53 protein-coding genes and 2 tRNA genes (1 of these 55 only partly in view) are annotated in these 56958 nt (G+C 63.6%); 15 read left to right on the top strand and 40 right to left on the bottom strand.

Annotated features, from left to right (window positions below):
* A protein-coding gene (gene glnA, locus I5R65_RS13680; protein WP_180668198.1) for a type I glutamate--ammonia ligase crosses the window boundary here: on the bottom strand, window positions 1-730 show its 5' portion. The gene continues 686 nt to the left of window position 1, outside the view; the window shows 730 of its 1416 coding nt (coding positions 1-730); its start codon is at window positions 728-730; its stop codon lies off the left edge, out of view.
* 486 nt (window positions 731-1216) lie between these two features.
* Here glnA and I5R65_RS13675 point away from each other — a divergent pair, with 486 nt between their 5' ends.
* A complete protein-coding gene (locus I5R65_RS13675) occupies window positions 1217-1678 on the top strand; it encodes a rhodanese-like domain-containing protein (protein ID WP_180668197.1) in 462 nt (153 codons plus the stop codon).
* Window positions 1679-1698: 20 nt separating this feature from the next.
* On the opposite strand, the gene I5R65_RS13670 is transcribed toward I5R65_RS13675, so the two are convergent.
* Both I5R65_RS13670 and I5R65_RS13665 read right to left on the bottom strand, forming a co-directional pair.
* Window positions 1699-2403: a response regulator gene (locus I5R65_RS13670; RefSeq protein ID WP_231395175.1), complete on the bottom strand. Its 705-nt coding sequence runs from the start codon at window positions 2401-2403 to the stop codon at window positions 1699-1701.
* Between the two features lie 23 nt (window positions 2404-2426).
* Entirely contained in the window at window positions 2427-3149 is a 723-nt protein-coding gene (locus tag I5R65_RS13665) for a response regulator transcription factor (RefSeq protein ID WP_180668196.1), read from the bottom strand.
* Between the two features lie 501 nt (window positions 3150-3650).
* Here I5R65_RS13665 and I5R65_RS13660 point away from each other — a divergent pair.
* Both I5R65_RS13660 and I5R65_RS13655 read left to right on the top strand, forming a co-directional pair.
* On the top strand, window positions 3651-5165 hold the full coding sequence (locus I5R65_RS13660; protein WP_180668195.1) for a DUF1800 domain-containing protein: 1515 nt from the start codon (window positions 3651-3653) through the stop codon (window positions 5163-5165).
* Between the two features lie 19 nt (window positions 5166-5184).
* A complete protein-coding gene (locus I5R65_RS13655; protein WP_180668194.1) occupies window positions 5185-6498 on the top strand; it encodes a DUF1501 domain-containing protein in 1314 nt (437 codons plus the stop codon).
* Window positions 6499-6574: 76 nt separating this feature from the next.
* Here the strand turns inward: I5R65_RS13655 and iscX are convergent, their stop codons facing one another.
* From iscX to iscR, 9 genes are all read right to left on the bottom strand, one after another.
* The gene (iscX, locus tag I5R65_RS13650; RefSeq protein ID WP_077236448.1) at window positions 6575-6769 is read right to left on the bottom strand and encodes a Fe-S cluster assembly protein IscX; all 195 of its coding nucleotides are present in this window, start codon (window positions 6767-6769) and stop codon (window positions 6575-6577) included.
* Between the two features lie 34 nt (window positions 6770-6803).
* The gene (fdx, locus tag I5R65_RS13645) at window positions 6804-7142 is read right to left on the bottom strand and encodes an ISC system 2Fe-2S type ferredoxin (RefSeq protein ID WP_180668193.1); all 339 of its coding nucleotides are present in this window, start codon (window positions 7140-7142) and stop codon (window positions 6804-6806) included.
* Between the two features lie 45 nt (window positions 7143-7187).
* On the bottom strand, window positions 7188-9053 hold the full coding sequence (gene hscA / locus I5R65_RS13640; protein ID WP_180668192.1) for a Fe-S protein assembly chaperone HscA: 1866 nt from the start codon (window positions 9051-9053) through the stop codon (window positions 7188-7190).
* A gap of 25 nt (window positions 9054-9078) precedes the next feature.
* Entirely contained in the window at window positions 9079-9705 is a 627-nt protein-coding gene (locus I5R65_RS13635; protein ID WP_180668191.1) for a LysE family translocator, read from the bottom strand.
* A gap of 16 nt (window positions 9706-9721) precedes the next feature.
* The gene (gene hscB / locus I5R65_RS13630) at window positions 9722-10237 is read right to left on the bottom strand and encodes a Fe-S protein assembly co-chaperone HscB (protein WP_180668190.1); all 516 of its coding nucleotides are present in this window, start codon (window positions 10235-10237) and stop codon (window positions 9722-9724) included.
* A 188-nt stretch (window positions 10238-10425) separates the two neighbouring features.
* The gene (gene iscA, locus I5R65_RS13625; RefSeq protein WP_180668189.1) at window positions 10426-10749 is read right to left on the bottom strand and encodes an iron-sulfur cluster assembly protein IscA; all 324 of its coding nucleotides are present in this window, start codon (window positions 10747-10749) and stop codon (window positions 10426-10428) included.
* Window positions 10750-10804: 55 nt separating this feature from the next.
* Entirely contained in the window at window positions 10805-11203 is a 399-nt protein-coding gene (gene iscU / locus I5R65_RS13620) for a Fe-S cluster assembly scaffold IscU (RefSeq protein ID WP_006712827.1), read from the bottom strand.
* Window positions 11204-11291: 88 nt separating this feature from the next.
* Complete coding sequence (locus I5R65_RS13615; RefSeq protein ID WP_180668188.1) at window positions 11292-12545, bottom strand: IscS subfamily cysteine desulfurase; 1254 nt, start codon at window positions 12543-12545, stop codon at window positions 11292-11294.
* Between the two features lie 16 nt (window positions 12546-12561).
* Window positions 12562-13056: a Fe-S cluster assembly transcriptional regulator IscR gene (gene iscR / locus I5R65_RS13610; RefSeq protein WP_180668187.1), complete on the bottom strand. Its 495-nt coding sequence runs from the start codon at window positions 13054-13056 to the stop codon at window positions 12562-12564.
* A 340-nt stretch (window positions 13057-13396) separates the two neighbouring features.
* Here iscR and I5R65_RS13605 point away from each other — a divergent pair, with 340 nt between their 5' ends.
* Both I5R65_RS13605 and kdgD read left to right on the top strand, forming a co-directional pair.
* Window positions 13397-14170, top strand: a complete 774-nt coding sequence (locus I5R65_RS13605) for a FadR/GntR family transcriptional regulator (RefSeq protein WP_180668186.1) — start codon at window positions 13397-13399, stop codon at window positions 14168-14170.
* Window positions 14171-14536: 366 nt separating this feature from the next.
* Window positions 14537-15457 carry a 5-dehydro-4-deoxyglucarate dehydratase gene (gene kdgD / locus I5R65_RS13600; RefSeq protein ID WP_180668185.1) on the top strand — a complete coding sequence of 307 codons (921 nt, stop codon included), beginning with the start codon at window positions 14537-14539 and terminating at the stop codon, window positions 15455-15457.
* 179 nt (window positions 15458-15636) lie between these two features.
* Here kdgD and I5R65_RS13595 read toward each other — a convergent pair whose 3' ends face one another.
* From I5R65_RS13595 to I5R65_RS13580, 4 genes are all read right to left on the bottom strand, one after another.
* A complete protein-coding gene (locus I5R65_RS13595) occupies window positions 15637-17400 on the bottom strand; it encodes a methyl-accepting chemotaxis protein (RefSeq protein WP_180668184.1) in 1764 nt (587 codons plus the stop codon).
* Window positions 17401-17676: 276 nt separating this feature from the next.
* Window positions 17677-18777 (bottom strand): beta-propeller fold lactonase family protein, encoded by a 1101-nt coding sequence (locus tag I5R65_RS13590; protein ID WP_180668183.1) that lies wholly within the window; start codon window positions 18775-18777, stop codon window positions 17677-17679.
* Window positions 18778-18859: 82 nt separating this feature from the next.
* The gene (gene garD, locus I5R65_RS13585; protein ID WP_180668182.1) at window positions 18860-20428 is read right to left on the bottom strand and encodes a galactarate dehydratase; all 1569 of its coding nucleotides are present in this window, start codon (window positions 20426-20428) and stop codon (window positions 18860-18862) included.
* Between the two features lie 75 nt (window positions 20429-20503).
* Window positions 20504-21847 (bottom strand): MFS transporter, encoded by a 1344-nt coding sequence (locus I5R65_RS13580; RefSeq protein ID WP_180668181.1) that lies wholly within the window; start codon window positions 21845-21847, stop codon window positions 20504-20506.
* A gap of 452 nt (window positions 21848-22299) precedes the next feature.
* Between I5R65_RS13580 and I5R65_RS13575 the strand changes: the two genes are divergently transcribed.
* Window positions 22300-23364, top strand: coding sequence for a permease (locus I5R65_RS13575; protein WP_180668180.1), 1065 nt, complete (start codon window positions 22300-22302; stop codon window positions 23362-23364).
* Here the strand turns inward: I5R65_RS13575 and mnmH are convergent.
* From mnmH to I5R65_RS13540, 7 genes are all read right to left on the bottom strand, one after another.
* The gene (gene mnmH, locus I5R65_RS13570) at window positions 23361-24470 is read right to left on the bottom strand and encodes a tRNA 2-selenouridine(34) synthase MnmH (RefSeq protein ID WP_180668179.1); all 1110 of its coding nucleotides are present in this window, start codon (window positions 24468-24470) and stop codon (window positions 23361-23363) included. The genes I5R65_RS13575 and mnmH overlap by 4 nt on opposite strands.
* The gene (gene selD / locus I5R65_RS13565; protein ID WP_180668178.1) at window positions 24470-25504 is read right to left on the bottom strand and encodes a selenide, water dikinase SelD; all 1035 of its coding nucleotides are present in this window, start codon (window positions 25502-25504) and stop codon (window positions 24470-24472) included. The genes mnmH and selD overlap by 1 nt, the downstream gene beginning before the upstream one ends.
* 92 nt (window positions 25505-25596) lie before the next feature.
* The gene (locus I5R65_RS13560) at window positions 25597-25878 is read right to left on the bottom strand and encodes a hypothetical protein (RefSeq protein WP_180668177.1); all 282 of its coding nucleotides are present in this window, start codon (window positions 25876-25878) and stop codon (window positions 25597-25599) included.
* 106 nt (window positions 25879-25984) lie between these two features.
* Entirely contained in the window at window positions 25985-26566 is a 582-nt protein-coding gene (locus I5R65_RS13555; RefSeq protein ID WP_180668176.1) for a nucleotidyltransferase domain-containing protein, read from the bottom strand.
* Between the two features lie 115 nt (window positions 26567-26681).
* Window positions 26682-26757 (bottom strand) — tRNA-Asn (locus I5R65_RS13550).
* Between the two features lie 180 nt (window positions 26758-26937).
* Window positions 26938-27013 (bottom strand) — tRNA-Asn (locus tag I5R65_RS13545).
* Window positions 27014-27138: 125 nt separating this feature from the next.
* The gene (locus I5R65_RS13540; protein ID WP_180668175.1) at window positions 27139-28356 is read right to left on the bottom strand and encodes an amino acid aminotransferase; all 1218 of its coding nucleotides are present in this window, start codon (window positions 28354-28356) and stop codon (window positions 27139-27141) included.
* Between the two features lie 422 nt (window positions 28357-28778).
* Between I5R65_RS13540 and uvrB the strand changes: the two genes are divergently transcribed.
* Complete coding sequence (gene uvrB / locus I5R65_RS13535) at window positions 28779-30860, top strand: excinuclease ABC subunit UvrB (protein ID WP_180668174.1); 2082 nt, start codon at window positions 28779-28781, stop codon at window positions 30858-30860.
* An 88-nt stretch (window positions 30861-30948) separates the two neighbouring features.
* The gene (locus I5R65_RS13530; protein WP_180668385.1) at window positions 30949-31767 is read left to right on the top strand and encodes a uracil-DNA glycosylase; all 819 of its coding nucleotides are present in this window, start codon (window positions 30949-30951) and stop codon (window positions 31765-31767) included.
* A 7-nt stretch (window positions 31768-31774) separates the two neighbouring features.
* Here the strand turns inward: I5R65_RS13530 and I5R65_RS13525 are convergent, their stop codons facing one another.
* Both I5R65_RS13525 and I5R65_RS13520 read right to left on the bottom strand, forming a co-directional pair.
* The gene (locus I5R65_RS13525; RefSeq protein ID WP_180668173.1) at window positions 31775-33772 is read right to left on the bottom strand and encodes a methyl-accepting chemotaxis protein; all 1998 of its coding nucleotides are present in this window, start codon (window positions 33770-33772) and stop codon (window positions 31775-31777) included.
* 455 nt (window positions 33773-34227) lie between these two features.
* Window positions 34228-34482, bottom strand: coding sequence for a hypothetical protein (locus I5R65_RS13520; RefSeq protein WP_180668172.1), 255 nt, complete (start codon window positions 34480-34482; stop codon window positions 34228-34230).
* A gap of 103 nt (window positions 34483-34585) precedes the next feature.
* Here I5R65_RS13520 and I5R65_RS13515 point away from each other — a divergent pair, with 103 nt between their 5' ends.
* Window positions 34586-35524 carry a LysR substrate-binding domain-containing protein gene (locus tag I5R65_RS13515; protein WP_180668171.1) on the top strand — a complete coding sequence of 313 codons (939 nt, stop codon included), beginning with the start codon at window positions 34586-34588 and terminating at the stop codon, window positions 35522-35524.
* Window positions 35525-35547: 23 nt separating this feature from the next.
* On the opposite strand, the gene I5R65_RS13510 is transcribed toward I5R65_RS13515, so the two are convergent.
* From I5R65_RS13510 to I5R65_RS13490, 5 genes are all read right to left on the bottom strand, one after another.
* Window positions 35548-35865 carry a putative quinol monooxygenase gene (locus I5R65_RS13510; protein WP_006712853.1) on the bottom strand — a complete coding sequence of 106 codons (318 nt, stop codon included), beginning with the start codon at window positions 35863-35865 and terminating at the stop codon, window positions 35548-35550.
* A 137-nt stretch (window positions 35866-36002) separates the two neighbouring features.
* On the bottom strand, window positions 36003-36935 hold the full coding sequence (locus I5R65_RS13505; protein WP_180668170.1) for a metal ABC transporter substrate-binding protein: 933 nt from the start codon (window positions 36933-36935) through the stop codon (window positions 36003-36005).
* A 31-nt stretch (window positions 36936-36966) separates the two neighbouring features.
* Window positions 36967-37851: a metal ABC transporter permease gene (locus I5R65_RS13500; protein WP_180668169.1), complete on the bottom strand. Its 885-nt coding sequence runs from the start codon at window positions 37849-37851 to the stop codon at window positions 36967-36969.
* Window positions 37848-38684 carry a metal ABC transporter ATP-binding protein gene (locus I5R65_RS13495; protein ID WP_180668168.1) on the bottom strand — a complete coding sequence of 279 codons (837 nt, stop codon included), beginning with the start codon at window positions 38682-38684 and terminating at the stop codon, window positions 37848-37850. Before I5R65_RS13495 ends, I5R65_RS13500 begins: the two co-directional genes overlap by 4 nt.
* Window position 38685: 1 nt before the next feature.
* Window positions 38686-38931, bottom strand: a complete 246-nt coding sequence (locus tag I5R65_RS13490) for a hypothetical protein (RefSeq protein WP_180668151.1) — start codon at window positions 38929-38931, stop codon at window positions 38686-38688.
* A 139-nt stretch (window positions 38932-39070) separates the two neighbouring features.
* Here I5R65_RS13490 and I5R65_RS13485 point away from each other — a divergent pair, with 139 nt between their 5' ends.
* The 4 genes from I5R65_RS13485 (at window position 39071) to I5R65_RS13470 (ending at window position 42546) form a co-directional block, all read left to right on the top strand.
* Window positions 39071-39655 (top strand): DUF2796 domain-containing protein, encoded by a 585-nt coding sequence (locus I5R65_RS13485; protein ID WP_180668167.1) that lies wholly within the window; start codon window positions 39071-39073, stop codon window positions 39653-39655.
* 99 nt (window positions 39656-39754) lie between these two features.
* Window positions 39755-40489 carry an ABC transporter ATP-binding protein gene (locus tag I5R65_RS13480; RefSeq protein WP_180668166.1) on the top strand — a complete coding sequence of 245 codons (735 nt, stop codon included), beginning with the start codon at window positions 39755-39757 and terminating at the stop codon, window positions 40487-40489.
* Window positions 40486-41763: an FtsX-like permease family protein gene (locus I5R65_RS13475; RefSeq protein ID WP_180668165.1), complete on the top strand. Its 1278-nt coding sequence runs from the start codon at window positions 40486-40488 to the stop codon at window positions 41761-41763. The genes I5R65_RS13480 and I5R65_RS13475 overlap by 4 nt, the downstream gene beginning before the upstream one ends.
* 15 nt (window positions 41764-41778) lie before the next feature.
* A complete protein-coding gene (locus tag I5R65_RS13470) occupies window positions 41779-42546 on the top strand; it encodes a DUF3299 domain-containing protein (protein ID WP_180668164.1) in 768 nt (255 codons plus the stop codon).
* 1443 nt (window positions 42547-43989) lie between these two features.
* Here I5R65_RS13470 and I5R65_RS13465 read toward each other — a convergent pair.
* From I5R65_RS13465 to I5R65_RS13425, 9 genes are all read right to left on the bottom strand, one after another.
* A complete protein-coding gene (locus tag I5R65_RS13465; protein ID WP_180668163.1) occupies window positions 43990-44658 on the bottom strand; it encodes a DUF2026 family protein in 669 nt (222 codons plus the stop codon).
* A gap of 507 nt (window positions 44659-45165) precedes the next feature.
* Window positions 45166-45474, bottom strand: coding sequence for a hypothetical protein (locus I5R65_RS13460; RefSeq protein ID WP_180668162.1), 309 nt, complete (start codon window positions 45472-45474; stop codon window positions 45166-45168).
* Between the two features lie 524 nt (window positions 45475-45998).
* The gene (locus I5R65_RS13455) at window positions 45999-47198 is read right to left on the bottom strand and encodes a M20 aminoacylase family protein (protein WP_180668161.1); all 1200 of its coding nucleotides are present in this window, start codon (window positions 47196-47198) and stop codon (window positions 45999-46001) included.
* Window positions 47195-48616, bottom strand: coding sequence for a M20 family metallopeptidase (locus I5R65_RS13450; RefSeq protein ID WP_180668160.1), 1422 nt, complete (start codon window positions 48614-48616; stop codon window positions 47195-47197). The genes I5R65_RS13455 and I5R65_RS13450 overlap by 4 nt, the downstream gene beginning before the upstream one ends.
* A gap of 46 nt (window positions 48617-48662) precedes the next feature.
* On the bottom strand, window positions 48663-49508 hold the full coding sequence (locus tag I5R65_RS13445) for an ATP-binding cassette domain-containing protein (protein WP_180668159.1): 846 nt from the start codon (window positions 49506-49508) through the stop codon (window positions 48663-48665).
* Window positions 49505-50518 carry an ABC transporter ATP-binding protein gene (locus tag I5R65_RS13440; protein WP_180668158.1) on the bottom strand — a complete coding sequence of 338 codons (1014 nt, stop codon included), beginning with the start codon at window positions 50516-50518 and terminating at the stop codon, window positions 49505-49507. The genes I5R65_RS13445 and I5R65_RS13440 overlap by 4 nt, the downstream gene beginning before the upstream one ends.
* Before the next feature lie 20 nt (window positions 50519-50538).
* Complete coding sequence (locus tag I5R65_RS13435) at window positions 50539-51474, bottom strand: ABC transporter permease (RefSeq protein ID WP_180668157.1); 936 nt, start codon at window positions 51472-51474, stop codon at window positions 50539-50541.
* A 16-nt stretch (window positions 51475-51490) separates the two neighbouring features.
* Complete coding sequence (locus I5R65_RS13430) at window positions 51491-52408, bottom strand: ABC transporter permease (RefSeq protein ID WP_180668156.1); 918 nt, start codon at window positions 52406-52408, stop codon at window positions 51491-51493.
* 76 nt (window positions 52409-52484) lie between these two features.
* The gene (locus tag I5R65_RS13425; RefSeq protein WP_180668155.1) at window positions 52485-54023 is read right to left on the bottom strand and encodes an ABC transporter substrate-binding protein; all 1539 of its coding nucleotides are present in this window, start codon (window positions 54021-54023) and stop codon (window positions 52485-52487) included.
* A gap of 360 nt (window positions 54024-54383) precedes the next feature.
* Between I5R65_RS13425 and I5R65_RS13420 the strand changes: the two genes are divergently transcribed.
* Window positions 54384-55295 (top strand): LysR family transcriptional regulator, encoded by a 912-nt coding sequence (locus I5R65_RS13420; RefSeq protein ID WP_180668154.1) that lies wholly within the window; start codon window positions 54384-54386, stop codon window positions 55293-55295.
* Between the two features lie 139 nt (window positions 55296-55434).
* Here the strand turns inward: I5R65_RS13420 and I5R65_RS13415 are convergent, their stop codons facing one another.
* Window positions 55435-56478 carry an autotransporter domain-containing protein gene (locus tag I5R65_RS13415; RefSeq protein ID WP_219341810.1) on the bottom strand — a complete coding sequence of 348 codons (1044 nt, stop codon included), beginning with the start codon at window positions 56476-56478 and terminating at the stop codon, window positions 55435-55437.
* An 83-nt stretch (window positions 56479-56561) separates the two neighbouring features.
* Here I5R65_RS13415 and I5R65_RS13410 point away from each other — a divergent pair.
* A partial coding sequence (locus I5R65_RS13410) for a hypothetical protein (RefSeq protein WP_196872187.1) occupies window positions 56562-56958 on the top strand: 397 nt, incomplete at its 3' end.

The following is a 56958-nucleotide window of genomic DNA, read 5'->3' as shown; positions in this document are numbered from 1 at the left end:
CGTACTTCAGGGTCTGGGTCCAGTCAGCGCGCTCGACCAGGGTCGAGAACTTGGTGCCCAGTTCGTTCTGGCCAGCGCCGGCCACTTCGTGGTGGTGCACTTCGACGGGGATGCCCAGGGATTCCAGGATCAGGGACATTTCCGAACGCATGTCCTGGAAGCTGTCGACCGGGGGAACCGGGAAGTAGCCGCCCTTGACGGTCGGACGGTGGCCGGAGTTGCCGCCTTCGATCTTGGCGCCGGTGCTCCAGGAAGCTTCTTCGGAGTCGATCTTGACGAAGGAACCGGACATGTCGGCACCCCAACGCACGCCGTCGAAGATGAAGAATTCGGGTTCCGGACCGAAGTAGGCGGTGTCGCCCAGGCCGGAGGACTTCAGGTAGGCTTCAGCGCGCTTGGCGATGGAGCGCGGATCGCGGTCGTAGCCCTTGCCGTCGGACGGCTCGATCACGTCACATTGCATGAAGAGGGTGGTCTCTTCCATGAACGGGTCGATGTTGGCGGTGTTCGGGTCCGGGATCAGCAGCATGTCGGAGGCTTCGATACCCTTCCAGCCGGCGATCGACGAACCGTCGAAGGCGTGACCGGATTCGAACTTGTCGATGTCGAAATGCGAAACAGGCACGGAAACGTGCTGTTCCTTGCCACGGGTGTCAGCGAAACGGAAGTCGACAAACTTGACTTCGTTGTCCTTCACCATCTTCAAAACCTCTGCGGCCGTCCTTGCCATGCGAATCTCCTAAAACGAGGAAGTAGTATAAATTGGGGTGTGAGCCGTTTTCTGCGACTGGATCTTTGCATTTGATACAACGGTCTTGCGCCGAACTCAGTCGCGGATGATAGCAGATTCCATGCCATCGACCTTTCGGGTAGCCCGATAATGGAATATTTTAGGGAGGACGCGGCCAGACGGCCGTTCCCCGCGGTGCAGGAATCGGCGAATGACGCCTTATTTCGGTGCGCTTTCATCATTTTGCACCAAATAACATCATTATCAGGTCACACCGATCAATTTGCACATTATTGGTGCATTCGCCGTACTGGGCAGCCGCAGCCGCCCGCTGTCCGATGCACCGACTTGGAAATTGCCGAAATGTTTATATTGTTTAAAATCAAGTGTTTCCAGGTGTCGCGCGGCTGACCATGTCGACGGCCTCTACCCCGTGTTGACCCGTTCCGCGACTTTCACGACCATTTCTTCCCGAGATCGATTTCCATGAGCCCCCAAGACCTTCTCTCCAAAGCCCAGCAACGTGGTGCCGATGGCCAGTTACCCTATGCAGGCGCGATCACCCCGCAGGAAGCACTGGCCCTGATCCAGGCCGATCCGTCGGTGAAGCTGGTGGATGTCCGCACCCGCGCCGAGCGCGACTGGATCGGGACCGTGCAGATTCCGGCCGCCCAGCACCTGGCCGTGCAATGGAATCTCTATCCCGAGGGCAAGCCCAATTCGGAATTCCTGACGCAATTGAAGGAAGTCACCCTGCCCGATGACGTGCTGCTGTTCCTGTGCCGCTCCGGCGTGCGCTCCAAGCATGCGGCCAAGCTCGCCACGGAACATGGCTATACCCGTTGTTTCGACATCCTGGAAGGCTTCGAAGGCAACAAGGACGCTGCCGGTCATCGCAAGACAGTGGAAGGCTGGTGCTTCGGCGGGCTGCCCTGGGTGGGCGCCTGAAGCCGTACCGGAACCGCCAATCAGGACTGCAGGCTGCGCGCCTGCAGCGCATTGCCCAATGACTGCAGCAGCAGGCTGATCGCGTCGGCGGCGCCGGGGCCACCGAGCAGAGCTTCGTCCACGCATTCCAGCAAGGCCACGATCTCGGCCCGGCCCATGGTCAGCGCCGCGCCCCGCATGCGGTGGGTAAGCCGGCTCATGCGGGCGGCGTCGCCTTCCTCCCGCGCCTCCTGCAAGGCTTGCAGATCGTGCAGGGAGGTCGTCAGGAACAGCCGGTCCAGGTCCTGGTCGTGTTCTTCCTCGGGACTGGCGGCCTCGCTGTCCTCCCCCAGTTCGTGATCGCACCACAGCGCCAGCAGGCGGCGGATGGCCAGCGTCTGCAACGGCTTGTCGAGCATGCCGTCCATGCCGCTGTCCAGGCAGCGCTGTACGTGTGCGGGATCAGCTTCGGCCGAGATGCCGATCAGCGGGGTGTAGAGTCGCTCAGGCTGCGCCAGCTCCAGCTGGCGGACCTGGCGCGCCACATCCTGTCCCAGGATATCCGGCAGGAAGCAATCCAGCAGCACCAGCCCATAGGACCGGGCCTGGATCGCCGCCAGCGCAGCGGCGCCGTCGGCGACGCTGTCGACCTCGCAACCGAGCAGTTGCAGGCGGCTTTGCATCGCATACCGGATGGTCGCCGAGTCATCAACGAGCAGCACCCGCGGCCCACTGTCCTTCATCATTGCAACTCCCTATGTGGTGCGCTTTAGAGGTCCTTGATCTGGTATTCGATCTTGAACAGTTCGTTGTCGCTGCGCACGCCCAGCTTGCGGAAGGCCGATTGCTTCTGCCCGCTGATGGTCTTGACGCTGCGGGCAAACTTGTCAGCGATATCAGTCACCGACAAGCCATCCAGGCAGCAGCGCAAGACTTCGCGCTCGCGTGGCGACAGATTGGGCATGTCCGACAGCGAATCCGAGGAAGGCGGTGCGGTGCGCGCACGGCGCGCCGGACGCGCTTCCGACCTGCCGCCGGGTACCGGTTCGGCCACCTGCATGGCAGCCAGTTCACGGGTCAGGGCTGCATTGTGGTACTCACGCCCCAGCCCGATGGTGCGGATGGCCTGGATCAATTCGCCCAGCTCCTGCGACTTGCCCACGAAGCCCCGCGCACCGGCCTTCATGGCCATGGCCACGGTGGCCGCATTGTGATGCGCCGAGGTGACCAGGATCTTGCTGCGGGGGAAACGCACGCGCAACGCCCGGATCAGGTTCAGGCCATCGATGTCATTGCTGCCCAGCGAATAATCGATCAGCAGCAGGTCCGCCGGCGAAGCACGCAGCGCGGTCATCAATTCCTTGCTGGTGGCGAAGGCACCGACGACATCGAAGTCCGGCTCCTCGGCCAGTCGCTTGGCCAGCCCGTATCGAACCACGGCGTGGTCGTCAAGCAAGGCGATGCGCATCGCCGATGCCAGTGTCCATGTCATCCTTGCCCTTTGCTCTCTGTCATTGCTCGCTCATAGCCCGCTGGTGTGCCCCGAGGCATCTGCGCTCGCGCTGCGGCTCGTGAATTCAGCCCGTCAGCGGCGCGCCATTGTGATGCGGTGGCCTCGCGCCGGCAAGCTAAATCCGACTCCGGTTTTCGAAGGCGCTATTGTGGTGTAGCCCAGGCGCGAGGCGCATAAGAATCGTCTGAAAAATGTCGCGAGCTCGCAAAACTTCCTCGTTTTTCGAGAATGTGGTCTCTCGCACGGCAAGAGACTGATCAACAATCACAAGAAGCGTGTTGGAACGACAAGTATCCCGACAAGTCCCACAAGAGGTGTGCCTTCAGCGACGTGTCAGGTCGATGGTCTAGTCTCTGGAGCCAGTCTCTATGCCTATCGTCAGCCTCGCCCCGCATTACACTTTTTTACAGCCGTCAACTGAGGCTTTGCGCATACTCACTCAAGATTTCTCAACAAATTTCGAGACCACGAGGCTCATCCATGCGCCCGCTACGCCAGACGCCATTCTTGTTGTTGGCCTTGCTGACCTGCAGCCTGGCAGATGCCGCCACGTCGGCCGCCGAGGTCCCATTGTCGCAGTCCGAGCGCGCCCTGCACGTACTCAATCGCCTGGCCTACGGCCCACGCCCCGGCGCGCTGGAAGAGGTGGAGCAGATGGGCGTGAAGCGCTATATCGACCAGCAACTGCATCCCGAGCGCATTCCCCTGCCGGCCGACCTGCAGGCGCGGCTGGCGGCCCTGCCCGGGCTGCAGATGACAGCTGCGCAAGTGTTCGTCGATTATGGTCCGCCTTCCTTCGATCCAAAGGCCAGCAAGGAGGAACAGCAGGCCGCTCGCCAGCGAGCCCCGCGCGATCTGACCCCGCAGTTCCACATGGCACGCCTGCTACAGGCCACCGAAAGCCCACGTCAGCTGGAAGAAGTGATGACCGAGTTCTGGGCCAATCACTTCAACATCTTCGAAGGCAAGGAATGGGTGCGCTACTGGGTCGGCGACTATGAAAAGAATGCGATCCGTCCCTATGCCCTGGGCCACTTCCGCGACCTGCTGGGCGCCGTGGCGCATCACCCGGCGATGCTGTACTACCTTGACAACTGGCTTTCCAGCGGTGCCGGCACGCCCGGTGCGCGGGGCCGCTTCAAGGGGCTCAACGAGAACTACGCACGCGAACTGATGGAACTGCACACCCTGGGCGTGGATGGCGGCTACCAGCAGGCGGACGTCATCACGCTGGCACGCATCCTTTCGGGCTGGACCATCGACGTCAATGCCATGAAGGCCGGCGCGGCGCCCTTTACCTTCGCCGCCCAGCGTCATGATGAGGCACCCAAGGTCTTCCTCGGCAAGCCATTGGCGGCCAGCGGTTACCAGGAGGGTGAGGCGGCGCTGGATATCCTGGCCAGCCACCCGTCGACGGCACGCTTCATCTCCACCCAGCTGGTGCAGTATTTCGTCTCCGACCAGCCCGATCCGGCGTTGGTGCAAAAGCTCGCTCAGACCTTCCTGGCCACCCGTGGCGACATCCGCGCTGTGCTCAAGAGCTTGTTCGACAGCCCGCAGTTCTGGGCGCGCAGCAATTACCAGACGCAGTTCAAGACCCCCTACCAGTTCGTCATCTCCGCCCTGCGCGCGGGTGACATCCCGGTACGCAACAGCAAACCGGTCAATGGCGCGCTGGGCCAGTTCGGCATGCCCCTGTATGGCTGGCTCACGCCTGAAGGCTACAAATATTCCGAGGCTGCCTGGCTCAACCCGGACGCCCTGCTGCGCCGGATCAACTTCGCCGGCAACCTGGTCAACGGCAAGTCGCCGATCGCCCGCGCCGAAGGGGACCCCGTTCCTTCGAACGCCGAGGCGCGCCCGGTCGATCCGCAACAACTGCTGCGCACGCTGGGACCGGCGCTGTCGCCACAGACCGCCACCCGGATCACCAGTGCCCCCGGCAACATGCAGGCCGGCCTGATCCTGGGCAGTCCCGATTTCATGAAACGCTGATCCACCGCCGAGGACTTCCATGAACCGTCGCGATTTCATCCGCTCCCTGGGCGCTGCCACCGGCGGCGCCATCCTGGTGCCGATCGGCTTGTCCGGTTGTGCCGTGGCGCCCACCGGCGACCAGAGCATCAGCCGCGCCACCCCGGCGCGGTTGGCCTATGGCTCGCCTGCGCCTCGGGCGCACGCCAGCGGCGATGGCGCGCCGCGCATGATCGTGGTGTTCCTGCGCGGCGCGGTGGATGGCCTCAACGTGGTGGTGCCGCACGGCGACCCGGAGTATTACCACGCCCGCCCCGGCATCGCCGTAGCGCGTCCCGGCCAGGCCAATGGGGTAATCGACCTGACCGGCTACTTCGGGCTGCACCCTGCCCTGCAACCGCTGATGCCGTACTGGGAGAGCGGGCAGCTGGCCTTCGTCCATGCCTCTGGCTCGCCCGACGGTTCGCGCTCGCACTTCGAGGCGCAGGACACCATGGAGACCGGCACGCCGGGCCAGCACAACGTCCGCGACGGCTGGCTCAATCGCGCCATGGCTTATCTACCGCCGTCGGAGTCGCCCCTTCAGGCACTGAATGTGGGCGACGTCACGCCGCGCATCCTGAGCGGTCGCAACCCGGTGGCCAACCTGCAGAGCGGCCGCGCCGCCACCCGTCCCGGCCTGATCGACCAGCCACGGATGATGCAGGCCTACGGCAGCTTGTACGAGGGCGAGGATGCCATCGCCAAGGCCTATCACGAGGGCATCGCTGCCCGTCGCGAACTGATGGCCGAGATCAACAGCCAGGAACAGCAGATGGCCAACAATGGCGCCCCGCTCCCCAACGGCCTGTCGCTGGACACCGCGCGCCTGGGTCGCCTGATGCGCCACGATCCGCGCATCCGCCTGGCCTTCCTGGCCGTAGGCGGCTGGGATACCCACATCAACCAGGGCAATGGCACGGGCCAGCTGGCCGGCCGGCTTTCGCCACTGGCCGGCGGCTTGGCGACGTTGGCGCGAGAACTGGGACCGGCGTTCAATGACACGGTGATTGTGGTGATGTCAGAATTCGGCCGCACCTTCCGCGAGAACGGCAACGGTGGCACCGATCACGGTCACGGCAATGCGATGTGGCTGATGGGTGGCAACCTGCGCGGCGGCAAGATCTACGGACAATGGCCGGGCTTGAACCAGGCGGCCTTGAACGAAGGGCGCGACCTGGCCATCACGACGGATTATCGGGCGGTGCTGTGCGCGCTGGCGGAGCGGCATATGCGCATCCCGGATCAGGCGCTGGACAAGGTCTTTCCGCAATATGCCAGTGGCGCCAGAGGTGTACCGAACCTGTTCATCTGAAGTGCGCTAATCGTGGAACGAAAAAAAAACGCATCGATATCGATGCGTCTTTTCGTGATGGGAGCAGCACAGTGGCTCACTCCGCCTCGGCAATCCAGGCCGCCTGGATCGCTTCGAGGATGCGCTCTCCCGAGCGGTTGGGATCGTCCTCGAATCCATCGAGCTCCATCACCCAGCGATGCAGGTCGGTGAAGCGGATGGTCTTGGGATCAGTATCCGGGAACTTGTCGTAGAGTTCCTCGGCGATCTGCTGGGTGTCGGTCCATTTCATGTCGATCTCCCGGCACGGCCGATGCCGTGCCTGCTCAATGGTTTTCGGAGGCGTGGTTGATGGTGTACTTGGGGATTTCGACGGTCAGGTCTTCTTCGCCCAGCACCACCTGGCAGGACAGGCGGGAGGTGGCCTCCAGGCCCCAAGCCATGTCCAGCAGGTCTTCTTCCTTGTCGGTGGGGTCGTCCAGGGAATTGAAACCTTCACGGATGACCACATGGCAAGTGGTACAGGCGCAGGACTTTTCGCAGGCGTGCTCGATGTCGATGTCGCTGTCCAGCAGCGCGTCGCACAGGGTCTTGCCGGCCGGGGCATCGATCACCGAGCCTTCGGGGCAAAGGATAGGATGGGGGAGGATAACGATCTGGGGCATGATAGCTCTCGGGTCTTTTCTACAGTGTTCGGGTCAGGAGATCGCTCAGGCGATTTCATCCAGTTTCTTGCCAGCCAGCGCGGCGTGGACGCTGCGGTCCATGCGGCGGGCGGCGAATTCCTCGGTGCCGTGCGCCAACGCATCGATCGCGGCCTTGATGGCGAGGTGATCCTCACCCTGGGCAGCGGCGGTGACGGCTGCCATCTGCACTTCAATCTCCGCGCGCTCTTGCTCGGACAGCAACGCCGCATCGGCCTGCAGCGCCGAGCGGGTGGCCAGGACGATGCGCTCGGCCTCGACCTGCTCTTCCCGCAATGCGCGAAGTTGCATGTCTTCATCGGCAGAACTGAAGGATTCTTGCAGCATGCGGGCGATCTCGTCGTCCGCCAGCCCATAGGACGGCTTGACGGTGATGGACGCTTCCACGCCGGAGGTCATCTCGCGGGCCGACACGGCCAGCAAACCATCGGCATCGACCTGGTAGGTCACGCGGATGCGCGCCGCGCCGGCGGCCATGGGAGGAATGCCACGCAGTTCGAAACGCGCCAGCGAACGGCAGTCGGCCACCAGTTCGCGCTCGCCCTGCACCACATGGATGGCCATGGCGGTCTGGCCGTCCTTGAAGGTAGTGAATTCCTGGGCACGGGCGCAGGGAATGGTGGAGTTGCGCGGAATGACCTTCTCGGCCAGGCCGCCCATGGTCTCGATGCCCAGCGACAGCGGGATCACGTCCAGCAGCAGCCAATCGTCGCCAGGAGCGCGGTTGCCGGCCAGCAGGTTGGCCTGCACGGCCGCGCCCAGCGCCACCACCTTGTCGGGGTCGATGTTGGACAGCGGATTGGTCTTGAAGAACTCGCCCACGGCGCGGCGGATGTGCGGCATGCGGGTGGCGCCGCCGACCAGCACCACGCCGTCCACGTCTTCCACGGTCAGGCTGGCGTCGCGCAGGGCTTTGCGCACCGGTGCCATGGTCTTGGCCACCAGGTGCTGGGTGATCTCGTTGAATTGCGCGGCGGTGATGGAGAGATGCACTTCCTCGCCGGAGCGGAGCACGGCATCGATCTGCACTTCGTCCTTGGTGGAGAGCAGTTCCTTGACCTCGCGTGCCTTGACCATCAAGAGGCGCGTGTCTTCGTCCGACAGCGGCTGCAGCTGGGCTTCATGGCTGATCCAGCAGAACAGGCGGTGGTCGAAGTCGTCGCCCCCCAGGGCCGAATCGCCACCGGTGGCCAGCACTTCGAAGACGCCACGGGTGAGCTTGAGGATGGAAATATCGAAAGTGCCGCCACCGAGGTCATAGACCGCGAAGATGCCTTCGGAGGAATTGTCCAGGCCGTAGGCGATGGCTGCCGCCGTCGGTTCGTTCAGCAGGCGAAGCACGTTGATGCCGGCCAGTTGCGCGGCATCCTTGGTGGCCTGGCGCTGGGCATCGTCGAAGTAGGCCGGCACGGTGATGACGGCGCCCACCAGGTCGTCGCCCAGGGCGTCTTCAGCGGTCTGGCGCAGCGTGGCGAGAATCTGGGCCGAGATTTCCACCGGGCTCTTCACGCCGGCCACGGTCTTGATCTGCACCATGCCGGGCTGGTCCTGGAAATCATAGGGCATGTTTTCGGCGTGGGCGATGTCCTTCAAGCCACGCCCCATGAAACGCTTGACCGAGATAATGGTATTGCGCGGATCGGTGGTCTGCGCGGCCTGCGCCTTGTAGCCGATGTTGGCGTGGCCATTGGGCAGGTAGCGCACCACCGAGGGCAGCAGCACGCGGCCGTCGTCGTCGGCCAGCACTTCGGGAATGCTGTTGCGCACGGTGGCCACCAGCGAATTGGTGGTGCCCAGGTCGATGCCGATGGCCAGGCGACGCTGGTGCGGCGCGGTGGACATGCCCGGTTCGGAAATCTGCAATAAAGCCATAGGTGATGTGACTCGTCGTGATGCGTTATTCAGGTAAGGCCATCCGGATGCCGAGGCCGATGAAGGCACAACCTGCAAGGCGGTTCAGATGGACGGAGGCGTTGGCGCGGCGGCGGAAATAGGCGCCGACCGTGCCGGAAAACAATGCGATGGTGCTGAAGATGGCGAAGGCCTGGGCAATGAACACCAGGGCCAGCAGCAGCATCTGCAGCGCTTCGTGACCGGCTTCGCGTTGCACGAACTGCGGCAGGAAGGCGATGAAGAACAGGGTCACCTTGGGATTGAGCATGTTGGCCAGGACGCTCTGCCAGTAGATGCGGCGCAGCGGCACGGCGACTGCGCCCTGCCCTTCACCGGCCAGCGCGATGCCGGCCGAGGCCGAGCGCAAGGTGCGATAACCGAGGTAGCCCAGGTAGGCCGCGCCCGCGTATTGCAGGGCGTGATAGGCGGGAGGATAGGCCTTGATCACGGCGGCAAAACCCAGCACCGCCAGCAGGGTATGAAAGATCAATCCCGAGCTGAAGCCGGCGGCGGCCACCAGACCGGCCTTGCGGCCCTGGGCGATGCCACGCGTGAGCACGTAGATGTTGTCCGGGCCGGGCGCCAGGGTCAGCGTCATCGCAGCCAGCAGGAAGAGCAGCAGGTTGGGCATGATGGCGGCTCCGGGATCAGCCTTCGATCAGGGCGAAGGCGTCGCCGATCTCGGTGCCGAACTTGTCCAGGAACATCAGCTGGCGCACCAGCTGGCCGGCGCCGGCGTAGTCGCCCGCATCCAGCAGCGCTTCGATGCGGCCGATCTCGGCCTTCCTCTCGCTCAGCAGGGCGGTGTTGAGTTGTTCCAGCGCATCGAGGTCCTTGCCGGACTTGGCGTCGTCCAGGGTTTCGCGCCACTCCATCTGCTGCATCAGGAAGGCTGGTGCCATGGCAGTGTTGGATTCGGTCTGCAGGTCCACGCCGTGCAGCTCACACAGGTAACGCGCACGCTTGAGTGGATTCTTCAGGGTCTGGTAGGCCTCGTTGGCGCGAGTGGCCCACTGCATGGCCACGCGCTTTTCGGCATCGCTGGCGTGGGCGAACTTGTCCGGGTGAGCCTGGCTCTGCACCTGGTGGTAAGCCTGCTCCAGCGCCTTCTGGTCGATGGCGAAGCGCTGCGGCAACTGGAACAGGTCGTAGTGGTTTTGCATGGCTGAAAAATAAAAAGCCTGTCGGACTGCAACAGGCTTGGCACATCAGGGACGGCAAACGGTGACCGGGTCAGCTCCGCAGGGAGCGATCACGAGGCTGTCACGGTATCGGCTAAGCACTGTCCGCCTCGCGGCAGGACCGACGCGACGGATTGGATCAGAAGCAGGTTCAGGATCAGAAGCAGCGATCAGATACGGAAGCTTTCGCCGCAGCCACACTCATCCTTGACGTTGGGGTTCTGGAACTTGAAACCTTCGTTCAGGCCTTCGCGGGCGAAGTCCAGCTCGGTTCCGTCGATGTAGGGCAGGCTCTTGGGATCGACGAAGACACGCACGCCGCGCGACTCGAAGACGGTGTCCTCGGCCGATTGCTCGTCCACGTACTCCAGCTTGTACGCCAGGCCGGAGCAGCCGGTGGTACGCACGCCCAGGCGCAGGCCGATGCCCTTGCCACGACGTTCCATGTACCGGCTGATGTGTTTTGCTGCCTTCTCTGTCAACGTGATTGCCATGATGCTTGCCTTACGAAATCGAAAACCGCGGATACCTGCCGTCGCAAAAAGCCGATCAGGCTGCCTTCTGCTCCGCGCCGTGCTTGGCCTTGTAGTCCTGCACCGCTGCCTTGATGGCGTCTTCGGCCAGGATCGAGCAGTGGATCTTCACCGGCGGCAGTGCCAGCTCTTCGGCGATCTGGGTGTTCTTGATGGACAGCGCTTCGTCCAGCGTCTTGCCCTTGACCCACTCGGTCACCAGCGAAGACGAGGCGATGGCCGAACCGCAGCCGTAGGTCTTGAACTTGGCATCCTGGATCACGCCGTCGGCGCCGACCTTGATCTGCAGCTTCATCACGTCGCCGCAGGCCGGGGCGCCGACCATACCGGTGCCGACCGTGTCGTCGCCCTTTTCAAAGGCGCCGACGTTGCGGGGATTTTCATAGTGATCGAGTACTTTTTCCGAATAAGACATGTTCTTGCTCCCTAGATGATGGTATCGACCATCGCCCTGCACCGTACTTTCTACCGTAGCTGCTGGCGATGGCTGGCAGAGTCCGTGATTAGTGGGCCGCCCACTGGATGGTGGACAGGTCCACGCCGTCCTTGTACATGTCCCACAGCGGGGACAGTTCGCGCAGCTTGCCGACCTTGCTCTTGATCAGCTCGATGGTGAAATCGATATCTTCCTCGGTGGTGAAGCGACCGATGGTGAAGCGGATCGAGCTGTGCGCCAGTTCGTCGCTGCGGCCCAGTGCGCGCAACACGTAGGACGGCTCCAGACTGGCCGAGGTGCAGGCCGAACCGGAGGACACGGCGATATCCTTGATGGCCATGATCAGCGATTCACCTTCCACGTAGTTGAAGCTCACGTTCAGGTTGTGCGGCACCCGGTGTTCCATGTCGCCGTTGATGTAGGTCTCTTCGATCTCTTGCAGGCCCTTGGCCAGGCGATCGCGCATGGCGCGGATGTGGCTCAGTTCGCTGTCCATTTCTTCACGGGCGATGCGGAAGGCCTCACCCATGCCGACGATCTGGTGCGTGGCCAGGGTGCCCGAACGCAGGCCGCGCTCATGACCGCCGCCATGCATCTGCGCTTCGATGCGCACACGCGGCTTGCGGCGCACGTACAGCGCACCGATGCCCTTGGGGCCGTAGCTCTTGTGGGCGGAGAAGCTCATCAGGTCGACCTTCCAGTTTTCCAGGTCGATCTTGACCTTGCCGGTGGCCTGCGCAGCATCGCTGTGGAAGATGATGCCCTTGGAGCGGCAGAACTCGCCGATTTCCGGCACCGGCTGGATCACGCCGATCTCGTTGTTGACCAGCATGACCGAGACCAGGATGGTATCCGGACGCACGGCCGCAGCGATCTGCTCGACCGTCACCAGGCCGTTGTCCTGCGGCTGCAGGTAGGTGGCTTCGAAGCCCACGCGTTCCAGCTCGCGGAAGGTATCCAGCACCGCCTTGTGCTCGGTCTTGACGGTGATGATGTGCTTGCCCTTGGACTTGTAGAACTGTGCCGCGCCCTTGATGGCCAGGTTGTTGCTCTCGGTGGCGCCGGAGGTCCAGATGATCTCGCGGGAGTCGGCGTTGACCAGCTTGGCCACTTCTTCACGCGCTTCTTCCACGGCCTTTTCGGCGGTCCAGCCATACATGTGGCTGCGCGAAGCGGGATTACCGAACTGCTCGCGCAGGTAGGGGATCATCTTGTCGGCCACACGCGGATCGACCGGGGTGGTCGCCGAGTAGTCCATGTAGATCGGGAAGTGCGGAGCCTTGATGGTCTCCAGCAGGCTTTTTTCCAGGGGTGCGTTCATAGGTCCTTGCTCCAAATCAGGCTGCGGCTTGCGGGCGGTGCATCACCACCACGCTCTGCGAATCGGCGGGGCGCAGGTCCGCCGGCTTGGGTTCTTTTTGCTGGTCGACCAGGTCCTGGAGCGATACCGAATCCAGATACTCGACCATCTTTTCGTTCAGGGTAGACCAGAGGTCATGCGTCATGCAGCGCGCGCCACCCGGGTGCGCAGCGCTGTGGCAGTTTTCCTTGCCACCGCACTGGGTCGCATCCAGCGGTTCGTCCACCGCGATGATGATGTCGGCCACCGAGACATCGGCAGCCTTGCGGGCCAGGTTGTAACCACCACCGGGGCCCCTCACGGACTCGACGATCTGGTGTCGGCGCAACTTGCCGAACAACTGCTCCAGATAGGATAAGGAAATTTCCTGGCGCTCGCTGATGGCCGACAGCGTGACGGGGCCCTTGCCCTGGCGCAAGGCCAGGTCAATCATCGCCGTCACGGCAAAACGACCTTTGGTGGTAAGACGCATGGAGTTCGCTCCAGAAACAAATGAACCGACGGTGCCGGTTGCCCTGAATTCCCGAATATTTGAGTCAAGTATATCAAACCCGAGTAATTCTGTCAGGTACCGTGCGCGCGGAATTCCGGACCGGCAAAGCGGCCAGATCAAATTCCCTGCAAATCGAATGGAAACTTGTCTGACCTCTCGCCGAAATTCGGCTACTCTCTCGGCTACGGCTGGCATTGGCGTCGACCCTCTTGATCGATCTGGTAAGATGGCGCGACAATTTTCATCTGGCCAGATGCGGACCGACCACTAGAACACAAGCCGGGTCCGCCAGCGCCGCCCTCCCAAGAAACAGAACGATATGGATGTGAGCGATACCCCCAATCCGCTGCTGCGCCCGCGCCGCAAGCCCCAGAGCCTGTCGCAGGAGGTGGTGGCGGCGTTGTCGGCAATGATCGACAGCGGCAGCCTCAAGCCGGGCGACAAGCTGCCCACGGAATCCGAGATCATGCAGACCCAGGGCGTTTCGCGCACCGTGGTGCGCGAAGCCATCTCGCGCCTGCAGGCGGCCGGCCAGGTGGAGACCCGGCACGGCATCGGTACCTTCGTACTGGAAGCCCGCAAAGGCTCCAACATCAATATCGACCCGGCCACCATCACCACCATGCGTGACCTGCTGGCGCTGCTGGAGCTGCGCATCAGCCTGGAAACCGAGACCGCCGGGCTGGCAGCGGCCCGCCGCAGCGACGCACAGTTGCAGGAAATCCGCGAAGCACTGGACCTGTTCCGCGAGAACCAGCAAGCCGGCGCCGATACGGTGGGACCGGACTTCCGCTTCCACTTCGCCATCGCCAATGCCACCGGCAACCGCTATTTCATCGAGATCATCAGCCATCTGGGCATGGGCGTGATCCCGCGCAAGCGTCTCAATACGGCTGAGCTGGCGCACGACCAGCAGGCCAGCTACCTGGACCGGGTGCAGCGCGAGCACGAAGACATCTACGAAGCCATCGCCCGCGGCGATGCCGAAGCGGCCCGTGCCGCCATGCGCAATCACCTGACCAATAGCCGCGAACGCCTGCGCCGCGCACAGCAGGAAGCGGAATCGGGGGCGGCGGCCTCCGGCAGCAACTAGGCCCACGCAGCACCTCCCCGCCCCGCATATGCGCCCGCCGGTTGGCGGCGGCGCGCTGCGTGGCCCCGGCGCTTGCAGCTGAGCGCCGCCCCCTCCCCTACCATCTCCCCGTCCAAGCCACCTTGCGGACGTTCAACCGTTCGTCCGTTCGCTGGTGCCCTGCCACCGCCTCCGCCCGGCCCCATTAAAGAACGGTGCGACGAGCCCCCGCACCCAACACGTCACAAGAAATTGCTGGATTTATGAATTCTTATGTTGTACGATGACTGATGTCATATGCAGTTTTGATCGGAGGCCAGCGCCGGCACCATGGCTTGCGCCCTGCCCTCCATTTCCAACCGATTTCCAACGGCGTCGAGCGAAACCATGTCCCAGTACACACCCCAAGACCTCAAACAGATCCTCTCTTCCGGCCTGCTGTCCTTCCCGCTGACCGACTTCGACGAGCAAGGCGATTTCCGCCCCAAGACCTACATCGAGCGTCTGGAGTGGCTGGCCCCCTACGGCGCCAGCGCCCTGTTCGCCGCTGGTGGCACCGGTGAATTCTTCTCCCTGGTTCCGGGCGAGTATTCGGACATCATCCGCACCGCCGTCGAGACCTGTCGCGGCAAGGTGCCCATCATCGCCGGTGCCGGTGGCGCCACCCGTGCGGCCATCGCCTATGCCCAGGAAGCCGAGCGCCTGGGCGCCCACGGCATCCTGCTGATGCCGCACTACCTGACCGAAGCCAGCCAGGACGGCATCGCCGCCCACGTCGAAGCGGTCTGCAAATCGGTCAACTTCGGCGTCATCATCTATAACCGCGCCGTCTGCAAGCTCAACGCCGAAACCCTGCAAAAGCTGGCAGACCGTTGCCCCAACCTGATCGGCTTCAAGGACGGCGTCGGCGAGATCGAGCCGATGGTCCATATCCGCCGCAAGCTGGGCGATCGCTTCACCTATCTGGGTGGCCTGCCGACCGCTGAAGTGTATGCCGCCGCCTACAAGGCGCTGGGCGTGCCGGTCTATTCCTCGGCCGTGTTCAACTTCATCCCCAAGACGGCCGTGGCGTTCTACGAAGCCATCGCCAAGGACGACCACGCTACCGTGGGCAAGCTGATCGACGATTTCTTCCTGCCCTACCTGGAAATCCGCAATCGCAAGACCGGCTACGCCGTCTCCATCGTCAAGGCCGGTGCCAAGATCGTCGGTCACGATGCCGGTCCGGTGCGTACCCCGCTGACCGATTGCACCCCGCAGGAGCATGAAGAGCTGGCCGCGCTGATCAAGAAGCTGGGTCCGCAGTAAGGACGCGATGAGCCCGCCTGGGCTCGCATGAGAAAGACTGAGGGCCGCAGACATCTGCGGCCCTTTTGCTTTATCTGCCCGGTTCATGGGGAGCAGCACGAAAAAAAACCTCCGGTGCCAAGGCAACGGAGGTTTCTTGTCTGCCCAGGTCCGGCGACGCCGGCATCCTGGTGATGGGTTTAGAACTCTTCCCAGTCCTGGGCGTCATCCTTGCCGCGGGCGCTGGCCGACGAGCTGGCCGATGCGCTGGCCGGCTTGGCTGGTTTGGCCGGGGGCAGCTTGGGCGCGGCAGCCGGAGCGGCCTTGGGTGCGACCGGTATGCTGGCTGCCGGCACCGCAGGCGCTGCCTTGGGCATGGGGCGCGCCTTGACGGCCGGGCTGGCCATCTGATGGGCGTCGATCTTGAAGATACTGACCGCGTTCACCAGATTGGTGGCCTGCGCCTGCAAGGACTGGGCCGCCGCGGCGGCTTCCTCCACCAGTGCCGCATTCTGCTGGGTCACCTCGTCCATCTGGGTGATGGCCCGATTGACCTGCTCGATACCGGTGCTCTGCTCGCGGCTGGCTTCGGCGATCTCGCCCACGATGTCGGTGACGCGCTGCACACTGGTGACCACCTCGCTCATGGTGGTCCCGGCCTGCTCGACCAGCTGGCTGCCGGCTTCGACCTTTTCCACCGAGTCATCGATGAGGGACTTGATTTCCTTGGCGGCCGCAGCCGAACGCTGGGCCAGGGAACGCACTTCCGAGGCCACCACGGCAAAGCCGCGCCCCTGCTCGCCGGCACGCGCAGCTTCCACCGCCGCGTTGAGCGCCAGGATGTTGGTCTGGAAGGCAATGCCGTCGATCACACTGATGATGTCGACGATCTTGCGCGACGAATCATTGATGGCCTGCATCGTATCAACCACCTGCGCCACCACTTCTCCCCCCTTGCTGGCGGTGGATGAGGCCGAGTGCGCCAGCTGGTTGGCCTGCAGGGCATTCTCGGCGTTCTGCTTGACAGTGCCGGTCAGCTCCTCCATCGAGGCTGCCGTCTCTTCCAGCGAACTGGCCTGCTGCTCGGTGCGCGAGGACAGATCCATGTTGCCGGCGGCGATTTCCTTGGCGCTGGTATTGATGCTGTCTGAACTGCTGCGCACGCCTCCCACCGTCGTCAGCAAGGCTTGCTGCATGCTGCGGATGGCCGAGAACAGGCGGCCGATCTCGTTGCGGCTCTCGACGTCGACCTTGGCGCTCAGGTCGCCATTGGCCACCAGGTCCAGCAGATGCACGGCGCGGTTGAGCGGCGTGAGCACGATATTGCGCAACATGAAATGCACGCCGATGACCAGGAACATGGCGCCGATCAGGCCGGCCACGACCAGCCAGACCACCAGACTGTATTCACGCTGGCGCTCGGTGGTGACCTTGTCATTGAGCTCCATGGCACGCTTCTGGTAAGCATCCAGCGCGGTCGAGAAACGGGCACCGGCCTTGCTGATGAAGTTGTTGTTGAGCTGCGAATAGGCGGCGGCATCGCCGGCCTTGAGTACCTCGGTGGCCTTCTTGAGGATTTCATTCAAGGCCTTGGCCGATTCGATCAGTTCGGTCTTGGTCGCTGCGTCCTGCCCCTCCAGGTCGGGCAGCTTGGCGTAGTCATCCAGATACTTGAGGCTACGGTCATAGGTACTCTGGGCGCTCTTGAAGGCGGTGTCGATCACCGCCTGGTCGCCCTTCTCCATCAACGTCGAATAGATGCGTGAATGCGCGGCACGGGTGCGCGTGGTGTCCTTGTAGGCGTCATTGATCAGCAAGGCACGCTCGGTGATCTCGTGCACGTACTCAGTCGCGTGATTGGCCCGGCCCAGGGCAAAGATGCCGACCGCGGCGCCGACCACGATCATGCAAGAAAACAGCGCAAGCGCGCTCATCAGGCTGAAGCGAACCGTTAGATTCCGCATTCCCTCTCTCCGCTTAGTTTTTTGATAACACAAGAAATGAAAACATTGCGCCGACGATACAGCAGCCGCACAGACTCCAATCGCACGGCAAACCGACCAAAACGGCCCTATTTCCCGGTTAGGGCGGTCAGCAAGCTTTCAAGGCGACATTGTGCAATGGCAACGTGGTAGGTCGCCTGTCCTGGATCAAGCTGTGTGCAGAAGAGACACAATTAGGCCTTGCCATATGAACATCAATGACAAGGCCTGTGGCGGACGGGGTAGGTGCCGCGAAGATCAGGGCAGGTCGATGATCTCGACCCAGTTGGGGTTGCGGCCCAGCGTATAGCGCAATACCGGCGTCAGCGCGCCACTGTCGCGGTCGATGGCGTAGCTGGTCAGGCCAGCCTTCTGCCCGACGGCGAGCAGGTAACGGCCGCGCGGATCGATGTTGAAACCCCGCGGTTGGGTCTCGGTGGGGATGTTGAGGATGCGGGTCAGCCTGCCGCTGGCGGGATCGACCCGAAAGCCGGTCAGCGTATTGGAAGTGCGCTCCGTGGCATAAAGGAAACGACCATCCGGGGTCAGGTGCAGATCGGCCGCAGCCAGCTGCTCGCTGGTCTTGAAGCCCTCAGGCAGAACCGAATCGCTGGCCTGCAGGCTGAGCGTGCCGTTCTGCCGGTCATAGGCGTAGGTATTGACGGTGGCATCGAGTTCGTTGGTCGAATACACGAAACGCTGGTCCGGCGAGAACACGAAATGGCGCGGCCCCGCGCCGGCCTTGGTGGCGACCGCCGGCGGCGTATTGGGCGTGAGCTTGCCGCTGGCCGGATCGAAGCGGTATTGCAGGATCACGTCGCTGCCCAGGTTGCTGGCAAAGACGAAGGCGTTATCCGGATCGACCTGCACCGAGTGCGCGTTCTTGCCGGTAGGGATCACCGCCAGCGGCGGCGCCTGCACCACGCCATCGGCGCCGATGGCATTGACCGAGATCTTGTTGCCGGAGTAGGACGCCGCCAGCAGGTAGCGCCCAGTGTGATCGGTGGCGATATTGGCCATGTTGTCGGCCAGCGGCACCTTGCCCAGGCTGCTGAGCTTGCCGCTGCGAGGGTCGATGGCATAGCTGAGCACCGAATAGGGCTGGCCGCGCAGCGAGGCATACAGGTATTTGTGATCCGGGCTGATGGCCAACGGCATCACGGTGCTGCCGGTATCGACCTTGTCGATCAGGTTGACGCTGCCGTCCTGGTTGAGCTGCAGCACGTAGATATCCTGGCTGTCGGCATTGGCGACGTAGGCGACGGTGGCGGCGCCGGCCTGGGCGGCGGCCAGGCTGAGGGTAGACGTGGCGATCAAGGTGGCAAGGCGCGAAGCGGTGGATGAAGGGCTGTGGGTCATGCTGTCTCCTGGCAGATCATATTGTTGTTGGACGAAAAACGAAAACAAAAAAAAGGACCCGCAAGCGGGCCCCAAGGGAGGATCAGGTCACTGGCGCCGGATTGAACAGGGTCAGGGCGTTATGCAGCTTCCACTGCTCGGCCCAGGTGCGCTTCTTGCCGCTGGCCACGTCGAGCATCAGCTGGAACAGTTCCCAGCCCACCTCCTCGATGCTGGCCTCGCCACTGGCGATGCGGCCCGCATTGACGTCCATCAGGTCGTGCCAGCGCCGCGCCAGGTCATTGCGCGTGGCGACCTTGATCACCGGCACCGCCGCCAGCCCGTAGGGCGTGCCACGCCCGGTGGTGAAGATGTGCAGGTTCATGCCGGCGGCCAGTTGCAGCGTGCCGCAGATGAAGTCGGAGGCTGGCGTGGCGGCGTAGATCAAGCCCTTCTGCTGCAGCTTGTCGCCGGGCGCCAGCACGCCCGAGATCGGGCTGGAGCCGGACTTGACGATGGAGCCCATGGCCTTCTCGACGATATTGGCCAGGCCGCCCTTCTTGTTGCCGGGGGTGGTGTTGGCACTGCGGTCCACGCCGCCCTGCTTGAGGTAATTGTCGTACCAGTCCATCTCGCGGATCATGGCCTGCGCCACCTCTTCGTTGACCGCACGCGAGGTCAACTGGTCGATGCCGTCGCGGACCTCGGTCACTTCCGAGAACATCACCGCCGCTCCGGCCCGCACCAGCAGGTCGGTGGCATAGCCCACGGCGGGGTTGGCGGTCACACCCGAGAAGGCATCGCTGCCGCCGCACTGCACGCCCACCACCAGATCGGAAGCCGGGCAGGTCTCGCGGCGACGCTTGTCCAGTTCGATGAGGCGCGCCTCGGCCATCTGCAGGATGGAATCGATCATGGAGTTGAAACCCACATGTTCCGCATCCTGCAGGCAAACCACATAGGGCTCGCCGGCCTTGTGGATGGGGATCATGTTTTCCGGCAGCAGGCGATTGGGCTGCAGCTTTTCGCACCCCAGGCTGACCACCATGGCCTGGCCACCGAAGTTGGGATTCAGGCTGATATTGCGCAGCGTGCGGATGGGAATGCCGGCATTGGGCGCATCGATGGCCACGCCACAGCCATAGGTGTGCTCCAGCGCCACCACGTCTTCCACATTGGGATACTTGGGCAGCAGTTCGGCGCGGATGCGCTTGACCGCGTGCTCCACCACCCCCGCCACGCATTGCACGGTAGTGGTGATGGCCAACAGGTTGCGGGTGCCGACCGAACCATCGGCATTGCGATATCCCTCGAAGGTATAGCCTTCCAGCGGCGGCTGCGGCGCCGGCTTCTTGGTGGCGATGGGCAGGTTGTCCAGTTCGCGGGCCGGCGGCATCTGCACCAGCGACTCCTCGATCCAGCTGCCCTTGGGGATATCACGCACTGCATAGCCGATGGCCACGTCGTAGCGCGTGATGGCCTCGCCCTGCTTGAGGTCGCGCAAGGCGATCTTGTGGCCCTGGGGGACACGGTCCACCAAGGTCAGCCCATCCGGAAAGACGGTGCCCGCCGGCAGGCCGCCGTCGTTGACGACAATGGCGACATTGTCGGTGTCGTTCATCATGATGTAGCGCGGGGTGGTTGCCTGGCTGGCGGCGATATCGTTGCTCATGCTAAGTCCCATACGACAGAATGCTGCGGATCAAATGAAACGGCGGCGCGTCAGGGACGGCCGCCGGCAAGGTTCTCAGGCGTCCTTCAATTCGACGCGCTTGATTTCCTTGACGATGACAAGATAGCTGATCACGGTGATCAGTGCATTGATCCCCACGAACACCAGCGCGCCCGCGAAGGAACCGGTTTCCTTGACGATGTAGCCGATGACGATCGGAGTGGTAATGCCGGCCACGTTACCGAACATGTTGAACAATCCACCCGACAGGCCCACGATTTGCTTGGGGGCGGTATCGGCCACCACGGCCCAGCCCAGTGCGCCCACGCCCTTGCCGAAGAAGGCCAGCGCCATGATGCCCACCACCATCCACTGTGCCTCGACGTAATTGCAGAGGATCATGGTCATCGACAGCAGCATGCCGCCCACGATGGGGATCTTGCGCGACCAGGTCACCGACATGCCGCTCTTGATCAGGCGGTCCGAGATCAGCCCGCCGACCACCCCGCCGATGAAGCCGCACACCGCCGGGATCGAGGCCACGAAACCGGCCTTGAGGATGGACATGCCGCGCTCCTGCACCAGATACACCGGGAACCAGGTCAGGAAGAAATAGGTGATCACGTTGATGCAGTACTGACCGATATACACGCCCAGCAGCATGCGATTGGACAGCAACTGGCGGATGTAGCCCTTGCCCTTGGTGGACGGCGCGGCCACCTTGCGGTTGTCCATGTCCACCAGGCCACCACCGGATTCGATGTGCTGCAGCTCGGCCTGGTTGATGCGCGGATGGTCCTTGGGGCTATAGATGATCTTGCCCCAGATCATGGCCAGCATGATGCCGACCACACCCATCACCGTGAACACATGGTGCCAGCTGTAGGTGTGAACGATCCAGGCCATCAGCGGCGTAAAGAGCACCGCCGCGAAATACTGCGCCGAATTGAAGATGGCCGATGCCGTGCCACGTTCCTTGGTCGGGAACCAGGCCGCCACGATGCGGCCGTTGGCCGGGAAGGACGGCGCCTCGGCCAGGCCCACCATGAAGCGCAGCAGGAACAGCGACATCACCGCCGCCCCGGTGCTCATCCAGGTCACGCCAGCCTGCAGGAAAGTGAAGAAAGACCACAGCGCGATACTCCACATGTAGATCTTCTTGGAGCCGAAGCGATCCAGCAGCCAGCCGCCCGGCAATTGCGCCAGGACGTAGGCCCAGCTGAACGCGGAGAAGATGTAGCCCATCATCACCGGGTCCAGCGACAGCTCGGTCTTCATCGCCGAGCCGGCAATGGAAAGGGTGGCGCGGTCGGCATAATTGACCGTGGTCACGACGAACAACAGGAACAGGATCAGGTAACGGATGTGAGTGGGCTTGACGGCCCCGCCGGCCAGGCCGGTGTCATTGCTTTGCGCCAATTGATTTCTCCAGGTCTCGACTCGCCTTCCAGCACCCGCCCCCGCGCCCGCTACCCTACCGTGCCAGCCGCAACGGGCAGACCGACAGAACCAGCAGCCCGACATGGGCAGACATCTCGCGACGTATTCTTATTGGTATTGGTTGAATTGTTATAAGACGTCATACAACAGCAGGCGCAGTATAACAGGAAGAAAGCCAACCGCAAGCGATGAATGCGTGCCTGGTCGGCGCTGGCGGCAACCGGCCCGGTCCCGGCACCAGCGGCCATCGGCGTGGGCTGGCTACCGGTTTGGAGGGCTCTGGCCACCCCGGCCGGCAGTGCAGCTCGGTGAGGACGGCACGCCTGGCAAGACACGGGGGCCGGAGAAGTTGTACGACATGCTCGGCGGGCCTGACGAAGCGCGCCGGCACGCGTATGATGCGCGCATTCTCCCATTCCCCATGCCCTACCATGAATACCTCGCCTTCCCTGCCACCATCGCGCGCTGCCTCCACCTGGCTCAAACCCCTGCTGTTCGTGGTGATTGCCGCCATCGGTTTGTATTACGTCAAGTGGTCGCCCTATTACATGAAGTCTTTTGTCGCCGCCGACAAACACAGCATCGGCGCGTCCATCCTGGCCAACGCCCCGACGGCGCCCTGGTCGGCGGCACTGGAATACGCTGGCGTCTACTTCGCCGCCATCTGGAAGGCGGCCGTGCTGGGGGTGCTGTTGGGTTCACTGGTACAGGTACTGGTCCCCCGCGACTGGCTGCTGCGCGTGTTCGGCCGTGCCGGACTGGGCTCCACCCTCCGCGGAGGCCTGTTTGCACTGCCGGGCATGATGTGCAGCTGTTGCGCCGCGCCGGTGGTGGCCGGGATGCGGCGCCAACAGGTCTCGGTCGGTGCGGCACTGGCCTTCTGGATGGCCAACCCGGTCCTCAACCCGGCCACGCTGGTCTTCATGGGCTTTGTGCTGGGCTGGCAGATGGCCGCACTGCGCCTGGTGGCCGGGGTGTTGCTGGTGCTGGGGGTGGCGCTGGTTGCCCAGCGCGTATCGGAGCCAGGCTTGCACACCTTGCCGCAGGCCGCCTTCGACGCCGTGGCCCAGGCTGAGCAGGAAAACGACGAGCGCCCCTTCCTGCTGCGCTGGGGCCGTCAGCTCTGGCAATTGTTCTGGAGCACCATGCCGATCTATATCGTGGTGGTACTGGCATTGGGCGCGGCACGCGTGTGGCTGTTCCCGCAGGTGGATGCGGCCATGGGCAACAGCCTGCTGTGGATCGTGGCGCTGGCCGTGGTGGGCACGCTGTTCGTGATTCCGACCGCCGCCGAAATCCCCATCGTGCAGTCCATGCTGTCCCTGGGCATGGGCGTCGGCCCGGCCGTGGCGCTGCTGATGACGCTGCCCAGCATCAGCCTGCCTTCGCTGCTGATGCTGCGCAAATCCTTCACACCGCGCGTACTGGTCACGGTGACCGTGCTGACGATGCTCATCGGCGCCGCCAGCGGCCTGGTCGCCGTGGCACTGTTCTAGGGCCCGGGCGTGCCCGATGGGCGATGCCGGCGCAGGAAGTCGACCACCTCGGCCTGATTGCCCGCGAACAGCAGGCGCGAGCGTTTGGATTCGCGCTGGAAGGCATAGACGGGATCGTAGTACTCCGTCAGCAGGGACTCGATCCAGGCACGGTGCAGGTCGACCACGCCGTCTTTCTCCTGACGCGCCAGCGCCGTTTCCATCCACTGCAACAGGCGCCGGTAGCGCTGGTCGCCCAGGCGCTTGACCAGCTTGCCCAGTGCGCCCAGCAGATGGGCCCGGTAGCGCTCGAAACCATGGCGCGGATCCAGCGCCAGATACTCATCGCTCAAGCCGCTGACGTAGTCGCGCAGGATACGCTCCACGCGCCCTGCCCGGCTATCTTCCAGCCACACCATCGGCAGGTTTTGCATGCGCTCGTGCAGGGCCAGTGGCAAGGCGCAGGCGCCGATCAGGCGGCTCTCGTCTTCCAGTGCGAACCAGCGATGCCCCTGCGCCTGCCGCTTGATCATGGCGATCGCCAGCCGATGCTCGAAATCGATCGGCGCCGGCTGCGCCGTGGCGCGCCGGCCGAAGCTGGAACCGCGATGGTTGGCATAGGCTTCCAGGTCCAGTGCATTGTCCAGCTGCAGCAGGACATCGGTCTTGCCGCTACCGGTCATGCCGCCCACCACCACGAAATCGCATTGCGCCAGCGCCTGCTCGATGGACTGCATCAGGAAATGGCGCAGCGCCTTGTAGCCGCCAGCCACGCGCGGATAGGCGATACCGGCTTCACTTTTCAACCATTGCTGCGTGATCTGCGAGCGCAAACCGCCGCGGAAGCAGTACAGGCAGCCCTCGGGATGTTCTTGCGCAAATCGCGTCCAGGCCGCGATGCGTGCTTCCTTGACCGCACCGCTGACCAACTGGTGGCCCAGTTCGATGGCCGATTGCTGTCCCTGCTCCTTGTAGCGCAGGCCGACCTGATGGCGCTCGCTATCGTTCATCAGCGGCAGGTTCACCGCCGTCGGGAAGGCACCCTTGACGAACTCCACCGGCGCCCGCGCATCCAGCATCGGCGTATCGGCCAGAAACAAGGCGCTGCTGGGCTGGATATCGACCATCAGAGGACCTCGACGGCGTATCGCTGTCGTTCCACCAGTTCGCCGATGGGGGCCAGTTCCAGGCCCAGTGCGGCGGCCGTGGCGAGAAACTCGGGATTGGCCTCCGGCCGCACTGCCACCAGCAAGCCACCGCTGGTCTGCGGGTCGCACAGCAAGTGCTTCTGGCTGTCGCTGAGCGGGCTGATCCTGGCGCCATAGCTCTCGAAATTGCGCAGGGTGCCGCCCGGCACGCAGCCCTCGGCCAGGTAATACGGCACACCCGGCAGGCTGGGTACGCGCGCCGATTCGATGCGGGCAGTGAGGCTGCTGCCGTCGCACATCTCGACCAGGTGGCCCAGCAGCCCGAAGCCGGTCACATCGGTCATCGCCGTCACCCCGGCCAGCTTGCCAAAGCGACTGCCGGGCTGGTTGAGCTTGCACATCCAGTCACGCGCGCTGCCCACGTCTTCGGCGCGCAGCTTGCCCTTTTTCTCGGCGGTGGTGAGGATGCCGATGCCCAGCGGTTTGGTGAGATAGAGCAGGCAGCCGGCGGTGGCGGTGTCATTGCGCTTCATGTGGCGCTTGTCCACCACGCCAGTCACGGCCAGGCCGAAGATGGGCTCCGGCGCATCGATGGAATGGCCACCGGCCAGCGGGATGCCGGCCGCATCGCAGGCCGCGCGGCCGCCGCGCACCACGTCACGCGCCACCTCCGGCGGCAGCACATTGACCGGCCAGCCGAGAATGGCGATGGCCATCAGCGGGTCGCCGCCCATGGCGTAGATGTCGCTGATGGCATTGGTCGCGGCGATGCGTCCGAAGTCGAAGGGATCGTCAACGATGGGCATGAAGAAATCGGTAGTCGAGACCACACCCCGCTCGTCGTCGATGGCATAGACGGCAGCGTCATCGCGGGAGGCATTGCCCACCCACAGCTTGGGGTCCAGATGCTGGGCACCGCTACCGGCGAGGATCACTTCCAGCACCTGCGGTGAAATCTTGCAGCCACAACCGGCACCATGGCTGTACTGGGTCAGACGAATGGGTTCGCTCATGGGAATGTCCTGGCTGTTCGGAGGGGATGCCGATTCTAGCAGCGTTTGAGAGTCTGGATTGAAGCGCGGCAGCACCCTGCGAGTGGCCAGGGCTACAGCAATCTGTCCAGCACTTGGGCGCAACGGATGACCTGGAGCCCGAGGTCCTCTGTCACCTCGTCGCTGCTCTCATATTCGAAGCCGTTGCGCACGTCGTGGGCCTGGGCCAGGAGCCGCCAGATCTCCGGTCCCACGCCCAGCGTATGCGGCAGGCACTGGAATACGACGTAGCGGTTCGCCGGACGAAATCCCTGGCGACGTAGCGCTGCCAGTGAAAAGGCGTAGGCCGCGCTGTAGCCCAGCAGAAACCGGCTTGACAGCGATAAGCCGGGCACCAGAGCATCGCGCAGGCGATCACGACCGCTTTGCAGATGGATCTCGATTTCTGCATTCGCAGGAGGCTCCGCCTTCAGTTAGCCAAGCCGTAGAAGGTTTTCCAACTCATTGATGCCCATCCTGCACTCCGATCAGGTCGATGACCGGCCCCGCCATCACCGCCATGAGAAAGTGATGCCGGGAAGCCAGCTTCTTCTGGAATTCGGCAGGACGATAGACCTTCAACGAAATCTTCCTGCCCAGGCGGGATTCCAGCGCGACCAGTTCCGGGTAGAGATCAGCACTACCCAGGTCGTCCGCCACCATCAACAGGTCGATATCGCTGGCGGCGGTGTCCTGCCCCTTGGCGACCGACCCATAGATGAAAGCCCGGTCGATGCGCGCTGCGAAAGGCAGGAGCATCGCTCTGATGGCATCGGCCACGCCAAAGGTCTTGCGCACGATGGCGCTCAATTCCGAAAAAATCGGAGAGGCCGGATTGGGCTTGTACAACTGCACCCGCCCCATCTCTTCCTTGAGCAACAATCCGGCGCCGGTCAGCTTGCCCAGTTCACGCTGGGCCGAGGCCGACCCGAGGCCGGTGCTGCTCATCAAGGCACGCAGGTGCATCCCTTCCGGATGCAGGAAAAGCTGCCCCAGAATGGCTTGCGTGGATTTGGAGAAGAGGGCATCGGCGAGCGCAGTCATGCGCCATATTCTAGCTCAATTGAGCCAAAATCTGGCTCACCACCCAAGACGGCTGCCATGACCGCAGGACAAAAACAAAAAAGCCCCGCAAGAAACTTGCGAGGCTTTCGTATTCTGGCTCCCCGACCTGGACTCGAACCAGGGACCTGCGGATTAACAGTCCGTCGCTCTACCGACTGAGCTATCAGGGATCAATTGAGGGCGCGATTATGAACGATTTTTTTCCGAATGACCAGAGAGGAAAACGAAAATTTTTTACACCGTTCTGCATCGTGGCGGCAGAGCCCTGCCGCCCTTGCGCAAGACCTGCATCACAGGCCTCACACACATTGAAAAGGCCCCGCAATTGCTTGCGAGGCCTTCGCATTCTTTGGCTCCCCGACCTGGACTCGAACCAGGGACCTGCGGATTAACAGTCCGTCGCTCTACCAACTGAGCTATCAGGGAACAGCTGAGAAAAAGATTATGACCCGATTTTTACTTCATGTCAAAACTTTTTTCAGGGAAACGGCCATTTCCTCATAGGAGAAAACGCCTCCCCGCCCCGTCCTGCGACGAGGCGGGAAACAGCATTACAGCACCTTGGCGATGGCGTTCACGACGGCGTCGATGTTCTTGCTGTTCAACGCGGCCACGCAGATGCGGCCGGTATCGACGGCATAGATCGAGAACTCGTTGCGCAGGCGATCCACCTGGGCCTTGGTCAGGCCGGAATAGGAGAACATGCCGCGTTGCTTGATGACGAAATCGAAATCATGGCCAGGCGCCTTTTCCTTCAGCTTGGCGACCAGCAGCTGACGCATTTCGCGGATACGCACGCGCATCTCGGCCAGTTCGTCTTCCCACACCTTGCGCAGTTCGGGCGATGCCAGGGCGGTAGCGACCACCTGGCCACCGTGGATCGGCGGGTTGGAGTAGTTGGTGCGGACCACACGCTTCAGTTGCGACAGGACGCGGGCGGCTTCCTCGGCACTGGCAGCAGCGATGGACAATGCGCCCACGCGTTCGCCATACAGCGAGAACGACTTGGAGAAGGAGTTCGACACGAACAGCGGGCCGCCGGCTTCGGCGAAGCGACGCACCACCTGGCCGTCTTCGGCGATACCGTCGCCAAAGCCCTGGTAGGCCATGTCCAGGAAGGGCACCAGGCCGCGCGAGGTCACCACGTCGATGACCTGGGTCCACTGGTCGTCGGTCAGGTCGGCGCCGGTGGGGTTGTGGCAGCAGGCGTGCAGCAGCACGACCGAGCCAGTCTTCATGGTCTTCAGGGCATCCAGCATGCCGGCGAAATTCACGCCGCGGGTGGACGGGTCATAGTAGGGATAGGCGTTGACCTTGAAGCCGGCCATTTCGAACAGGGCGCGGTGGTTTTCCCAGCTCGGGTCGCTGATCCAGATTTCGGTGCCGGCCGGCGAGAAGTGCTTCAGGAAGTCGGCGCCCAGCTTCAGCGCACCAGTGCCGCCCAGGGCTTGCACGGTGATCGCACGCTTCTCGGTCACCACGGCGCTGCCGGCGCCGAACACCAGTTCCTGCACGGCGCGGTCATAGGTGGCCAGGCCATCGATGGGCAGGTAGGTACGCGGGGCCAGCTTGGCCGCCAGTTCCGCCTCGGCTTTCTTGACGCATTCCAGCAGGGGGACCTTGCCGTTGTCGTCGTAGTACACGCCCACGCCCAGGTTGGTCTTGGCCGGATTCTGGTCGGCGTTGTAGGCTTCGGTCACGCCCAGGATAGGGTCGCGCGGCGCCATTTCGATGGCGGAAAACAGGGAGGCGGAGACAGGTGCGTTCATCGTGATAACATGAAAAGTTAGCTGCAACAAAGCGCAGCAGAAGGAAATGGATGCAGGTCCAAGCGGCCGGACATGCACCTTTTTGCAACACTGCATTCTAACAAATGTGGATGCCCAATCACAGATACAGCCGGCCAGAATTGCCAGCCGAATCTGCATGAGGCCATGCATAAACGACATATCCCGACCCCATGGTGTCGGGGTCTGACCCGGATGAGCTGACGCCTGACGCCGCTTTGCGTCCGGTTGCGGCCATTGCAGCATGCCGTTAGCGTCTTGAACTTCCACATCCCGGCAGCATTTGATGAATATTCACGCCACCACCTTGCCTGCGCGCAATGCCCTGATTCCGGGCATTGCTGCTGCCCTGTGCACTGTGGCGGCCCACCCCCGGCAATCCAGCGACAGAAGCGAGCGACACCATGGCAGAACTGACCCCCATTAGCACCGAGCTGGACGAGAGCAAGTTCATCAGCTTCCCGGACTCGCCCTTCAAGCTCTACCAGGTCTTCCCGCCGGCGGGCGACCAGCCGGCGGCCATCGACAAGCTGGTCGAAGGCGTCCACGACGGCCTGTTCTACCAGACCCTGCTGGGCGTGACCGGTTCGGGCAAGACCTACACCATGGCCAACACCATCGCCCGCCTGGGCCGCCCGGCCATCGTGTTCGCGCCCAACAAGACGCTGGCGGCACAGCTCTACAGCGAGTTCCGCGAATTCTTCCCGCACAATGCGGTGGAATACTTCGTCAGCTACTACGACTACTACCAGCCCGAAGCCTACGTCCCCCAGCGCGACCTGTTCATCGAGAAGGATTCCTCGATCAACGAACACATCGAGCAGATGCGCCTGTCCTGCACCAAGTCGCTGATGGAACGGCGCGACGTGGTGATCGTGGCCACCGTCTCGGCCATCTACGGTATCGGTAACCCCAACGAATACCACCAGATGATCCTGACCCTGCGGGCCAAGGACAAGGTTTCGCAGCGCGACGTCATCGCCCGCCTGATCCAGATGCAGTACACCCGCAACGAAGTGGACTTTGGTCGTGGCACCTTCCGCGTGCGCGGCGACACCATCGACGTGTTCCCTGCCGAGCATGCCGAACTGGCGGTGCGCATCGAGACCTTCGACGACGAGATCGACAGCCTGCAACTGTTCGATCCGCTGACCGGCCGGGTGCGCCAGAAGATTCCGCGCTTCACCATCTACCCCGGCTCGCACTACGTCACACCGCGTTCCACGGTCCTGCGCGCCATCGAGACCATCAAGCAGGAACTGGCCGAGCGCCTGGAATTCTTCCGCAAGGAAAACAAGCTCATCGAGGAACAGCGACTGGAGCAACGCACCCGCTTCGACATCGAGATGATGACCGAGATCGGTTTCACCAAGGGCATCGAGAACTACTCGCGCCACCTCTCCGGCGCCAAGCCCGGCGACCCACCTCCCACGCTGGTGGACTACCTGCCGCCGGATGCGGTGATGTTCCTGGATGAATCGCACGTCCTGATCGGCCAGTTGAACGGCATGTACAACGGCGACCGCGCGCGCAAGGTGAACCTGGTGGACTACGGTTTCCGCCTGCCCTCGGCGCTGGACAACCGGCCGCTGAAGTTCGACGAGTTCGAGAAGAAGATGCGCCAGACCATCTTCGTCTCCGCCACGCCGGCCGACTACGAAAACAAGCGCGCCGACCAGGTGGTGGAACAGGTGGTGCGTCCGACCGGCCTGGTCGACCCCATCATTTCCGTGCGCCCGGCGACCACCCAGGTGGACGACCTGATGCAGGAAATCAACGATCGCGTCGCCAAGGACGAGCGGGTGCTGGTCACCACCCTGACCAAGCGCATGGCCGAGCAGCTGACCGAATTCCTCTCCGACAATGGCATCAAGGTGCGCTACCTGCACAGCGACATCGATACTGTAGAGCGCGTCGAAATCATCCGCGACCTGCGCCTGGGCACCTTCGACGTGGTGGTCGGCATCAACCTGCTGCGCGAAGGCCTGGATATTCCGGAAGTCTCGCTGGTGGCGATCCTGGATGCCGACAAGGAAGGCTTCCTGCGTTCCGAACGCAGCCTGATCCAGACCATCGGGCGCGCTGCCCGTAACCTGAACGGCATGGCCATCCTCTATGGCGACGTGGTGACCGACTCCATGCACAAGGCCATCGGCGAGACCGAGCGCCGCCGCGCCAAGCAGATGGCTTTCAACGAAGCCAATGGCATCGTTCCCACCGGCATCAAGAAGGAAATCCGCGAACTGATCGACGGCGTCTTCAACCCGGCCCAGGCGCGCAGCGAGCTGATGGTGGCCGAAGAGAAGAAGAACTACGAGTCCATGAGCGAGAAGCAGATCAGCAAGGAGATCAAGCGCCTGGAAAAGCAGATGCAGGAACACGCCAAGAACCTGGAGTTCGAAAAGGCCGCAGCCGCCCGCGACCAGTTGCACGTATTGAAGCAGCAACTCTTTGGCGCGCCCGGCAGCGATACGGCGGTCGCCTGAAGGGAGGCGCCACGGGAAGGCCGGCCTGGCGGCCAGGCGGTATACAATGCCGCCACTTTATCGCTACGGCCGTCTGCCTTTCCCGCCCATGTCCACCGTCATCCCCGCCGCCACGCCCTTCCCCGCCCTGCCCGCTGCACTGCTGGATCTGATCCAGAGCGCCCACCCTTCCTGGCACGAAGCCCTGCGCGCCGGTCTGGAAGCGATCCAGCAGGCCGATCCCGCGTACCTGAGCGTACTCGCCCAGGACGACTATCTACCCACCGAAGGGCGGCTCTTCGCCGCCTTCCGCCAGCCCATGGACCAGGTGCGTTACGTGCTGGTGGGCGAAGGCCCCTACCCGCGCGCGGCCAGCGCCACCGGGGTGTGCTTCATGGATGGGGCAGTGGGTTCACTGTGGTCGGACAAGGGCTTGTCCAAACAGGTCAATCGCGCCACGTCGCTGCGCAATTTCATGAAGATGTTGCTGGTGGCCGATGGCCGCGTGCCGGCCGGCCAGACCAGTGGCGACGCCCTCGCCGGCATTGCCGCCCAGGCCCAGGCCGATACTGCCGCCACCATCCAGACCCTGGCCGATCTGCAGGACAACCTGACGGCGCATGGCTTCCTGCTGCTCAACGCCAGCCTGGTCTTCCGCGCCCACGTGGCGCCGGTGAAGGATGCCCGGGCCTGGAAACCCTTCTTCGACACCGTGCTGCGCGCCCTGGCCGCGCACGGTGAAATACACGCTGCCACCCTGCCCACCCTCGTCCTGTGGGGCAAGATCGCCGAACAGCTGGACAGCCTGCCGCTGGTGCAGTCCTTCCCGCGTGCCGTAGCCGAACATCCCTACAATCTCAGCTTCATCGAGCACAGCGGCATGCAGAAACTGTTCGGGGCCATGCGACTGCTGGCCAAACACATCTGAACAGCGCCTAGAACTCTTCCCAGTCCTCGCCGCCGCTGCTCTTCGGCGCTGCCCGGGACGGCGTAGGCTGAGCCGTTTCCGGCGCGGCCACCGTCTTGACCGGCGGCACGGGCTTGCCGACCGGCCGGGGCTTGCCGCTGCTGGACTTCGCCACCTTACCCACCGCACCGCGCGCGGCCGGCGGTACCGGTGGCGGTGCCGACGGCTGCTTGCCGGCGCTTTCATCGAGCCTGAAACCGGCCACCACCGCCGCCAGATGCGCCGCCTGCTCCTGCAACGACTTGGCGGCAGCGGCGGCTTGCTCCACCAGTGCCGCATTCTGCTGGGTCGCTTCATCCATCAGTGTCACCGCGTTGCCCACTTCGCTGATACCGGCACTCTGCTCCTGGCTGGCCGAACTGATCTCCCCGACGATGTCGGTGACCCGCTTCACGCTCGACACCACTTCCTGCATGGTTGAACCCGCTTGCGCCACCAGCTGGCTGCCGGTTTCCACCTGTTGCACCGAATCGTCGATCAGCTGTTTGATTTCCTTGGCGGCCGTGGCCGAACGCTGCGCCAGGGAACGCACTTCCGAGGCCACCACCGCAAACCCACGGCCCTGCTCGCCGGCGCGGGCTGCCTCCACCGCAGCATTGAGCGCAAGGATATTGGTCTGGAAGGCAATTCCGTCGATCACACTGATGATGTCCACGATCTTGTGCGAGGACGCATTGATGGAGCTCATGGTCTTCACCACCTGCCCCACCACCTCGCCGCCCTGTATCGCCACGTCCGACGCGGACACCGCCAGCTGATTGGCCTGGCGGGCGTTGTCGGCATTCTGTTTCACGGTGGAGGTCAGTTGCTCCATGGCCGAGGCGGTTTCCTCCAGGGAGCCTGCCTGCTGTTCGGTACGCGCCGACAGGTCCATGTTGCCACTGGCGATCTCGCTGGAGGAGACCCTGACCGATTCACTGGCATGACGGATATCGAGCAGGGTACGGGAGATCTTGTCGGTGAAGTGATTGAACGCCCGCGAGATCTGGCCCAGTTCATCCTTGCCGCCGGTATCGAGTCTTCGCGTCAGGTCCCCATCCCCAGAAGCGATTTCCTCCATCGCATTGCGCACCATCGCCAAGCGACGCAACAGCCGCGTGATCGTGTAGCTCAGCAGGACCGCAGCCACCACGATGGCCAGCACTGCCAGCACCACCGAGAGCCACATCAACGCGGTAATGGCACGGGTGGCTTCGCGGTAGTCCAGCGCCACCACGAGCGACCAGTCGGTATTGGCAATCGGTTGCGCAAACAGCAGATAGCGCACACCGCCGATGGTGGCGCTACCGCCCTGCTGCATGCCGGCCAGCGATTGCGCGGACAGGTTCTGATCAAGCGCCGAGACCGGCTTCAGGGCAAGCTCCTTGTTGGGGTGGGTAATGATCACCCCATCCTTGCCGACGATGAAGGCAAAGCTGGAAGGCGTTGGCTTGATGCCAGCCACATTGCGCACCACGTTATCCAGCTGGACGTCCGAGCCCAGCACCGCTTGCAGCTTGTCACCGACACCCACCGGCTCGGCAAAGGTGACCACCAGCTTGCCGGTGCTGGCATCGACATAGGGCGCCGTCAGCACCGGCTTGCCTGCCGCCAGCGCCTGCTTGTACCAGGGGCGTCCGGTCGGATCGTAACCGTCCGGCATGGGGTGCAGGGCCAGCATACGTTTGTCGGGATAACCGATGTAGGCGTCGTCAAAGGCCCCGGCCTCCTGCGCGGCGGCGACGATGGGCAGGACGTCGCTCTGCTTGAGCGCCTGCTTCATGGCGCCGGTGATGATGCGCTTGCTATTGACCCACTCGCCGATATTGGCTGCGTGACTCTCGGTCAGCTGCCGGGTCTGGCTGGAGATGGCCTCCAGCGTATCGCCGCGCACCGTGTAGATATTGGCGGCACTGAGCACGATCATGGCAATGGCCACGATCAGCACGCAGATGACAATCAGACGGGCACGTAATGAAGACAACATGATGGATCCCCCCTTGATGACGCGACAATGCGCGAACAACATCGCAAATTTCTCCCGCTAAGTGAATATATCAGCGGTGCATGACGGTGTGATGGCAATTCTGCCAAGGCGGAAGGTGCGGCCTGGGGCCTGGGGCCTGGGGCCTGGAACTGGAGCAGAAGAGGATCTGCTAGGAAGCGGTCTTCGAAGACCGGTGACAGGGCCGGTTGTCGTTAACGACAAATCCCCGCGAGGGCGGGGATGGGGATCTCTGCTGGCGCAGGCCTGGCCTGCTCCTGGTAGCCTTGCTACCGGGCGGCGGCTTGCTGCGCCCAACGGTTCCGACCTTACGAAACCGGTCTCTTCTCTTTTTCATCAGGCATGTCGGCCTGGTCTTGCTGGTCTTGCTGGTCTTGCTGGTCTTTCTGGTCTGGTCAGCTTTGCGGTCCTGTCCAAGCCACGATCGACATCCGGCTTCAGATCTGCGATTGCAGCTTCCACACGGCGTGCAGGTGGCTGTGATCCAGTTGACGCAGACGGACTTCCATCTCGAAGTGATCGGCCACGCCGTCGAAATAGGCAGCATCCTGCAGTTCGGCAGCATCGTTGCGCACGGGCTTGAGGGCGTGGGCGGCGATGACTTGCTGGACAACAAACTTCACCAGCTCGACCAGCGAGCGCAAATTGTTAGAAAAACCGGCATCTTTTGCCAATATACTCACGGTGTTCATTGCAACTTCCTTCTGTTTAACGTTTGGGTGATTGAAGAATAAGGTTGCCCCTGTCATTTGCAAAGCAACATTTTCCGACACCTCTATAAGTTTTTCTTACACCATGTCGTCTTCCCTGCCCCCGTTGAAAGCCCTTAAAGTGTTCGAAGCGGCAGTCCGGACGCGGAGTCTGACGCTGGCGGCACATGAACTTTTCATCACCCATAGCGCGGTCAGCCAGCAGATCAAGTCACTGGAAGAGTATTTCGAACAAGCGTTGTTTTTACGCCAGTCGCGTGGCGTGGAGCCCACAGAAGCGGCCCTGGCCTTCTATGCCGAGGTCAAGGCCAGCCTGGATCGCATCGCACTTGCGGCAGAGCAACTGTCACTGGCCGGCAAGAGCCGCGTGGTGCGGCTGATCGCTGCGCCCTCGGTGGCCATGCGCTGGCTGATTCCACGCCTGTCGCAGTTCCAGATCGACAACCCGCGCATCGAGGTGCGGGTGACCACGACCATGTCGGAGTATTTCGAGGATGTGAAGGACCCGTTCGACGTGATCCTCTGGCGCAGCCCGCTGGAACGCAGCGGCTATGAATGTGTGCGCTTCCTGGACGACGTCTCGGTGCCGCTGGCCTCGCCGCACTTCCTGGAGACCCACAAGATCAGGGTGCCGCGCGATCTGGTGGAGGTGCCGCTGATCCACCTGTCCAGCCGTTCGGCGGCCTGGTCGCAGTGGCTGGGCAAGGCCGGGGTGGCGGTGCGGCGCAAGATGCCGGGCACCGTCTATGAACACTTCTTCCTGAGCCTGCAGGCGGCAGCCACCGACCTGGGCGTGGCCATGGGGACCTTGGCGCTGGTGGACGACGACCTCGCCCACGGCCGGCTGATCCAGCTGTTCCCGGAGGTGGTGCTGCATGGAGAGGGCTTCCACATGATGTATCGCAGCAGCGCCGAGACCAACCCGGCGCTCAAGACCTTCATCATGTGGTTGAAGCAGATGGGCCAGGGATCCGCCTTCGATGCCCAACGCACCTGGCCGGCGGACTTCCCCGGCGAGCACTGAGGCGGCACCGGGGCAGAGCCGATTCAGTCGGCCGACTTGAGCACGTGCACCTTGCGGTCGGCGATCAGGTCCTTGGACTTGTCGCGGTAATCCAGCATGTGCGGCAGGGTGAAGTGCAGGCGCAGGGCGTCCTCATCCTTCCATTTCTCGACGAAGGCGAAGGTATCCGGCCCCATCGGCGCCTGGTTCGGGCCAAACCCGTCCACATCCACGACCAGACCGTATTCGATGCAACCGGCCTCGGCACGCACGGCGGCCAGGTTGGCGCGGGCCAGGGCCAGCAGGTCTTCACGCTTGCCGGGCTTGGCGGTGATGATGGCGACGACGGTAACGGTGCTCATGCGGGGATTCTCCTGATCTTGGTGATGGACATGCCGCCAGCCTGGCGGCGCGGGCCATCAGCATACGCGATTTGTGCGCCGCCTGCCCCTTCAGGGGGAGCCGCGCCCGATGTCCGGTTCAGGCCTCGGTTGCGGCCTCAGTTCAGTCGGATCTTTTCCAGCAACTGCGTGATGTTGTAGCGCATGAGGGCCAGATAGTCGGGCGCCGGACCAGCGGCCGGCGACAGCGCGTCGGCATAGAGCTTGCCGCCCGGGGCGGTGCCGGCTTCACGGGCGATCTGCTGCAGCAGCTTGGGATTGCTCATGTTCTCGAAGAACAGGGCCTTGATCTTTTCGCTGCGGATCTGGCGGATCAAGGCGGCGACATCACGGGCACTGGGCTCGCTGTCAGTGGATACGCCCTGGGCCGCCAGGAAGCGCACCTTGTAGCGGGCGCCAAAGTATTCGAAGGCATCGTGCGAGGTGATCACCTTGCGCTTGGCATCGGGAACCTGGGCAAACTGACGGGCTGCCCAGGCGTCCAGGTCCTGCAGCTTGGCGACGTAGGCCTCGCCATTCTTGCGATACACCTCGGCACCGGCCGGGTCCAGCTTGGCCAGGGCCGCGACGATGTTGCGGGTATAGACGATCACATTCTGCGGGTCCTGCCAGGCGTGCGGATCATCCTTGCCATGGTGCGCATGAGCGCTGCCGTGATCGTGCTGGTCCTCGTCATCCCCGACGCGTTCGCGGGCCTTGATCCCGGCCGAGGCCACCACGATGGGGCCGCGATAGTTGGCCGCTTGCGCCAGGCGCTCCATCCAGCCTTCAAAACCCAGACCGTTGACCACGATCAGTCGGGCGCGCGCGACCGCCTTGATGTCGTCCGGCGCCGGCTGGAAGACGTGGGCATCTTCATCCGGGCCCACCAGGGTGGAGACGCTGATGCGCTCCCCACCGACGTTGGCGACGATGTCGCCCAGGATGCTGAAGCTGGCCAGCACCGGGATGCGCTCGGCGGCGACGGCCGGCAGGGTCAGTGCCAGGGCCAGCACGGCCAGCAGCGTAGAGAGGGGGCGAAACAGTTTCATGGTAGCTCCGGGGAAGGAAAAACGAAGATGTTCAAGCCTGCAGGTGCGGCCGGCGCAGCAGGCGCGGCAGCCAGCCACGGGGCGCAAACAGCAGCGAGGCGGCATACAGCACGCCGGCGCAGACGATGATGACCGGCCCGGACGGCACCGAGGCATAGTAGGAAATGAGCAGTCCGGCATAGCCCGCCAGCGCCGCCTGCAGCACGCTGTTGCACAGCTGTGCCGGCAGCGTGTCGTGCCACAGCCGGGCCGACACCGCCGGCAGCATCATCAGCCCCACCGCCATCAGGGTCCCCAGGGTCTGGAACGAAGCCACCAGGTTCATCACCACCAGCATCAGGAACACCTGCTGGTAGATCGCCCCGCCGCTGCGGCTGCCCACGGCCATGTAGGACGGATCGAAACTCTCCAGCAGCAGACCGCGATACAGGGCTGCAATGCCCAGCACGCTGGCACTGGCCACGCCGGCAATGAGGACCAGACCTTCGCTGTCCACCCCCAGCACATTGCCGAAGAGGATATGCAGCAGATCGAGCTGGGTGCCGTGGCGCGAGATCAGGATCACGCCCAGCGCCAGCGCCACCACGTAGATGGCGGCCAGGCTGGCATCTTCCTTGAGCTCGGTGTGCCGGCTGATCCAGCCGGCCACCGCCACCACCAGCACGCCGGCGGCAAACCCGCCGATCGACAGAGCCGGCAGCGACAGGCCGAAGAAGATGAAACCCACCGCCACCCCGGGCAGCACGGCATGGCTCAAGGCCTCGCCGAACAGGCTCATGCGGCGCAGGGTCAGCAGCACGCCCAAGGGTGCGCTGCCCAGGGCCAGCGCAAAGGCGGCCACCAGTGCGCGGCGCATGAAGGAAAATTCCTGGAACGGCGCAATCGCCAGTTGCTGCAAGCTCGTCAGCACGCTCATGGCAGGCCTCCCTTGGCGGCGGCGGCGGAATGCGAATGCTGCCCATGCGCATGCTCATGCGCCGGCCGCAATGCGCCGGACAGCGCCAGCACCTCAGACTCGCTGACCGCACACACGCCGGCATGCTCGTCGACCGCCTCGGCCATGGCGCGGGCGCGTTGCAGGTTGTCTTCGCACATCACTTCTGCGGTCTCGCCCCAGGCCACCACATTGCGCGCCAGCAGCAGGGTCTGCGGGAAGGAACGACGGACCTGGTCATGGTCATGCAGCACCGCGATCACGGTACGACGTTCCGCATGCCAGGCCGAGATGATGCGCAACAAGTCGCCGGTGGTGCGGGCATCGATGGCGTTGAAGGGTTCGTCCAGCAGGATCACCTCGGCATCCTGCAGCAGGATGCGGGCGAACAGCACGCGCTGGAACTGTCCCACCGACAGGCTCGACACCGCCCGCCCGGCAAAGCCGTCCAGCCCGACCGCGGCCAGCGCCTGGATGGCGCGGGCGCGCATGGCGGCGTCGATGCCGCCCCAGTTGCCCTTGGCCTGCCAGTAACCCAGCAGCACGCAATCCAGCACGGTGATGGGGAAGCTGCGGTCGATCTCGGCCTGCTGCGGCAGGTAGGCGATGCGGCGCGCATCGACATGGGTATGGACCCGGCCGTCGTTGCACGGCACCAGGCCCAGCATGCTCTTGAGCAAGGTGCTCTTGCCGGCGCCATTGGGGCCGACGATGGCGGTCAGCGAACCGCGTGCAAAGCTGCCGTTGACGTGATGCAAGGCCGGATGGCGGCGGTAGCTGACGGTCAGGTTGTCCAGCGAGATGGCGGCATCCATGTCAGCCCTCCCCCAGCGCCCAGTGCACGCCCAGCCACAACAACAGCAGCACCGGCAGGACCGCGAGCACGCGCTGCCACCATGGGCTGGCGAGCACGCCTTGCTTCAATAGAAAACGAGAGAAAAACGACACGGCAGAGACCTGAGAAGAATGGAAGGTAGCCGGGCAGATCGCATCAGCGGCCAGCGGCCGCGCCTGCGGATGCCCCTTGCGCAACCGAGTTGCAGAAACAGGGAAAGGACGCATTATAATGCAACCCTGTTGCAGAATGTAACAAGCCTGAAATTTCGGACCCGGCCGGGTCACAATGCGGGCTAGCTGTCGCGCTCCGGTAGTCGGTCTACCGTCATCCCATCCACCCAAGATACGTACACGAAAGCCACCCATGTCCCGTTCCCGTCCCCTGCTGCCCTTGCTCCTCCTGTCCCTGGCCAGCCTGCCTGCGCTGGCAGCCGACGATGCGCACGACCATCATGGCAACCATCCGGCGCACGTGCATGGCGTGGGCAAGCTGGACCTGGCGCTGGAAGGCAATACCCTGACCCTGCACCTGGATACCCCGCTGATCAACGTGGTCGGCTTCGAACACGCCGCCAGCAGCGCGCGCGACAAGGACACCGTGCGCGCCGCCGCCAAGACCCTGCGCGAGGTCGACCGCCTGTTCGTCACCGATGCCGCCGCCCAGTGCAAGCCGGCCGAAATCCAGCTGGAATCGGCCGTGCTGCCGCCGGCCCTGCTCGGTGAAAAGACCCCCGCCAGCGCGCCGACCGCCCCCACTGACGGTCACGCCGACCTGGATGCCGACTTCACCCTGGTCTGCGCCACGCCCGGCGCGCTCACCACGGTGGACGCCAGTGGCCTGTTTGCCGCCTTCCCCGGCTTCCAGCGCATCGACGTGCAACTGGCCACGCCCAAGAAGCAAGGTGCCGCACAACTGGTACCCGGCACTGCATTGATTCCGCTGCACTGATCCCGGGCCGCCCGGCGCCGTCAGGCCCCTGACAGCCGCAGCGGCTATCCTTGGCGATCCGTCCCGTGCTGGTCGCCTTTCCTGTCCTTCCGGTTGGTCATGAATTTTTCTGCTCCTCCTTCCCCGGCCGCCGCCATCGCCATGCGGGCGCTCCGCTTCACCTGGCCCGGCCAGGATCAGCCGGCCCTGGCGCTGGAATCCCTGCAGGTGGCGCCGGGCGAGCATGTCTTCGTCAGCGGGCCCAGTGGCAGCGGCAAGAGCACCCTGCTGGCGACCATCGGCGGCATCATCGTGCCCCAGGCCGGGCAGATCGATGTGCTGGGACAGCCCCTGCACACGCTCTCGGCGGCGCGCCGCGACCGCTTCCGGGTGGACCACATCGGGTTCATCTTCCAGCAGTTCAACCTGCTGCCCTATCTTTCCATCATCGACAATGTCCTGCTGCCCTGCCAGTTCTCGGCCTACCGCAAGGAACGTGCGCGCCAGCAGGGGGCCGACCTGACGGCAGTGGCGCAGGCGCTGCTGACGGCACTGGACCTGGCGCCGACGCTGTGGAACCGTCCCGTGACCCAGCTCTCCATCGGCCAGCAACAACGGGTGGCGGCGGCACGCTCGCTGATCGGCCGCCCCGAGATCATCGTCGCCGACGAACCCACCTCGGCCCTGGACAGCGACCGCCAGCAAGCCTTCCTCGACCTGCTGCAGCGAGAATGCGCGCAGAGCGGCGCGGCACTGGTGTTCGTCAGCCACGACCAGCGCCTGGCCGAGCGCTTCGACCGCCGCATCGCGCTGGAACAGATCAATCACGCCGCCCGTCCCGAGGAGGCCGCATGAAGCTGCTACTGCGCCTGGCCGCGCACAGCGCCTGGAACCGCCGTTTCACACTGGGTCTGATGCTGCTGGCCATTGCCCTGTCCACCACCATGCTGCTGGGCATCGAACGGGTGCGCCATGAGGTGCGGGCCGGATTCTCGCAATCGGTGTCCGGCACCGACCTGGTGGTGGGTGCCCGTACCAGCCCGATCCAGTTGATGCTGTATGCCATCTTCCGCATCGGCGGAGCCACCAACAACATGGGTTGGGACAGCGCGCTCACGCTGGCGCGCAATCCGGCCGTGGCCTGGACCATTCCGATCTCGCTGGGAGACTCGCACCGTGGCTTCCCGGTGCTGGCCACCAATGGCGACTACTTCAGACATTTCCGCTACGGCAGCGGCTTGCCCCTGAAGCTGGCCCAGGGCCAGCCTTTCAGCGGCGTCTTCGATGCCGTGCTGGGCGCCGAGGTCGCCGAGAAGCTTCACTACCAGCTGGGCGATGTGATCATCCTGTCGCATGGCATGGGCAGTGTCGGCGGCCGCAGCCTGACCCAGCATGCGGACAAGCCGTTCAAGGTGGTCGGCATCCTGGCGCGCACCGGCACGCCGGTGGACCGCACGGTGCATATCGGGCTGGACGGCATGCAGGCCATCCACCTCGACTGGGAAGGCGGCGCGCCCATGCCGGGGCTGCACATCCCGGCCGAATTCGTCAAGAAATTCGACCTCACCCCCACCAGCATCACCGCCGTGCTGGTGGGCCTGAAGAGCCGCGCCCGGGTGTTCGCCCTGCAGCGTGACATTGCCGACGGCGATGGCTTCAGGGAGCCCCTGATGGCGGTCCTGCCGGGCGTGGCGCTGGACCAGTTGTGGGATGTCGTGGGCATTGGCGAAAACGCCTTGCTGGTGGTCTCGGGCATGGTGATGGTGGTCGGACTGGCCGGCCTGGTGGCGGCGATCCTGGCCAGCCTGGGCGAACGGCGGCGCGAACTGGCGATCCTGCGCTCGGTGGGCGCGCGCCCGCTGGATGTGTTCCTGCTGCTGTGTGTGGAAGGCCTGGGCGTGATGCTGGCCGGCGTGCTGGCCGGTCTGCTCCTGCTGAGTGTGCTGGTGTGGGCGCTGGGGCCGCTGCTGGCGGACCACTTCGGCATCCTGCTGCAGCCGTCATGGCCGGGGCCGGGAGAATTACAATTGTTGCTCTGGACCGTGCTGGCCGGCCTGCTGGCCAGCCTGCTGCCAGGCTTGCGGGCCTATCGCCTGAGCCTGTCGGACGGCCTGACCCCAAAAATCTGATCTGGATGTAGCGACATGAAGACTCTTTACTGGATGGGCGGCATCGTCGCCGCCGGCCTCCTGATCGGTACTGGCGTGCGCCTGCTGGGCCATGCCGACCAGGCAGCCGTGGCCACGCCGGCGGCAGCAACGGCCAGTACATTACCGGGCGGCCCGCTGGCCGGCGCGGTCCCGGCGGTCACCGCCCGCGCCAACGCCGGCAGCACGGTCAGCGGCGTGGCCGATGCCAGCAGCGGCCAATACGAGATCGGCGAACAGCTCAAGCAGACGCCGGCTGTCACCGACCAGCCCTACAAGGCCTCGGGCAAGCTGGTCGACGGTTACCAGGAAATCGCCTGGGAAGCCCTGATCCCCAAGGACTGGGACCCCATGGCGCCGTTCAAGGGCCTGAAGCTGGACCAGTTGACCGATGACGATCCGCGCGCCGACGCGGCCCTGTGGAAGGCCAAAAAATACTGGAAGGAAGCGCCGGTCGACGCCTCGATGGAAGGCAAGCCGGTACGCCTGCCCGGCTTCGTGGTCTCGCTGGACCGCGAGGGCGAGGCGCTCAAGGAATTCCTGCTGGTCCCTTACTTCGGTGCCTGCATCCACGTTCCCCCACCGCCGGCCAACCAGATCATCCACGTGCGCAGCGCCAAGGCCGTCAAGAACGTGCGCACCATGGATGCCGTCTGGATCAGCGGGGTGATCAAGGTGGAACGCTCGGACTCCTCCATGGGCGCCTCCAGCTATAGCATGAAGGCGATCAGCGTCGAACCCTATACGGCCCCCGACAAGGGCTGAACGCCGCCCCCGCCCGAGGGCAGGTTATCCCCAATCCGCCCGCTTCCCAAACGGGGCCTGCGCCCGGCAGGCCCTTATCCACAGTTTCCGGGGGCAAGCTTGTGGACAAGGCTTTGACAAGCCATCCAACCCCTTGATTTCACAGTATTTTTCCAAATCGCTGCCGTCTCGCGCAAGGCGCAGGCTGGCAGGCCGCCGACTTCACCCAAGTGTTTTCTGTCTGCCCGGTCGGAGGGATATCCACAATTTTTGGGTGCAAGCCTGTGGAGAAACCTTGGGCAAGCCACCCAAGCCATTGATTCCAAAGAGCTTTCCTCCAACGGTGCAAGCAGTGGCAAGAAATGGGCAAGCAGGCATCGCCCCCCCTTGCCCTGCCGACCGCGCGCCGCTATCCCCATTTTCTGGTGGCAAGCCTGTGGAGAAGGTCTTGACAAGCCGCTCAAGCGATTGATTTCAAACAACTTTTCAATGGTGCAACAAACAGCGGCAAAGTCCGGAAAAGCACTCTAAATCCCCTCTCGCAGACGCTGGCCTCCTGCCCGGAAACACTTTATCGCCTGTATTTGACGGATATCCACATTTTTTGGGAGCAAGCCTGTGGACAATACCTTGGCAACCCGATCAAGTCGTTGATTTACAAGGATTTTTCACTGTAGATACATCCTGTGGCAGGGTCGACCCATCGGCCGCCAGGCCAGATGGCGCCTGCCTTTGGGCGAGATATCCCCGTATTTTGGTGGCAAGCCTGTGGACAAGGACTGGACAAGGAGGCCAATCCATTGATTTCAAAGGATTTTATCGATTCGATCACAACCGAATCAATATGCCCTCTCAGCGTTGCGCCCGGCGGATATCCACATCTTTTGGTGGCAAGCCTGTGGACAAGCGCTTAGCAAGCGATGCAAGTGATTGAAAGCAAAGGAGAATCGGAACAAGGACAATAGATGGGCAGCCCGTGGAGGGCTGCCGCGCAAAGGAGTCGACGCACCCCGCGCCGCGCACCGACGGGCTAGCGCCCGACGGGAAGGGAGGACCGCGGCTTCCAACACGTGTGCGTACTGCCGGGTTACCACGCCACTGTCCGGCCTGGGCGTGAAGCATCAAGCAAGGGAATCCGGCTGCACGGCGGAAAAAAGCCTGCGATGCGCTCGCATCGCAGGCAAAACATCTGCACAGGTACAGAGGAGACAGGCCGAAGTCTATCGGCGACGTATTACCGTGGCATGACACTTGGGAAAAGTGAAGGAAAAGGAAAAAAGAGGCGTCCGCCGACATCACGCACTGTCATCAGGACGTCACATCAGCAACCTAAGATAGGAACCCTAGTGCGGTACATGCAACCGATATGCATGATCGTACGGTGTGTTGGACGCTTGTCCAGCACACCCTCCCCTCGGAGGCCTGCGCCTCCTCCCCATTCCCTGCAACAGAAAACCAACCGTCTTACCAGACGCCGTCGATGCGCGTGGCTTGCAGCTGGATGCGCGAGATTTCGCCATCAGCACCCTGCAATGCCAGGTCCGCCGGCATCGCCTTGGGCGGCTTGCGGAACCATTCCAGACAGAGTTGCGAGAGATTGGTCAGGGCCTTCTTGGCCATGAACTGCTGCAGCAGTTCGCGCGTGAGTTCCAGGTTCGGCAGCAGATGGAAATCGCCCGGCTGCGCCAGCGTCTGTACGCTCTCGCTCATGCGCTGGAGGTCCTTCTGGAACATCTGGCGCGGCACCGGCAAGGGGTGGCCGGCTGAGACCAGCAATTCCTGGAACAAGGGTGCCATGAAGTCGATCGCGTAGCCGTCGCACTGTACCCAGGCGTGGAATGCATCGTGGTTGCTGGCCACGGTGTGGCCGTCGTCGGCGAGCGTGCCGAAGGACAAGGCGCCACCACCGTCCTGGCTGATCAGATAGAAGGCCGCGCCGGCGACCGGGAAGGCATTGCGTTTGTAGAACTTCTTGAGGATTTGCGCCGCGGTGACGCTGAAAAAGAAACTGGCGGCCGGGATATCGGCTTCCACGCTGTGCAGCACGGAATGGATGACGCGGAAGATGCGTTGGTAGTCTGCCAGGGGAATCAATGGGCGCAGGGACTGCGCGGAGGAGGATGAGCTTTGCATGGGCGCTATTTTCTCATGGAAAAGAACGGGCAAGCCGCTAGGCCGCTTCACGCAAACGCCTGCCTGCACGTTTGCGCCGCGTGACGCGCGCTTTGGAACAAAAGCGGCTGCACGACTTGCCGTTCCACCCTCAAGAGATTTTTACTGCCACTGCCTTGCTGCTACAGCCTTACTGCTACAGCCGTACTGCTACTGCTGTCCTGCTACTGCTGGTACAACATCAGGCTTGCACTTCTACAACCACGTCGACTGCTACGACACCGACCACTGCAACTGCTACGACAACTGCAACCGCGCTACTACCTTGGCTCATGCTCGCTGCTGCCTGCTGCTCACTGCTACTGCGGAAAACTGCCGTATTGCCTTGCCACAAGAACTACCCCTAGTCCCTGCGGCGCTACTACGCTACTGCTTCACTGCTCCCCCACCTGCTACATCCCCACATCCCCACTTCCCCACTTCCCCACTTGCCTACTTTCCTGCTTCCCTCCAAATGCCCTCAGGCATTCAATCCTGTTTCTTCTGCTCCGGCATGAAGCAGGTGCAATCCACGTCGTGATACTGGGCGCAATGCTGCAACGACGGCCGGGTCAGGCCATTGTTGAACATCGAGCGATCATCGCCATCCACGACGGCGTAGCGCATGGTGCTGGCCATCGGCGGGCGGTCCTGGATGAGTTCGTCCAGCGACACCTCCAGGCTGCCCCACTCGCGGTCGGTCCTGACGAACAGGTACATCAACACGGTGCAGAACACCAGATAACTGATGAACATCAGGGTGATTTCACCCGGTACGGATTCGGTGACGAAATGCATGACTGGCTCCTGGCAAGATACGTTGGTGAGGTCTTGCGTGCCAATCATGACTCCACTGTGATGCCGGGAGTCCAGAGCACAGACCGCGTTTCATTGGTTCCCATGGTAGTCATCCGACGTGACTGCGAACATCGGGGAATTCCTGACACGACCACAACTCCGGGGCCAGCTCGACAGTAGGTGGACGCTGGGCCTGCGACGGCGCCCGGCGCGGCCACGGGGGCGGGGAGTCACGCTGCAATCACGCTGCAATCACGCTGCAATCACGCTGCAATCCCAGGCAAGTTACGCCCGGGTCACGTCACGCGACACAGGCGCATCGAGAAAGATACCGTCCGGCAAGACCAAAAAAGAAACCCGCCAGGCTTGCGCGTGGCGGGTTCAGGCTCGAATTGTCCAAGTCCAGGACGTCTGAGGAGACCGGCTCACTGTAACCGCGCATGGCGGCACCGCCAACGAAGCATTCGTCATGCGCTTATGCACTGACGGCATATGCATGCCGGCAGAGCCACACCGGCCCGGCCTCAGCCTGGCTTGACCGGCATCCAACGCTCCACCAGCCGGGTCCAGAAGGCAGCGCCGACCGGGATGTTGTCGTCGTTGAAATCGTAGCCGGCATTGTGCAACATGGGCTTGCCCTGGCCATTGCCCACGCGCAGGAAGCAACCCGGCCGCTGTTGCAGGAAGTAGGCGAAGTCTTCGCTACCGGCAATCGGTCCGAAGGGCGCAATCACCTTTTCCGGCCCCACCAGTTCCTCGGCCACGCTGCGGGCAAAGGTGGTCTCGGCATCGCTGTTGACCAGCACCGGATAGCCGCGCAGATACTCGATGCCGGCCTGGGCGCCATAGCTTTCGGCATGCGTGCTCACCAGGGCGCGGATGCGTTGCTCCAACAGCTCGCGCACTTCCGGCTTGAAGGAGCGCACGCTCAATTCCATGGTGGCGAATTCCGGGATCACGTTGGATGCCTTGCCGGCATGCAGGCTGCCGACCGTGACCACCGCGGTTTCCATCGGATCGACATTGCGCGAGACCACCGTCTGCAAGGCCATCACCAGGCTGGCGGCCACCACCACCGGATCGACCGAGAGATGCGGGCGGGCCGCATGGCTGCCGCGACCGGTGATGCGGATCTTGACCGTATCGCAGGCCGCCATGAAGGGGCCGCTGCGGAACATGAAGGTGCCGGTCTCCACGCCCGGATGATTGTGGATGCCGAACACGGCGTCGCAGGGAAAGCGCTCGAACAGCCCATCGGCCAGCATCTTCTGCGCGCCGCTGTCGAAGCCGGCTTCTTCGGCCGGCTGGAAGATCAGGTTCAGGGTGCCATCGAAATGGCGGGTACGCGCCAGGTGCTTGGCCGCGCCCAGCAGCATGGCGGTGTGGCCGTCATGCCCGCAGGCATGCATGGCGCCCGGCTTGATGCTGGCCCAGTCAAGGCCGGTCTCTTCCTGGATCGGCAAGGCGTCCATGTCGGCCCGCAGGCCGATGCTGCGCGCGCTGCTGCCTGCGCGCAGGGTCGCCACCAGACCGTTGCCGCCGATATGGCGGGTCACGGCATAGCCCCATTCCTCCAGCCGCCCCGCTACCAGTGCGGCGGTGTCGACTTCCTCGAAGGAGAGCTCGGGATGCTGGTGGATATGGCGGCGCAGGCCGGTGATTTCGTCGTGGAGGTCGTGCAGATCGGCGACCTCGCACAGCTTGTGCGGGTGGGGGTGGCTCATGTCTTCTCCGGTGATGAGGCGCGTCGCGCTAGCACCTGCCGGCCCTGCTCGGCCAGATCCCAGAACAGGCCAGCCATCAGCTGCAGCGACTCGCGCGACACGCTGGCCAGTATATGCTCGTTGGGCGCGTGCTGTGAGCAGGCCGGATAGGAGTGCGGCACCCACAAGGTCGGCAGGCCCAGGGTTTCGGAAAACACATCGTTGGGCAGCGAGCCACCCAGGTTGGGCAGGAGCGTGGGCTGCTTGCCGCTGGTTTCCTGCATCGAGGCCAGGCCCCAGCGCACCCATTCGTCGTCCGGGTCGAGCCGGGTGGCGGCGAACTGCACGCCCGAGAGCGTGACCTCGATGTCGTCGTAACCATGTTCGTCCAGATGGGCACGGATGTGCTCGATGAAGTGCGCATCGTCGCTGCCGACCACGAAGCGGATCTGGCAATGCGCGCTGGCCTGGCCCGGGATGGCATTGACCGGCGCCTCCGGATTGCCGGTCTTGAAGGCCAGCACCTCCAGCGTATTCCAGCCAAACACCCGCTCGGCCGGTGTCAGGTCCGGCTCGCCCCAGTCTTCGTCGATCTCCGGGTCGGTCGGGCCACCGCCCAGTTTGACATCGGCCAGGGCCTTGCGCACGCTGGGTGGTAGCGAGTCCGGCAACAACGCCGGCACGCGGATGCAGCCGTGCTCGTCGACCAGGCAGGCGATGGCATTGGCCAGCCGCACGCCGGGGTTGCGCAGCAGCCCGCCCCAGTTGCCGGAGTGATGGCCGCCATCGCGCAGATGGCACTTCAGGTCAAAGTTGCAGCCGCCACGCGAGCCCAGGAACATGGTCGGCGTGGGCGCATTCACGCGGGGGCCGTCAGAGGCGATGAAGAGATCGGCTTTCAAACGCCCGGCATATTGCTGGCAGACCGCGTTCAGTCCGGGGGAGCCGGTCTCCTCGCCCATCTCCAGGATCAGCTTGACGTTGTAGCCCAGCTTGCCGCCACGCACCTTCATGACTTCTTCCAGCGCGGCGAAGTTGATGGTGTGCTGGGCCTTGTTGTCGGCGATGCCGCGCCCATACCAGCGCTCGCCCTCGACCACGATGTCCCACGGCGAGAGGCCGCTGCGCCACTGCTTGTCATAGCCGCGCACCACGTCGCCATGACCATAGGTCAGCAGGGTGAAGGCAGCGTCCTCTTCCCTACGTTCGGCGATCAGGAAGGGACTGCCGCCGGGCAGCGGATTGTCGATAATCTCGCAGCCAAAACCGAGAGTCTGCAGATAGGGCGTGATCTCCTGCTGCAGGTAGTCGTACAGGATGGGACGGCTGGCCGGTTCCTGGCTCTCGGTGCGGATGGCCACGCGACGCCTGAGCGTGTCCATGAAACGGCCGTCGTCGAAGTAGGCTTCCACGCCGGCGATGGCTTGTGCTCTGCTCATGCTGCTGCTCCTCTGTAGGGGTCGTTGTGGTTCATGGGATGCGTGCTCACGCCGCTGCGGCCAGTACCGGGATGCCGCGACCAGGCTCGGGCGTGAGCGCGGAGGCCAGCAGCGTGCGGGTGTAGGGGTGCTGCGGATCGCTGAAGATCTGCTCGCGGCTCTGCAATTCGACGATGCTGCCCTGGTTCATCACGGCTACCCGGTCCACCAGGTGTTCCACCACGCCCAGGTCATGGCTGATGAAAAGATAGGTGAGACCGAACTCGGCCTTCAGGTCCAGCAACAGGTTCAGGATCTGTGCCTGCACCGATACATCCAGCGCCGAAGTGGGCTCGTCGCAGATGAGGATGTCGGGCCGCAGGATCAACGCGCGGGCGATCGCCACGCGCTGGCGCTGGCCGCCGGAGAGCTGGTTCGGATACTGCGCATGGGTGCGCTCGGGCATACCGACCAGGTCGAGGATGTCCTTGACCTTGCGGGCGCGTTCGGCAGCGGTGCCGATGCCGTGCAGCTTGAGCGGCAGGCCGACGATCTCGCCCACGGTCTTGCGCGGGTTGAGCGAGGAATACGGGTCCTGGAAGATGGGCTGGATATGCCGCGCATGTTCCTTGCGCTGGGTCGGATCGACTTCCTGGCCGTTGATGAGCACGTTGCCCGAGGTCGGTGCCAGCAGGCCCAGCAGCATCTTGGCCAGGGTGCTCTTGCCGCAGCCGGACTCACCGACCAGGCCCAGCGTCTCGCCGCGATACAGGCGCAGCGACACATCGTTGACCGCCTTGAGTTGCCCCGGCGGCTGGAACAGGCCGCGCTTCAAGGGATAGACCTTGGACAGCGCGCACAGCTCCAGGGCGATGTCGTCCAGCGGGATGGACTGGCGTGTGGTCTGGTTCATGCTGCCACCTCCATGGCGGATGCGGGAAATACCGGTACATCGAGCTTGTGGCAGCGTGCCGCATGCGGTGCGGCCGCACTGCCCTGCTGCACCATCGGCGGATCACTTTCGCAGACACTGTCGGCCAGCGCGCAGCGATTGCGGAAGGCGCAGCCGCTGACCTGTCCGACCAGGCTGGGCACCACGCCAGGAATGGCCTGCAGGCGGCTGCCCGGTGGCGTCTTGCCGCGCACCGGGATGCAATTGAGCAGGCCCCGTGTATAGGGATGACGCGGCTGGGCAAACAGCGAGCCGACGTCGGTGGTCTCCACCACCTGCCCGGCGTACATCACCGCCACCCGGTCGGCGATGCGCGAGACCACGCCCAGGTCGTGGGTGATGAAGATGACGGCCGTGCCGAACTCCTGCTGCAGCTCGCGGATCATGCGCAGGATCTGGGCCTGGATGGTCACGTCCAGCGCCGTGGTCGGTTCATCGGCGATGATCAGATCGGGATTGCACATCAGCGACATGGCGATCATCACCCGCTGCCGCAGCCCGCCGGAGAGCTGGTGCGGATACTGGCGCAGGCGGTCCTCGGCATTGGTGATACCGGTGCGGTGCAACAGGTACAGGGCGCGCTCACGGGCCTCGGCGCGCGTCACGCCGGGCTGCTGCAACATCGCCTCGCACAGCTGGTTGCCCAGCGTGTAGGCCGGGTTGAGCGAGGTCATCGGCTCCTGGAAGATCATGGACATGCGCTTGCCGCGCAACTGCCGCAACTGCTTCTCGCTCATGCCGTTGAGTTCCATACCGTCGAAGCGGATATGGTCGGCGCTGCACTGCGCCTTGCGCGGCAGCAGCCCCATCAGGGCCAGCGAGGTCATGGACTTGCCGCAGCCGGATTCGCCGACCAGGCACAGCATCTCGCCCCGGCGCACCTGGAAATCGATGCCGCGTACGGCGTGCAGCGTGCCGCGCTCGGTGGGCAGGTCCACCTTCAGATTCTTCACGTCCAGCAATACGCTCATGGTGTGCTCCCGGTGGGGGTTCAGTTGCGGCCGTCAGGCGCGTTGACATCGCGCATGCCGTCGCCGACCAGATTGATGGCCAGCACCAGCAGGGCCAGCGCCACGCCCGGGATGACGATCACCCACGGCTTGAAGAACATGTAGGACTTGCCCTCGGCCACCATCAGCCCCCAGGACGGCGTTGGCGGTTGCACGCCCAGACCGAGGAAGGACAGCGTGGCCTCCAGCAGGATCGCGTGGGCCATTTCCAGCGTGGCTACCACGATCAGCGCGCCCATGATGTTGGGCAGGATTTCGCGCAGCAGGATGTAGGGCGTGGAGGCGCCAATGGCCTTGGCGGCGGCGATGAATTCGGCGTCCCGCAGTTGCTGCGTGGCCGAGCGCGTGACCACTGCGAAACGGTCCCACAGCAGCAGGCCCAGCAGGATGATCACCACCTTCAGCGAGCCCCCCACCAGCGAGGCCATCGCCAGGGCCACCAGCACCACCGGCATGGCCAGGCGGGTGGTGATGAGGTAGCTGATGACGGCATCGGTACGGCCACCGAAGTAACCGGCCAGCACCCCCAGGGTGGTGCCGATCAGGCCCGAGATCAGCGCGGCGGCGATGCCGATGGTCAGCGATACGCGGGCACCGTAGATCAGGCGCGAGAGATAGTCGCGACCCAGCTTGTCGGTGCCGAGGATATGCTCCCAGCTGCCCTGGGCCTGCCACACCGGCGGGATCAGGCGCGCCGTCACATCCTGGTCGAAGGGATCATGCGGTGCCAGCAGGGACGCGAAGATCGCCGCCAGCACGATCACGGCCAGGATGGCGGTACCCAGCATCAGGCCGCGATGACCGAGCAGGCGGCGCAGCTTGCGACGCCAGGCCGGCAGCGGCGGCAATGCAGCCTGCAACAAGGGGGTGGATGCGGTGGAAGGCATGGTGGCGGTCGTGCTGGAAGTGGCGGTCATGTCGGCTCCCATGGGCTCAACGGGTACGGATGCGCGGATCGAGCAGCGCATTGATGACATCGGCCAGGAAGGTCAGGCCGATGTAGAACATGGCGATGATCAGCACCACCGCCTGCACGACCGGATAGTCATTGCGGGAGATGGCGTCCCAGGCCAGCTGGCCCAGGCCCTGCATGGAATAGACCGACTCGATCACCACCGAGCCGCCCAGCATGAAACCCAACTCCACCGCCGCCAGCGCCACCACCGGGATGACCGCATTGCGCAGCGCATGCTTGAACACCACCCGCGACTTGGACAGGCCCTTGGCGCGGGCGGTGCGGATGTAGTCCGAACCCAGCACCTCCAGCATGCCCGAGCGCGTCAGGCGCATCATCGCCGGCATGGCGTAGTAACCCAGCGCCACCGCCGGCAGGACGAAGTGCTGCCAGCTCTCGTTGCCGGCCACCGGCAGCCAGTGCAGCGTGACGGCGAAGATCAGGATCAGTGTCAGCCCGAACCAGAAGCTGGGCATGGCCTGCCCGATCACGGCAATCATCAGCGCCACGCGATCCAGCCAGGTATCGCGATAGATGGCCGCCAGCACGCCCAGCGGAATGGCCGTCAGGATGGCCAGCAGCAAGGCGCTGCCGCCCAGCTTGAAGGTGATCGGCAGGCGTTCGGCGACCATCTCCATGACCGGACCCTGGAAGTAGAACGAATTGCCGAAATCCAGCTGCACGGCGCGCCCCAGCCAGTCCACGTATTGCGTGGTGAGCGGACGGTCCAGACCGAACTGGGTGCGTACCGATTCGACCTGAGCTGCAGTGGCTTCCGGCCCGGCGATGGAAACGGCCAGGTCGCCCGACATGTGCAGCAGGGTGAAACTGACGATGGACACCGTCAGCGCCACGCACAGGGCGATGGCCAGGCGGCGCAGGATGTAGATCAACATGGCGACCCTTCCTTGGGAGAGGCGTGAAGCAGCAGGCTGGGCAGCGCGGTGGACGGGCTACCCCGTCCGTCCGCGCTTACTTCCAGGAAGCCTCGTAGAAACGCGGCAGCTCGTCGGGATACCCCTGGAAATTGAGCTGGGCGTTGTAGGCGTAGAAGGTCGAATAGGAGAACATCGGCGCCACGTAGGCCTGCTTGGAAATCAGCTCCTGCGCCTTCGTATAGTTGGCCTTGCGCACCGCCGGATCGATCGAGGTATCGGCCGTCTGCAGGTACTGCTGCAGTTGCGGGTCCTTGGTGATGTCATCGGCGCCGCCCTTGAAGTAGACCCCGGCGAAGGCCGAGGTATCGTTCATCGAGAACGAGCCCCAGGAGTAGAAACTCATCGGTGTCTTGCCGCTGCGGTACTCGGTCTGCAATGCAGCGAACTTCATGTAGTGCAGACGGGCACGGATGCCGACCTTGCGCAGGTCACCGATGATGGCCTCGGCCACTTCGCGTTCGCGATAGGCATAGATGTCGGTGTCGAAGCCGTTCGGATAGCCGGCCGCCGCCAGCAGTTCCTTGGCCTTGGTCGGGTTGTAGTCAAACTTGATGGCGGCATTGCTGTCGCAACCGAACTGGGTGCGGAAGCAGGCCGTGTACACAGGCTGGCTACCGCCACGCATCAGGTTCTCGGCATAGCCCTTGCGATTGATCGCATGGTTGACCGCCTGGCGCACGCGCACATCCTTGAACGGCGAATTGGGGGCGGAGGTGCCGGTGGTATCGAGGGTGATGAAGCCTACCCGCATGGTCTCGCCGCTCTGCACCGCCAGTTTGGGATTGGTCTTGAGCGCATCGGCCTGGTCCGGCGGAACGCGCCAGATCCAGTCGATGGCCCCGGTCATCAGTTGCGCGGCGCGGGTTTCCGGATCGGGGATCACCACGAACTTGATATTGCCGATCGAAGGCTGGCCCTGTGGGCTGTCCTTGAAATACGAGGTGTTCTTGACCAGGGTCACGCCCTGCCCGGGGGTGACACTGGCGACCTTGTAGGGACCGGTGCCGATGGGCGCCTTGGAAAAGCCCTCCAGACCCACCTTCTTGAAGTAGGCGGCGGGATAGATCGGCAGCGGGCCGGCCAGATATTCCAGCGCCGCCGGGAACGGTCCTTTCAGGTTGATGCGCACCTTGTAGTCGGAGAGCTTGTCGACGCTCTTGATCCAGTCGGTGTTCTGGCGCGTGACCGCCTTCGATTCCGGCGAGACCACATAGTTGAAGGTGAACACCACATCGTCCGCGGTGAACTTGTCGCCGTTCTGGAATTGCACGCCCTGGCGCAGATCCAGCACCAGCGCGGTGGGTGACTCCCACTTCCAGGCGGTGGCCAGTTGCGGCTTGTACTCGTTGGTCTTGGGATCGCGATAGACCAGCGTGTCCCAGATGAGGTGGGCCAGGATCACGCCTTCCCGCAGGTTGTTGTGATACTGGCTGATGTTCTCGACTTCGCTGTCCGAAGCATAGACCAGGGTGTCGTTGGCCTTGTTGGCATGGGCCGCCGCGGCGCTCATTGCCCCTGCCACCAACACTGCACATCGTGACCAGCCCATGATGGATTTCTGTAGTGCGTTCATTCCAGCCCCTTCATTCGAATAAGAGAATTGTGAAAAAACAGCGACGTCGAGGGCCATACTAGGCTACGATTTATCGATGCCACAATCATCAAATTTCTAAGCCTGCGTTCGCAGAACAGCAACGCAAAATTTGTGCACCACAATGTACATACCCAGCCGAAGCCGCATCGCTACTGGGTCGCGGCCCTTGGCGCAGGTGCAGCATGGCAGTGCAGTCAAAGGCGGAAGGCACTGCACCAAAGGCGTGAGGTTCGCACCAAATAAAGCACTGCTCTTTTATCTGCGCGGGAGCGTAATAGGGGGTAGTACCGGTCAGGAATGGATTCAACCAAGGCTTAGCCGCATGGAACGAGGTCAATGATGAAATCGCAGCATCTGCAGGACACCGCCCTGCGTTACTTCCTGGAAGTGGTCCGCTGTGGCTCCATCAGCGAGGCCTCGCAGCGGCTCAATGTGGCCAGCTCGGCCATCAGCCGCCAGATCAGCAGCCTGGAGGAAATGCTGGACACGGTGCTGTTCGAACGGCGTCCACGCGGCATGGTGCTCTCGGCCGGTGGCGAGATGCTGGCCGCCCATGCGCGCAAGATGGCGCTGGAGGCCGACCGCGTGGTGGCCGACCTGCAGGCGCTGAAGGGATTGCGCAGTGGCCGGGTCCGACTGTCGGCCTCGGAGGGCTTTGCCATCGACTTCCTGCCGCGCCTGATCAATGCCTTCCAGGAAAAGTATCCGGGTTTCGTGTTCCAGCTGTTCGTCGGGGCGCCGGCCGTGGTCTCGCGCCAGGTGCGCGAAGGCAATGCCGATATCGGGCTGACCTTTGCGCGCCTGCCCGAACCGGAAATCAAGGTGGTACACCGGCAGCCGGGGCCGATCGGCCTGGTGATGCGCAACGACCATCCACTGGCGCGCTTCCGTCATCTGTCGCTGGGGCAGCTGAAGCCCTACCCGATGGCCCTGCCCGACCCCACCACGACGCTGCGCCAGCTCTTCGACATCGCCTGCAGCCGGCAACAGGTGGTCATCGAACCGGTGATGACCAGCAACTACATCCAGGCCCTGCACAACTATGTGCTGGACAACGATGCCCTCTCCATCACGGGCGACGTCACCGTGCGTTACCGCATCGCACGTGGTGAGCTGACCATGCGCCCCATCCGCGACTGCCCTGCCGATGGGCGCTTCGTCGAAGTGCAGACACTGGCCGGCCGGACCTTGCCACGCAGCGTGGAAATCTTCCTGGACTACCTGGTGGCCGAGCTGAGCAAGGATTTGTGAGCGCATGCCACCTGCCTCTCGCCAAACGACGATCCTCTCCCAGACGCGACACAAAAACCCGTAAACGCTATGCGGCCGCTACAAGAGCGGCCGCATAGGGACTTCAGGGTTTCAGCGTGTCAGCGCATCAACGGATGGATCAGAAGCGCCAGCGCGCCTTGACCGCCGCCGACTGGTTGATGAAGCCGCTGCGGCCTTCGGCATCGAAACGCAAAGAGATGTCCGTCATCTTCGGCAGCTTGAAGCCATAGCTCACACCGGCCTTCAACAGCCAGGGCGAATGCGACGGTCCTGGCGTGGTGAAGGCCTGACCCGGTGCACCTGCATAGGTGGCCACCAGCTCGTCACGGCCGTTGATGACATCGTAACTGACACCGAGGTGGCCGCTGATCTGCGACGACGGCGTCAACACATAGTTCAGCCGTGCACCGGTGCCGAGCAACAGCGCTTCGCTGCTCTTGCCCTGCACCGACAGGTTCAGGTCCCCTGCCCCGCTCTCGGTGTAGGACGGGCTCTGCAGACGGGTGTAGTCGATCTGCAGGGAAGGCACCAGGCTCATCACTTCACTCAAGGGCAGAGTGAATGAAGCGCTGGTACCCAGATGCGCATCCCAGGTGTGGTAGCGGCTGCTGGCAGTACGATTCAGGCCACCGAACCGCATCTCGCGCGACAGTCGGTTGCCGTTACGGCCCACATCCGCCTGCCAGGCCAGCGACAGCTCGCCCAGCGGGACACTACCGTAGAGGGCCACCATGTTGGACTCGAGGCGGCTGCGGCTGCCGGTACCGGTGAGGGCCGTATTCCCGTTGGCCTTGGTGCTGGCATAGGCGTAAGAGAGGCCGACGCGTCCGCGTCCCAGGTCCATCTCGGCGCCGGTCGCCATGCCCCAGGTACTGGCGCTGAAGCCGGATTCGCCGTTGCGGTCACCCTGGTTGGTGCGCGATTCGAAGGGCATGAGCCAGACCTGACGATCACCGCCCGCTTCACCTGAGGACAGCCCGCTGCCCACACCGACGCCACCGGCCCTGCCAGTCTCGACGCGGGCGGCGATGACGCGATTCACCGACGCCATGGTGCCACGAATGGCACCGGCACCGACGTTGCTGGGCAAGGTCTGGCTGGCAGCACGTTGCACGCTGACAGCATCCGGCAACCGGGCCAGCGTAGCGGCGACCTCAGCCATATCCTTGCTGGACGGCTGCTGGATCTGCTGGCCCAGCACCGGCGCAACTGGTGCTGCTGCAGCGGCGGCGATCGTGAAGGGTGATGGACGGACGACTAGAGCTGCTGGTGCTGCTGGTGCTGCTGGTGCTGCTGGTGCTGCTGGTGCTGCTGGTGCTGCTGGTGCTGCTGGTGCTACTGGTGCTACTGGTGCTGCTGGTCTCGGTGCCGGTGCTGCAGGTCTCGGTGCCGGAGTCGGAGTCGGAGTCGGAGTCGGGGCTGGGGCAGGTGTTGGTGCAGGTGCAGGTGTTGGTGCAGGTGCAGGTGTTGGTGCCGGTGTTGGTGCAGGTGCAGGTGCAGGTGCAGGTGCAGGTGCAGGTGCAGGTGTTGGTGTTGGTGTTGGTGTTGGTGTTGGTGTTGGTGTTGGTGTTGGTGTTGGTGTTGGTGTTGGTGTTGGTGTTGGTGTTGGTGTTGGTGTTGGTGTTGGTGTTGGTGTTGGGGT

Source organism: Herbaspirillum sp. AP02 (assembly GCF_015767275.1).
Classification (GTDB): domain Bacteria; phylum Pseudomonadota; class Gammaproteobacteria; order Burkholderiales; family Burkholderiaceae_D; genus Herbaspirillum.
The sequence above is the reverse complement of the archived record's forward strand: the minus strand, read 5'-3'. Positions and strand labels throughout refer to the sequence as shown.

Coding starts and splice junctions, on each gene's coding strand:
- I5R65_RS13675 (WP_180668197.1), top strand. CDS start 1,217: ATGAGCCCCCAAGACCTTCTCTCCAAAGCCCAGCAACGTGGTGCCGAT.
- I5R65_RS13670 (WP_231395175.1), bottom strand. CDS start 2,403: ATGATGAAGGACAGTGGGCCGCGGGTGCTGCTCGTTGATGACTCGGCG.
- I5R65_RS13665 (WP_180668196.1), bottom strand. CDS start 3,149: ATGACATGGACACTGGCATCGGCGATGCGCATCGCCTTGCTTGACGAC.
- I5R65_RS13660 (WP_180668195.1), top strand. CDS start 3,651: ATGCGCCCGCTACGCCAGACGCCATTCTTGTTGTTGGCCTTGCTGACC.
- I5R65_RS13655 (WP_180668194.1), top strand. CDS start 5,185: ATGAACCGTCGCGATTTCATCCGCTCCCTGGGCGCTGCCACCGGCGGC.
- iscX (WP_077236448.1), bottom strand. CDS start 6,769: ATGAAATGGACCGACACCCAGCAGATCGCCGAGGAACTCTACGACAAG.
- fdx (WP_180668193.1), bottom strand. CDS start 7,142: ATGCCCCAGATCGTTATCCTCCCCCATCCTATCCTTTGCCCCGAAGGC.
- hscA (WP_180668192.1), bottom strand. CDS start 9,053: ATGGCTTTATTGCAGATTTCCGAACCGGGCATGTCCACCGCGCCGCAC.
- I5R65_RS13635 (WP_180668191.1), bottom strand. CDS start 9,705: ATGCCCAACCTGCTGCTCTTCCTGCTGGCTGCGATGACGCTGACCCTG.
- hscB (WP_180668190.1), bottom strand. CDS start 10,237: ATGCAAAACCACTACGACCTGTTCCAGTTGCCGCAGCGCTTCGCCATC.
- iscA (WP_180668189.1), bottom strand. CDS start 10,749: ATGGCAATCACGTTGACAGAGAAGGCAGCAAAACACATCAGCCGGTAC.
- iscU (WP_006712827.1), bottom strand. CDS start 11,203: ATGTCTTATTCGGAAAAAGTACTCGATCACTATGAAAATCCCCGCAAC.
- I5R65_RS13615 (WP_180668188.1), bottom strand. CDS start 12,545: ATGAACGCACCCCTGGAAAAAAGCCTGCTGGAGACCATCAAGGCTCCG.
- iscR (WP_180668187.1), bottom strand. CDS start 13,056: ATGCGTCTTACCACCAAAGGTCGTTTTGCCGTGACGGCGATGATTGAC.
- I5R65_RS13605 (WP_180668186.1), top strand. CDS start 13,397: ATGGATGTGAGCGATACCCCCAATCCGCTGCTGCGCCCGCGCCGCAAG.
- kdgD (WP_180668185.1), top strand. CDS start 14,537: ATGTCCCAGTACACACCCCAAGACCTCAAACAGATCCTCTCTTCCGGC.
- I5R65_RS13595 (WP_180668184.1), bottom strand. CDS start 17,400: ATGCGGAATCTAACGGTTCGCTTCAGCCTGATGAGCGCGCTTGCGCTG.
- I5R65_RS13590 (WP_180668183.1), bottom strand. CDS start 18,777: ATGACCCACAGCCCTTCATCCACCGCTTCGCGCCTTGCCACCTTGATC.
- garD (WP_180668182.1), bottom strand. CDS start 20,428: ATGAGCAACGATATCGCCGCCAGCCAGGCAACCACCCCGCGCTACATC.
- I5R65_RS13575 (WP_180668180.1), top strand. CDS start 22,300: ATGAATACCTCGCCTTCCCTGCCACCATCGCGCGCTGCCTCCACCTGG.
- mnmH (WP_180668179.1), bottom strand. CDS start 24,470: ATGGTCGATATCCAGCCCAGCAGCGCCTTGTTTCTGGCCGATACGCCG.
- selD (WP_180668178.1), bottom strand. CDS start 25,504: ATGAGCGAACCCATTCGTCTGACCCAGTACAGCCATGGTGCCGGTTGT.
- I5R65_RS13555 (WP_180668176.1), bottom strand. CDS start 26,566: ATGACTGCGCTCGCCGATGCCCTCTTCTCCAAATCCACGCAAGCCATT.
- I5R65_RS13540 (WP_180668175.1), bottom strand. CDS start 28,356: ATGAACGCACCTGTCTCCGCCTCCCTGTTTTCCGCCATCGAAATGGCG.
- uvrB (WP_180668174.1), top strand. CDS start 28,779: ATGGCAGAACTGACCCCCATTAGCACCGAGCTGGACGAGAGCAAGTTC.
- I5R65_RS13530 (WP_180668385.1), top strand. CDS start 30,949: ATGTCCACCGTCATCCCCGCCGCCACGCCCTTCCCCGCCCTGCCCGCT.
- I5R65_RS13525 (WP_180668173.1), bottom strand. CDS start 33,772: ATGTTGTCTTCATTACGTGCCCGTCTGATTGTCATCTGCGTGCTGATC.
- I5R65_RS13520 (WP_180668172.1), bottom strand. CDS start 34,482: ATGAACACCGTGAGTATATTGGCAAAAGATGCCGGTTTTTCTAACAAT.
- I5R65_RS13515 (WP_180668171.1), top strand. CDS start 34,586: ATGTCGTCTTCCCTGCCCCCGTTGAAAGCCCTTAAAGTGTTCGAAGCG.
- I5R65_RS13510 (WP_006712853.1), bottom strand. CDS start 35,865: ATGAGCACCGTTACCGTCGTCGCCATCATCACCGCCAAGCCCGGCAAG.
- I5R65_RS13505 (WP_180668170.1), bottom strand. CDS start 36,935: ATGAAACTGTTTCGCCCCCTCTCTACGCTGCTGGCCGTGCTGGCCCTG.
- I5R65_RS13500 (WP_180668169.1), bottom strand. CDS start 37,851: ATGAGCGTGCTGACGAGCTTGCAGCAACTGGCGATTGCGCCGTTCCAG.
- I5R65_RS13495 (WP_180668168.1), bottom strand. CDS start 38,684: ATGGATGCCGCCATCTCGCTGGACAACCTGACCGTCAGCTACCGCCGC.
- I5R65_RS13490 (WP_180668151.1), bottom strand. CDS start 38,931: ATGCGTCCTTTCCCTGTTTCTGCAACTCGGTTGCGCAAGGGGCATCCG.
- I5R65_RS13485 (WP_180668167.1), top strand. CDS start 39,071: ATGTCCCGTTCCCGTCCCCTGCTGCCCTTGCTCCTCCTGTCCCTGGCC.
- I5R65_RS13480 (WP_180668166.1), top strand. CDS start 39,755: ATGAATTTTTCTGCTCCTCCTTCCCCGGCCGCCGCCATCGCCATGCGG.
- I5R65_RS13475 (WP_180668165.1), top strand. CDS start 40,486: ATGAAGCTGCTACTGCGCCTGGCCGCGCACAGCGCCTGGAACCGCCGT.
- I5R65_RS13470 (WP_180668164.1), top strand. CDS start 41,779: ATGAAGACTCTTTACTGGATGGGCGGCATCGTCGCCGCCGGCCTCCTG.
- I5R65_RS13465 (WP_180668163.1), bottom strand. CDS start 44,658: ATGCAAAGCTCATCCTCCTCCGCGCAGTCCCTGCGCCCATTGATTCCC.
- I5R65_RS13460 (WP_180668162.1), bottom strand. CDS start 45,474: ATGCATTTCGTCACCGAATCCGTACCGGGTGAAATCACCCTGATGTTC.
- I5R65_RS13455 (WP_180668161.1), bottom strand. CDS start 47,198: ATGAGCCACCCCCACCCGCACAAGCTGTGCGAGGTCGCCGATCTGCAC.
- I5R65_RS13450 (WP_180668160.1), bottom strand. CDS start 48,616: ATGAGCAGAGCACAAGCCATCGCCGGCGTGGAAGCCTACTTCGACGAC.
- I5R65_RS13445 (WP_180668159.1), bottom strand. CDS start 49,508: ATGAACCAGACCACACGCCAGTCCATCCCGCTGGACGACATCGCCCTG.
- I5R65_RS13440 (WP_180668158.1), bottom strand. CDS start 50,518: ATGAGCGTATTGCTGGACGTGAAGAATCTGAAGGTGGACCTGCCCACC.
- I5R65_RS13435 (WP_180668157.1), bottom strand. CDS start 51,474: ATGACCGCCACTTCCAGCACGACCGCCACCATGCCTTCCACCGCATCC.
- I5R65_RS13430 (WP_180668156.1), bottom strand. CDS start 52,408: ATGTTGATCTACATCCTGCGCCGCCTGGCCATCGCCCTGTGCGTGGCG.
- I5R65_RS13425 (WP_180668155.1), bottom strand. CDS start 54,023: ATGAACGCACTACAGAAATCCATCATGGGCTGGTCACGATGTGCAGTG.
- I5R65_RS13420 (WP_180668154.1), top strand. CDS start 54,384: ATGAAATCGCAGCATCTGCAGGACACCGCCCTGCGTTACTTCCTGGAA.
- I5R65_RS13415 (WP_219341810.1), bottom strand. CDS start 56,478: ATGGCTGAGGTCGCCGCTACGCTGGCCCGGTTGCCGGATGCTGTCAGC.